Genomic DNA, 56,695 nt, shown 5'->3' with positions numbered 1-56,695 from the left:
GTCAGCGGCGAGTCGTCGGAGGCTCGCCGCTGACGCACCGCTACTTCTGGAGTTCGACCTCGCCGTTCTGCTGTCCCTTCGTGCTGAGATTCATTGCGGGAAGCAGGGATTCGCGTGCGATCGAGGTGAGCGCACCGGCCTGCTGGATGATCTCGGCGAGCGCCGATGTCACGCCCTGCGCACCGTTGAGCACCGTGAATTGGTCGACATGTTCGAACGGGGCCGCCGCAGCGGCGACGATCTGGGGAAGCTTCTCGGCGATCTGCTGAGCGATGACGGCCTCCTGGTTCTGGCTCATCGCCTCGGCGCGCTGCTGGATACCCGCCGCTTCGGCGGCCATATGCGCACGCACCGCATCGGCCTCGGCCAGACCCCTTGCCTTGATGGCGTCGGCTTCGGCCTGACCGGTGAGCCGGGTGGCCTCCGCCTGCGCTGCGGCGCGCAGTTTGATCGCATCGGCCTCGGCCAGCGCCTGCATCTTCGTCTGTGCCGCAGCGGCTTCCGCGCGCAGGCGGGTCTCCTGGGCGTCGGCCTCGGCCTGGCTGATCCGGGCATCGCGGCCCGCCGTGGCCAGGGTGGTCTGGCGATAGGCCTCGGCGTCGGCGGGCTTGCGGATCTCGACCTGCAGCTGCTGTTCCTTCTGCTGCGCCTCGAGTTGCGCTACCCGCGTTGCCATTTCGACGACGGCCTGCCGGGCGGTGGCATCGGCGAGCGGACCCTGCTGGGCGGCCTCCTGACTCGCGCTGTCGACCTCGGCCTGATATCCGGCCTTCTTGATCTGGGTGTCGCGCACCGCGAGTGCGATCTGCGCCTGTGCGGCCTGTTCCTGTTCGATGGCCTCGCGCTCGGCATTGGCGCGGGCGATGCGCGCCTTCTGTTCCACCGCCGCCTGATGCGGAATCGCAAGGTTGGCAATGTAATTCGAACCGCTGGAGATGGACTGGATCTGAAAGCTGTCGATGACCAGCCCGAACGATTCCATCTCCTGGGAGCAGCGGTCGCGGACCTGCTCGGAGAATTTGTCCTGATCGCTGATCATATCCTCGACCGTCATCGAGCCCGCGATCGCGCGCAGATGGCCGACGAAGACGTTCTGCACCTTGGTTTCCAGCTCTTCGGCCGGCCGGTCCAAGAAGCGGCGGGCCGCATTCGCGATGGACCGGTAGTCGTCACCGACCTTGTAGACCACCACACCCGCCAGTTGCAGACTGATCTTCTGCTGACTCACACAGGGCACGGTGATCTGACTTTCGTGCGCCTCCAATGAGATTCGGCGCACCTTGGTCAATCCGGGTGCGACCAGACTGCCGCGTCCGGTGACGATCCGGAACCCCATGCTCTCGCCGAAGGCCTGTCCTTCGCCCGCGCGGAAACCGGAAATGATCAGCGCCTCATCGGGTTCGGCGACTCGCCAGGAGAGCCGGAACAGGATGGCGGCAAGGAACAGCACCACAACGGCGATGCCAACGACGACCACTAGCAGGACGTCCATGATGAACCTTCATTTCAAGGGAGTAACTTCAACCGTTCGCCCACCCAGGCTCCCGACCACGAGCACCTGGGTATGCCTCGGAATGGTTGTCTCGCCGTCGGCAGGACGCGCGAGGAATCGCTCTGTCCCCGCCCGCACCTCGATCAAAACCTCGCCGAGATGGTCCGGCTTGATCGTCGCGGTCACCCGGGCGATCTTGCCGATCACGTCTGTCGCCACCGACACCTCCCTGCCGCGGTTCGACCACTCCACGGTAGGCCTCGCGAAATGAGCGAGCCGTTCGCGCAAGCGATCTTTACAAATCTCTTATGCCTTCTAGTCTCGCGCCCTTGACGCCAATTCGCACGAACTGGATTTCCCGGGTTCATCCGGCCGTGCGAGGCGGGGGACCAAGATCAGGTCGACCCGCGGGCGGGCCGCTTTTCGGGCGATGTCGCCGTGGCATCCCTATGATCTTGATAGGCCGACAGTGGACATCCGTCCATCGAAACATGAATGGGTCATCCAATGAGCGACATCGGAATGGTGATGGGTGCCTGGTCTCGTGTTCGGCTCGTAGAGTAGGTGACGATGAACGCGGATAAGGCGAGTGAGCTGGCGGCTCGGCGGGTCGGCGCCGCGCACACCGACGCACACCAGCGTGTCGCGCTGGCCGAGAGCTGCTATCCACCGGAGCTGCGCGGCTACGGTCGCGCCGAAATCGCGTTCCTGCGTTGGGAACTTGCGCGCGGCGTACTCGATCCAGAGACCGGCAGCCCATGGTGGCGCGCCATCAACGACCGTCTGCTGCACGACAAACTAGAGGCCGCCCTGCTCCATCGGGACGGTGTCCGCGACGCGTCGACACCTGGTGCCCGGCTCTGGCTCGAATTCCTCATCGCGCCTTCTCCCGCGGCGTGGTACCGGGCGCACAACCGCAGCATTGTCTCCGGCTATTTGGAGCATCAGGAGTTGGCCGAGGCCGAGCTGCCCGCCGAGCGACTGATGATCAACGTGACGCTCATGCGGGTGCTGTTCACCCACGTGCTGGTGGCGCGGCCGACGCTGGCGCTGGGCCGGTTCGGCCGCCTCGGCGGCTGGTCGGCCGATCCGCGGCGCAGCTCGGTTCGCCTGTTCCTCGACCTGCGCAATGTATTTCCCGAGGTGTATCCGCTGACGGAATTGTCGGTCGACGCGGTACTCGCGCTGGAGGGTCGTGTCGCGCGGGCGCTGGACTACGGACTGATCGTCCCCAAGCTGGAGCGCGTATACGCCTTCGCCGCGGAACATCTGGACGAGCCGATGCTCGTCGGTCTCGTCGAGAACGGAGACCCGTGCTACGCGGGATTTCGCATCCAGCGCGCGCAGCTGGCATCGGATGCGCTGATCAGGACGCTTGCGCGGGTTACTCGGCCGCGGCGGTGATTTGTCCGGCGACCCATCGGCGCTGACCGTGTTCCAGGCTGTCAGTAGTCTCCACGCACAAGGTTTTTCGGAGGTTCGCCGGCCGCGTATCGGGTGATTTCCGCAGCGACGACGGCGTAGGCACGTTCGAGACTGCCCCTGCTGCTACCCGCGACGTGCGGCGTCAGCAGTAGACCGGGCGCGGTCCACAACGGGTGATCGGATGGCAGCGGCTCCGGGTCGGTGACGTCCAAGGCGGCGCGTAGCCGCCCCGACTGGAGTTCGGCGAGTAGTGCTCGGGTCTGCACGACGGGGCCCCGCGCGACGTTCACCAATATCGCGCCATCGGCCATCGCGGCGAGGAATTGCGCGTCGACCATGCCGATGGTCTGGTCGGTCACCGGAACCATCAGTACGACGGCGTCGTAATCGCCGAGCAGTCCCGGTAGTTCGTCGACGCCGTGCACCCCGTCTCTGGCCGTCGTGCCGACCAGCGTCAAGGTCGCATCGAAAGCCTCCAGCCTGCGGCGCAATTCGATAGCGAGATCACCCGCGCCGATGCCGAGAATTCGCTTGCCGGCCAGGGTGTCGGTCTGATGGTAGTGCCAGTGGCGCTGCCGCTGGGCATCGGCGAATTCGACCAGGTCGCGATAGATCGTCAGCAGTGCCGCGACAACCCATTCCGCGGAACTGCCACCATGCGCGCCACGGGCATTCGACAGCATGACCCCGTCGGGCAGCCGACCGATCCACCGTTCGGTCCCGGCCGTGAGCATCTGCACCAGTCGCAGCTTCGGCAGTCCGGCCGGATCGATCGATTCGGGACCGGTCAGAAACGCCGGAACCAGCACCTCCGCCAATTCCGCTGCGGCGGGCAATGGTTCACCCGGCGTGTACCGCACGGGGTGAATCCCATCGAGCCGGGCCAGCACGCCGACTCCGTAATCATCTGGCACAAGGACGGTGACCGGCATGTCTGTCAGACTAACCGCGCCCGCCGTTCCGGGCAGGATTGCATCCGATCATCGGATCTTTGATATCAACCCCCGGCTCCGCCGAAGGATCCCGATGAACTAGGTGTTCGTCCGATCTGCCAAGCGATCGAGCCACTCGGCCATCAGTGTTCGTTCGGCGGGCGTCAACGCGTCATCGGCGTTGCCCCGCAACGCCTCGCGCAAGGCGACAGCGCGTTCGGGCAGGTCCGAGGGCATCGACCGCTGCGCGCCCTGATCGGTGATGATCCCGGCGATCGCGTTGTGCCAGGCGATCTTCGACAGTTGGGGATCGCGCTCCCCGGGTGGGACGCGAAGTTGACTCACGACGTAGCCAACGGCGGCGGCGTGCATCAGCTCGGTCGCACGCTTGACGCTCATCCGAAGAAGGCCGCGGTCGCCGATTCGCGCGATCATCTGTTGCAGGAGATCGAGTGTCTCCCTGGCCGGTGACGGCATCTTGCCGGGCCGGGACTGGACATAGGCAAGGACGTAGCAGTCCGGGTGCGTCAGGCCGAAGTCGACATGCAGATCCCATGACTCGCGCAAGTCCTGCACAGGGTCGTCGGTGACGACGGCTCGTCGCTTGTCCTGCAGGTACTTGCTGAGGACGTGGCCTACGACGGCGTCCAGCAGTCCTTCCTTGTCGCCGAACTGGCGATAGATCGTCGGCGGCTGAACCCCGGCCGCGGCCGCCACCGCACGCGTCGACACCGCGTCCACGCCACCCGTACCGAGTAACTCGGCGGCGGCTTCCAGCATCTTGTCCGCCGTCTTGGACCGCGGAGTAGGCGGTGCGGTACGAAGCATGTTTCCAACGATAACAAATTTCTGGTATCGGTGGATGTATCAGTGGTATCGTAAATGCCGTTCCATCGATAACATTGCATCAGGCGGGAAGGAACGTTCATGTCAACCTCATCGAACTCGTATGACTTCGTCGTCGTAGGCGCCGGCACCGCCGGGTCCGTGATCGCCAGCCGACTCACCGAGGATCCGAGCGCGCGCGTGCTGCTCCTCGAGGCGGGCAGCGCGACGCCGCCGCCCGCCAGTGCCACTCCACCGATGTGGCCCATGATGATCGGCACATCGGTGGACTGGGGCGATTCGACAACCGTGCAATCGGCCACGGGGTCGTCGGTGCGGTTGGTGCGAGGCAGGGGCATCGGCGGTTCGTCGGCGACCAACGGGATGATGTTCGTTCGCGGCCACCGAGCCAGCTACGCCGCGTGGCCGCAGGTCGGCGCCAAGAGCTGGGGATTCGACGACCTGCTGCCCTACTTCAAGCGCAGTGAGACCGTCGTCGGGGGCGACCCGGCACTACGCGGCGACGGCGGCCCGATGCGGGTGGGACCGATTGATCCGCTGCACCCGGTGATCGCCGCTGGCCTCGATGCTGCGGCCCAGTGTGGATACCGCAGGGCAAGCGATATCGGTGGCGGCCTGGAACTCGGCTTCGGTCCGACCTTCCAGAACATCGTCGACGGCAAACGGATCAGCGCCGCCGAGGCATACCTGCTGCCCGCATTGTCGCGTCCGAACCTCGACCTTGTTGCCGACGCGGTCGTACATCGGCTCGGCATCGAGAACGGCCGCTGCACCGGCGTCGAGTACAGCACTGGCGCAGCAGCATCGATCTCCGTCGCATGCGCTGGTGAAGTCGTGCTCGCCGCGGGCACAATCGGCTCGGCGCAGTTGCTGATGCTGTCCGGAATCGGTCCGCAGGCGCATCTTCGTGACGTCGGCGTCGAGGTCGCGCTGGACCTGCCAGGCGTAGGGGCGAACCTACATGACCACGTCATGGCGCCGGTGGTCTACAAGTCCACACGGCCGATACCGCCCACCCATGGCAGCGGTCACGGCGATGCCATCGGTCTGATCCAGACGGAGCACGCCGCGAACGACGGCCCCGATGTGCAACTTCTCTTCATTGATTCCACCGGCATCGGCCTGCCGGGCGATGACGGGAGCGTGGTCGGGTACGTGATCGCCGCTGCAGTGATGCAGCCGCGCAGCCGCGGCAGCGTCCTGCTCTCGGCGCCGGACGCCGGCTCACTGCCGATAATCGACCCGAACTACCTGGGCGACGAGCGGGACCTCCACACGATCATCACCGCACTGCGCCTGGCGCGCCAGATCGGTGACGCGAGCGCGTACGACGAATGGCGCGAAGCAGAAGCCGCACCCGGCCCCGCCGTCGACGACGACAACGCCCTTCGTGAGTTCGCGAAGGCCGCGCTCCAGTCGTACTTCCACCCGGTGGGCACGTGCGCGATGGGTGATACCGCGACATCTGTTGTCGACAGCGAATTGCGCGTGCACAGCATCAGCGGCCTCCGGGTCGCCGACGCGTCCGTAATGCCGTCGATTCCCTCGGCCAACACCGCCGCGACCGTCTACGCGATCGCGGAGCGCGCGGCCGAGATGATCAGCGGGTGATATCAAGCACCGGCACCGCCGAAGCGCGCCAGTGCTTCCAGAATCGCGCGTCCCATGGCGGGACTGCCGGTATGGCCGGAGTCATCGATCACGCGCAGCTCGGCACTCGGCCATGCCCGCGCCAATTGCCACGCTGAATAGAGGGGTCCGGACAGGTCGAGGCGGCCGTGAATCAGCACGGCCGGGATTTCGGCGAGCTTGTGCACCTCGCGCAGCAGGACGCCGTCATCGAGCCACGCGGCGTTGGTGAAGTAGTGCGTACAGATCCGCACGAACGCCAGCATCGCATCGTCGGCCTTGGCGCTGTATTGCCCAGGAGTGCCGAGGTTTTCATGCGCGATGACCGCATCCTCCCAGGCGCACCAGTCCCGCGCGGCTTTGGCGCGGACCGCGGCGTCCGGGCTGTTCATGAGCCGGTTGTACGCTGCGACCAGATTCCCGTCGCGTTCGGCGGTGGGCACTCCGTCCCGAAACGCCTCCCATGGGCCGGGTAATAACCGTGCGACACCGTGATACAGCCAATCGATCTCTTCTGGTCGAGTCATCGTGACGCCGACGAGCACGACCGCACTGACCCGTTCCGGATAATGCTGCGCGTACGCCAGGATCAAGGTGGATCCCCATGATCCGCCGTACAGCAGCCACCGATCGATGCCGAGATGTTCGCGCAGCCGCTCCATATCCGCGATCAAATGCGCAGTGGTGTTGTGCGCCATATCCACAGCGGGATCGGAGGCGTGTGGCACGCTCTCCCCGCATCCGCGTTGATCGAACAATGCGATCCGATACACGCTGGGGTCGAACAACTTTCGCGGTCCGTGTCGCCCACCGCCGCCCGGGCCGCCGTGCACCACAAGTGCGGGTTTGCCTGTCGGGTTCCCGCTGGTCTCCCAATAGATCTGGTTCCCATCGCCAACGTCGAGGAGTCCGTGCTCATACGGCTCGATTTCTGGAAAGAGCTTGGCTGCTCGGGTACCCGCCCCTGCTGGATTCATCACCGCTGCGGTATCCGACCCGGCTTCGCTCATGCCCGCTCCTGTCATCGACGATGGCTTCGCCACTCCGGATGCCCTCGGCAACCTGTGGCTCAATGCCAGCTTGCCTGTCGCATGGGATCCACTGCTCGCCTTTGCGCAATGTGATGCGTATGCATCCAGCCGCCACCCGGTGCGCCAACAGCGGTCATGGAGACGAGGGCGCGCCGGGATTCGCATCCCTGTGTCGATGGGAGTTCGGCGCGATACGGGGCTGCGGGTTCGTACCGACTACGCCGACTGTTCGGCTGGGTTCGGGACCGGTGCCGAGATGTGTTCGCGAGTGCGCAATGACGCCCACAGCGCTGCGGTGGCGGCGGTGCAGGCGGCCGCGCCGCCGACGTGGGTGGCGACCAAGGCGGCCGGTACGTCGGTGAAGTACTGCACGACACCTACCAGGGACTGTGCACAAACCAGACCGAGCAGTACGAACAGGCGGGTGCGCACGGCGGGGGTGATGCCGACCGCGAAGAGGCCGAAGGTCAGGCCGATGAGCAGCGCGAGATAGCCGACCAGCAGTTGTGAGTGCAGGTGGACCAGGGTGACGATCTCGACCTGGAGGCGTTCGACGGGGCGCTCGATGCTCTTATCGCCCGCATGCGGTCCCGCGCCGGTGACCAGCGTGCCCGCGATGAGGACGGCGGCGAGTGCGATACCGCTCAGTGCGGTGAGCCAGCGCAGCGGTGTGGGTGCCTGGGTCACCTCGATGCCGTCATCGGGTTCGCTGACCTTCGCGAACATGACGACCGAGACCCACACCATCAGCATCGACGCCAGCAGATGCACCGAGACCGTCCACCACAGCAGTCCGGAGCGCACGGTGATACCGCCGATGACCGCCTGCAGCACGGTGCCGCCGGGCATGAGCCACGCGTACACCAGCACCTCGCGGCGGCGCCGGGCCCGGGTGACCGCGAGCACGATGAGTGCCGCGCACAGGGTCACCGCGAAGCTCAGCATGCGATTGCTGAACTCGACGGTCTGGTGCAGTACCGGAACCTCGGCGACGCCGGTCGGGGTGAAGCTGCCGGGGAAGCACTGCGGCCAGGTCGGGCAGCCGAGTCCGGACGCGGTGACGCGCACGATCGCGCCGGTGACGGCGATCCCGGCCTGGGAGACGATGACCGCAACGGCGATCAATCGCTGCACCCGCAACGAGGGCAGCGGGAGCAGATCGACGAGTCGCAGAAATGCGCGATACAGCACGCAATGATGGTAGCCGGGCCGGTTGGGCCGCCTGCAGGCGGTCTACTACATATCGTCGTTGCGAGCCCGAACTACGTTGGGCCTGCACTTTCGAGGAAAGTCGATCGCCGGATTCGACTCGAGCGCGCGGCCGGGTCCGACCTCAGTCGAAACGGAAGAAACGCGTAGCGAGGAAGCCGCTGACCGCGCCCCAGACGGCGAGCACCGCGATACCGAACCAGTCCACGCTGCTGCGCATGGCGTCTTCGAGGGTGACCGCCAGCGCCCCCGAGGGCACCAGCCGCACAAGCACATTCACCGCCGATGGCAGATCCTCGGATGCGAACACCACGCTCGCAATGCCGAGCATGGCGAACCACAGGATATTCGCCAGCGCCAGCACGATCTCTGCCTTGAGCGTGCCGCCGAGCAGCAGCCCCATTGCCGCGAAGGTGGCGGTGCCGAGCGCGATCACCAGCGCGCCGAGCCCGAGCCCGGCGAGGTCGGGCCGCCAACCGAGCGCGAATCCGATGGCGCCCAACAGGATTGCCTGCAGCACTACGACGATCAGGACCGCGGCGCTCTTGCCCGCCACGATGCCCCAGCGGGGGAGTGGGGTGGCCCCGAGGCGCTTGAGCGCGCCATAGCGCCGGTCGAATCCGACCGCGATGGCCTGTCCGGTGAAGGCGGTCGACATGACCGCAACCATCATTACCGCGGGCACGATCTTGTCGACCCGATCGGTACCGAGGTCGCCGAAGGGCAATAGGCTGAGCCCGACCAGCAGGGTGATCGGTATGAACATGGTCAGCAGCAGCTGTTCGCCATTGCGCAGCAACAGGATCAGCTCGAGCCGGGTCTGCGCGGTCATCATCGCGATGCGGCTGCTCGGGCGCGGATCGGGGGTGAAGGTACCCGGTGTGAAGCGGTTCTCGACGCGATCTGGCTGGTTCATCCGCGTAGGTCCCGTCCGGTCAGTTCCAGGAAGACTTCCTCGAGGCGGCGCTGATCGATCCGGATATCGGTGGCCAGCACATTCTGCTGTGCGCACCATGCGGTCACCGTCGCCAGCACCTGCGGGTTGATCTCGCCCTCGACCAGATACGATCCCGGCGTCATCTCGCGCGGCGAGAAGCCTTCCGGCAGAGCGGTTTTCAGCAGCCGCAGATCGAGTTTCGGTGGGGCGGTGAAGCGCAGCTGCCCGGCCGCGCCGTGTGCGGTCACCTCGGCGGGTGTTCCGGAGGCGACGATCTGCCCGTGATCGATGATCACCAGCTGGTCGGCGAGCTGCTCGGCCTCGTCCATCATGTGTGTAGTGAGCAGTACGCTCACCCCGTCGCGGCGCAGCGCGTCGATGAGCTCCCAGACGATCAGCCGGGCCTGGGCGTCCAGGCCCGCGGTCGGCTCGTCGAGAAAGACGATCTCCGGCTTCCCGACCAGTGCGCAGGCCAAGGCCAGCCGCTGCTGCTGACCGCCGGAGAGGCGACGGTAGGGGGTGCGCCGGTTGTCCTGCAGGCCAAGGGTTTTCAGCAACCAGTCCGGATCGAGCGGATCCGCCGAATAGGCGGCGACCAGATCGAGCATCTCGCCCGCCCGGGCGCCCGGGTACGCGCCGCCGCCCTGCAGCATGACGCCGATGCGCGGGCGCAGCCGGTCGGAGTCGGCGATCGGATCGAGTCCGAGCACCCGGACCGAACCCGCATCCGGAGCGTGGAATCCCTCGCACATTTCCACGGTCGTGGTCTTGCCCGCCCCGTTCGGCCCGAGCAGGGCCAGCACCTGTGCCCGTTCGACAGCGAAGCTGATCCCGTCGACCGCGGTGGTCTCGCCGTATCGCTTGACGACGCCGTCGATACAGACGGCTGGTCCCGAGGCTGCGGTCACCATCGCGCCTCGGTGCTCGGCTCCGTCGCGTCCAAGGGTGCTGTGCCCATTGTGCGCTCGCTTCGCTCCCTCACGGTGTCACACCGTAAGCGGTCGACGGATGTGACCGGGACGACACCCCTGCCAAGTCAGCTCGGTGGTCCGGCAGGACCGGCCGCGGTGGCCGCGGAGTTGGTGCCGGACTGGTGCATCCGCCATGGCAGTGACTTGCGGGTTGCCAGGATCATCAACGCACAAGTGAGGACCGTGATGCAGGCCGCATAGATAAGGACGAACGGGGGGATTTCGCTACCCGACGGCATGAGCATGACGCTGATCGCCGCCGAGGCGATCGTCGCCGGAACCCGGAAGGCGGGTCGGCTGGCCCAGGCCGCCAGCGGGACGATGCCCCAGAGCAGATACCAGGGCTGCACCACCGGAAACAGCAGGACGACCGCGCCGAAGGCGACACCGAGTGCACCGACCGGATGCAGCCGACCGCGCCAGGTGGCCACCATCAGCCGCACCACCACCAGTGTCGCCGCGGCCGCCGCGATCGGGCGGGTAATGCTCAGCAGGGCGGTGGTGTGGTCGCCCAATCCCAGCAGGACGCCCCCGAATCCGGTGGCGACGCCGAGTGCGGTGGGCAGTGACATCCAACTGCGCACCGAGTTGGCCATGGTCAGGGTGTCTATCCACCCGAATCCGAGACCGCTGCCGAGACAGACCGCGAGCATGACGGCGCCGGTGACGCAGCCGAGCAGCAGTGCCGAACTGAGTACGGCGCGCATATCGCCGCCCCACTTTCGGCTCAATGCCATCCACACGAACGCCAGCGCCAGCATCGACGGGATCTTGACGGTGGTGGACAGCGCGATCAGGGTGGTGCCCGCTAAGAGCAGCACGAGTGTGTGTCCGCGCATCGGGCCGGTATTGCTCAGGGCCGCCAGGCAGTATTCCAACCCGACCAGCATCAGGCCGAGCATCATCGCCTCGTTGTGCACACCGGATACCAGATGGAATATCACCAGCGGATTGACCGCGCCGAGCCACAGTGCGGCGACGGGCGATACTCGGCACCGCTGTGCCAGTCGGGGCAATGCCCAGACGATGCAGGCGACACCGATGAGCGCCAGCATCCGGTGCAGCAGTACCCCGGCGAGCATATTGTCGCCGACGATTTCGGCGATGCCCTTGCCCAGCCAGATTGATAGCGGTCCGTATGGCGCGGGCGAATTCTGCCAGATATTCGGGACGCTGCGAGTCAGGATATGGTCCTGGCCGAGGCCCTGTACCGGACCCACGTCGTAGGGGTCGAGCCCGTTCGCCGCGATCTCCCCCTGTGCCAGGTAGGAGTAGACGTCCTGGCTGAACATCGGCGGCGCGACCGACAGCGGGATAATCCACAGCAGCAGGGTGCGGTCCAACTGCGAGCGGCTGATCCGGCGAATGCGATTGGATTGCAGGCCCAGAGCGAAGCGTCCGAGTAGCAGCCAGGCCAACATCACGATGACCGTGCCGACCATGGTCGTGGCCAGCCCGGAATTGTGTACCCGCGCGGGCAGCCCCAAAATGGCCCGGCCGTAGGTCGGATTCTGCAGCGTGGGCTGGGCGCCGAGCCCGAGGGCGCCGATGGCCATCATGACCGAACCGGTCGCGCCGAGCAGCCGGACCCGGCGCAGTTGCGCTGTCTCCTGCGGGTTGAGCTCGGCGGCCTCGGGTTCGTTGACGTGGAAGGTGTCGCCGACGGTGTGGTCCGGCGGCACATCGAGTCCGATGATGCGACGACCCAGCGAAATGGCGGTGTTGATCGGTGCAGTCCGGCGCAGTCGAATCAGGGTGCTCGAGGTGTCCGACCGGCGTTCGACACCTTCTTCGCCGTGCTCGCCTGACATCACGCGGCCAGCGTAACCGATGCGACCGGCAGTTCCGGTGCTCCGCGGAACCGACCGGGGAGCACGTTCTCATGACGATCGGACCCGGGCGCACCCTCGGCCGCCGTGCGCTGAACAGTGCCTCAGGATTTGATCATCGAGGTGTGTCCTAAATCGCACTGGCAATTCTGCCGGATGCGAAGGTCTGCCGCGGCGCAGGAGGCGCAGGTGGTGAACTTGGTGCAGTCGCCTGTCCGCTGCCGAAGTGCTCCCGCGCAGGTCATCGGCATGGCAACTCAGGGCACCCTTATTAGATTCCGGGAAATAATTCCGTCACACTGGTGTTGTGAAAACCGTGGGTTTGCCGCACGACGAGGATGGAGGCACCGGTCGCCGTACCGGTGTCGCCTCTTCTGCTGCGCCTGCGACCCTGGTCACGAGCGGTGAGGGACACACCAGAGCCGCCGTTGTCCAACTGTTGCTCGAAGAGGGGCCGATCACCGCGACCGCGATCGGCACCAAGCTCGGCCTGACGCCAGCGGGTGTCCGTCGGCACCTGGACGCGCTGATCGAATCCGGTCAGGCGCGGGCGAGCCGCTCGGCGCCGTGGCAGCAGAAGGGTCGCGGCCGTCCGGCCAAGCAATACCAGCTCACGGCCGTCGGCCGGGGACGGCTCGGCCATGCCTATGACGATCTGGCCGGGGCGGCGATTCGGCAGCTCGGTGAGATCGGCGGCGAGCAGGCCATCACCGAATTCGCGCGCAGGCGGGCCAGGACCGTCGTCAAGGGCATCGAACCGGTCGCCGAGCACACCGCGGAGAACACCACCGCCAAGGCGGAGGAGATCGCGGAGGCCTTTACCGACGCCGGATTCGCCGCGTCCACCCGCAAGGTCGGCGCTGGCGTCCAGATCTGCCAGCACCACTGCCCGGTGGCCCACGTCGCCGAGGAATTCCCACAGCTGTGCGAGGCCGAACTCGAGGCCTTCCGGGACCTGCTCGGCACCCACGTACAGCGACTTGCGACGATCGCCAACGGTGATTGCGCGTGCACGACCCACGTGCCGCTGTTCGTTCTGCCTACTACCGATACCGAGAACGCTTCCCATAAGGCCGCTGCACAGCCCGCAGCGGTACGTACGAACGACTCCGGAAGGAGTGCCGAATGACGACAACCACCGACCAGGTGCAACCGCTCACTCAGGAAGAAACCATCGCTTCCCTGGGCAAATACGGTTACGGCTGGGCCGATTCGGATGAGGCCGGTGCCAGTGCGCAACGAGGCCTGTCCGAGGCTGTCGTCCGCGACATCTCGGCCAAGAAGAACGAGACCGAGTGGATGCTCGAGCACCGGCTCAAGGCATTGCGCATCTTCGATCGCAAGCCGATGCCGAGCTGGGGCTCCAACCTCGACGGTATCGACTTCGACAACATCAAATACTTCGTGCGCTCGACCGAGAAGCAGGCCGAGAGCTGGGAAGATCTGCCCGAGGACATCAAGAACACCTACGACAGGCTCGGCATCCCGGAGGCGGAGAAGCAGCGCCTGGTCGCCGGTGTCGCCGCGCAGTACGAGTCCGAGGTCGTCTACCACCAGATCCGTGAGGATCTGGAGGCCCAGGGCGTCATCTTCCTGGACACCGACACCGGTCTGCGCGAGCACCCGGAGATCTTCGAGAAGTACTTCGGCACGGTTATCCCAGCCGGTGACAACAAGTTCTCCGCGCTGAACACCGCCGTATGGTCGGGTGGATCGTTCATCTATGTGCCGCCGGGCGTGCACGTCGACATTCCGCTGCAGGCCTACTTCCGGATCAATACCGAGAACATGGGCCAGTTCGAGCGGACCCTGATCATCGTCGACGAGGGCGCCTACGTGCACTATGTCGAGGGCTGCACCGCGCCGATCTACAAGTCGGATTCGCTGCACTCCGCGGTGGTCGAGATCATCGTGAAGAAGGGCGGCCGCTGCCGCTACACCACCATCCAGAACTGGTCGAACAACGTCTACAACCTGGTCACCAAGCGGGCCAAGGCGGAGGCCGGCGCGACCATGGAGTGGATCGACGGCAATATCGGCTCCAAGGTCACCATGAAGTACCCGTCCGTGTGGATGATGGGTGAGTACGCCAAGGGCGAGGTGCTCTCGGTCGCGTTCGCTGGCGAGGGCCAGCACCAGGACACCGGCGCGAAGATGCTGCACCTGGCGCCGCATACCTCGTCGACCATCGTGTCCAAGTCGGTGGCGCGCGGCGGCGGCCGGGCCTCCTACCGCGGCCTGGTCCAGGTCAACAAGGGTGCGCACGGTTCCAAGTCGACCGTGAAATGTGATGCGCTGCTTGTCGATACGATCAGCCGCTCCGACACCTACCCCTACGTCGATATCCGCGAGGACGACGTGACGATGGGCCATGAGGCCACCGTCTCGAAGGTGTCCGAGGACCAGCTGTTCTACCTGATGAGCCGCGGCCTCACCGAGGACGAGGCGATGGCGATGGTCGTGCGCGGCTTCGTCGAGCCGATCGCCAAGGAACTCCCGATGGAGTACGCGCTCGAGCTGAACCGCCTGATCGAACTGCAGATGGAAGGAGCCGTCGGCTGATGGCAGCCCTGGACAACGTTGCCGCGGCCGCTGAGGCTCGCATCCCGGCAGTCAACAAGGGGGAGGTATTCACTTCCTTCGACGTCAATGCCTTCGAAGTGCCCTCGGCCAAGGATGAGGCGTGGCGGTTCACCCCGCTGCGCCGCCTGCGCGGCCTGCAGGACGGCACCGCCGTCCAGGACGGCGCGGTCACCGTCGAGGTGGCTCCGGTCGCCGGTGTGACGGTGGAAACGGTGGCGCGCACCGACTCTCGTCTCGGTGCGGCCGGTGTACCGTCGGATCGGGTTGCGGCCCAGGCGTATTCGGGTTTCGAGCAGGCGACCGTGATCTCGGTCGGCGCGGAAGTCGAAGTCGCCGAACCGGTTACCGTTACCGTCACCGGTCCGGGCGAGGGTAAGACCGCATACGGCCACCTGCAGGTCCGGCTCGGCAACTTCGCCGTCGCCACCGTGGTCATCGACCAGCGGGGCAGCGGAACCTACGCCGAGAACATCGAATTCGTGCTGGGCGACAGCGCCAAGCTGATCGTGGTCGCGATCCAGGACTGGGCCGACGATGCCGTGCACGCCACCGCGCACCACGCCCAGCTCGGACGCGACGCCACTCTGCGGCACACCTCGGTCACCCTCGGCGGTGATCTGGTGCGCCTCACCGGCAATGTCCGCTACGCGGGTCCCGGCGGCGATGCCGAATTGCTCGGCCTCTACTTCGCCGACGCCGGTCAGCATTTCGAGCAGCGCCTGCTCGTCGACCACGCGGTCCCGCACTGCAAGTCCAATGTGCTGTACAAGGGTGCGCTGCAAGGTGATCCGCATTCCCCCAAGGGCGATGCCCGCACGGTATGGGTCGGCGACGTGCTCATCCGCGCGGCCGCCGAGGGCACCGACACCTTCGAGGTGAACCGCAACCTGGTGCTCACCGATGGCGCGCGCGCCGATTCGGTGCCGAATCTGGAAATCGAGACCGGCGAGATCGTCGGCGCTGGCCATGCGAGCGCCACCGGTCGTTTCGATGACGAGCAGCTGTTCTACCTGCGCGCCCGCGGTATCCCGGAGGACGCCGCCCGCCGTCTGGTGGTGCGCGGTTTCTTCCACGAGATCATCCAGAAGATCGCGGTCCCCGAGGTCCGGGAGCGGCTGGAGTCGGCCATCGAGGCCGAACTCGCCGCAATCGGCGCATGACCAACCAACCCCTTTGTCAGTAAGGAATCCGAATTCGATGACCACCCTGGAAATCAAGGACCTGCACGTCGAGGTCGCCAACCCGGACGAGACCGCCGAGCCCATCAAGATCCTCAAGGGCGTGAACCTCACCATCAAATCCGGTGAGACACACGCGATCATGGGCCCCAACGGTTCCGGCAAGTCGACGCTGTCCTACGCGATCGCCGGACACCCGAAGTACACGGTGACCTCCGGCTCGATCACCCTCGACGGCGAGGACGTCCTGGCGATGTCCGTCGACGAGCGTGCGCGTGCGGGTCTGTTCCTGGCCATGCAGTACCCGGTCGAGGTTCCCGGCGTCTCGATGTCGAACTTCCTGCGCACCGCCGCCACCGCGGTCCGCGGCGAGGCCCCCAAGCTGCGCACCTGGGTCAAGGAGGTGAAGGAGTCGATGAACGAGCTGGAGATCGACGCCGCCTTCGCCGAGCGCAGCGTGAACGAGGGCTTCTCCGGCGGTGAGAAGAAGCGCCACGAGATCCTGCAGCTGGGTCTGCTCAAGCCCAAGATCGCCATTCTGGACGAGACCGACTCCGGCCTGGACGTCGACGCACTGCGCATCGTTTCCGAGGGTGTGAACCGGTACAAGGAGCGCGAGCACGGTGGCATCCTGCTGATCACCCACTACACCCGCATCCTGCGCTACATCCAGCCCGAATTCGTGCACGTATTCGTCGGCGGCCGCATCGTCGCCGAGGGCGGCGCCGAGCTGGCCGAAGAACTCGATGCGAACGGCTACGTCCGTTTTACTCAGACCGCTACCGCTGGAGCCTGATATGACCGCCACGGTCCGTACCCTCGACGTCGCCCGGATCCGGGCCGACTTCCCGATCCTGAGCCGCACGGTTCGGGACGGGAAACCGTTGGTGTACCTGGACTCCGGCGCGACCTCGCAGCGTCCCCTCGCCGTGCTCGACGCCGAACGCGAATTCCTCGTCGAGCGCAATTCGGCCGTGCACCGTGGTGCGCACCAACTGGCCGAGGAGGCCACCGACGCCTATGAGGGCGCGCGGGCCGATATCGCCCGGTTCGTCGGTGTGGACGCCGACGAGATCGTGTTCACCAAGAATGCGACCGAATCGCTGAATCTGGTGACCTACGCGTTCTCCGACAACCGCTTCCCATACCACGTGGGTCCGGGCGACGAGATCGTCATCACCGAGCTCGAACATCACGCGAATCTTGTGCCGTGGCAGGAACTCGCGCGCCGTACCGGTGCGACCCTGAAGTGGTACGGCATCACCGATGATGGCCGCATCGATCTCGATTCGCTCGAATTGTCGCCCGCGACCAAGGTTGTCGCGTTCACGCACCAGTCGAATGTGACCGGCGCGGTCACCGATGTCGCCGAAATGGTCCGCCGGGCAAAGGAAGTCGGCGCGCTGACAGTGCTCGACGCCTGCCAGTCGGTGCCGCATATGCCGGTGAACTTCCGTGAACTCGGTGTCGACTTCGCCGCGTTCTCCGGGCACAAGATGCTCGGACCGTCCGGTGTCGGCGTGCTCTACGGGCGGCGGGCGGTGCTCGCGGAGACTCCGCCGTTCATCACCGGCGGTTCGATGATCGAGACCGTCACCATGGAGGGCAGCACCTACGCGCCGCCACCGCAGCGTTTCGAGGCCGGTGTGCCGATGACCTCGCAGGTGGTCGGATTGGGCGCGGCCGTGCGGTATCTCGAAGCGATCGGCATGGAAGCCGTTGCGGCACACGAACATGCGCTCACCGGTGCAGCGCTGGACGGACTCGCCGCGATCGCGGGCGTGCGGATCATCGGCCCGGTCGAGAACATCGACCGCGGCGGCGCGGTCTCCTTCGTGGTCGAGGGCATTCACGCCCATGACGTCGGGCAGATCCTGGACGACGAGGGCGTCGCGGTGCGCGTGGGCCACCACTGCGCGTGGCCGCTGATGCGCCGCCTCGGCGTGCCGGCGACGGCCCGTGCGTCGTTCGCGGTTTACAACACCCTGGACGAGGTGGACCAGCTGGTAGCCGCCGTGCGGAAGGCCCAGAGCTTCTTCGGAGTTGCATAAGACATGCGCATGGAGCAGATGTACCAGGAAGTGATCCTGGATCACTACAAGCACCCGCATCACCGCGGGCTGCGGGAGCCGTTCGGGGCCGAGGTGCACCACGTCAACCCGACCTGTGGTGACGAGGTGACCTTGCGCGTCCAGCTCGACGACAACGGTGATGTCGCCGATGTGTCCTACGACGGCCAGGGCTGCTCGATCAGTCAGGCCGCCACCTCGATCCTCACCGACCAGGTCATCGGACTGCCGGTGCAGCAGGCGCTGAAGGTCGTCGACTCCTACAACGCGATGATCTCCAGCCGCGGCACCGTCGAGGGCGATGAGGACATGATCGGCGACGGCATCGCGCTCGGTGGAGTGTCGAAGTATCCGGCGCGGGTCAAGTGCGCGCTACTGGGTTGGCTGGCGTTCAAGGATGCGGTGATTCGGATAACCTCCGCCGAAGAGGCCAAGCGGACTATGGGCAGCGATATCTCCACGAATGGAAAGCCGGCATGAGTGAGACACCAGTGACCGAAACGACCGAGCAGATCGAACTTTCGGCCGAGGCCGTCAAGCAGCTCGAGGATATCGAGGAGGCGATGCGCGACGTCGTCGACCCCGAACTCGGCATCAATGTCGTCGACCTCGGACTGGTCTACGGTATGAGTGTCGACCAGGACAATATCGTCACCCTCGACATGACCCTCACTTCGGCGGCCTGCCCGCTGACCGATGTCATCGAGGATCAGTCCCGCAATGCCCTCGTGCGCTCCGGACTGGCCGAAGACCTCAAGATCAACTGGGTCTGGATGCCCCCGTGGGGCCCGGACAAGATCACCGAAGACGGCCGCGAACAACTGCGCGCCCTGGGTTTCACGGTCTAGACCGCGAATACGCTGCCGCGACGAACCCGCGGCGCGGACCGTGACGAGACGGCCCGCGCGGATCAGCACTGCTGTTGGAATGGGAAGCACCGTGCCGCAGGTGGCGCGGATGGGGGTGCGGGTTCCGGCGGCCCAGTCGGCTCGGTGCTCGATCCCGGGCGTTGCTCGACGACGGTGGTAGGGGTCGGGTCCATACCTTCGGAAATAAGCAACCAGGTCGTGCCGACTATTGCCCCGATCACCACCACCGTCGCGAGCAGTTGCGGCAGGCCCGAGATGAGCTTCATCGCTTTGGCGCACACAGTGGCGACACCGGTGCGCACCGCGGAAGCCAGCCGAGGAGCCGAAACCCGGTGCGTTGGTTCGGCGGCGGGTGCGCTATCCGGCCACACCAATGGCATAGGTTGCGGCTCGGCCCTCGTCGGCGGCGGTTCCAATGCAACCGTCGATGAAGGCAGTGGCTCCTCCTCCGAAATAGGCTGCGCCCCAACCATTGCCGAAGGCTCGGCCGGAGCTGTCGCCAATGCCTGCGGCTGAATCTCCGACAGAGACTCCGCCGCGTCCTCGGTCCAATGCTGGCGCATTTCCACCGATCGACTTCGACGGTCGAGGTCACGGTGGAACGGAAGCTCTTCCGACGACCTATCGGGCGCGATCCACGACGACCATTGGCCAGTGAATGCCGACGACAACTGCGGAGCCGACCGAGTCGGCTGCGGCCGCAGCGCATCCGGACGGTCCACCGGCTGCGGCTCCGGCGGCGCCGCGGATACCTGGGCATGCGCCCCCGTATCAGCACCGACTTTGGACCGCGAGTGTGCCACGCCTGTCAACGGCTCCTCGTCGATGTCGGTCGGGAGCCATGGCGGGTGTGGAGTACTGGAATGTGACAGCTCCGACGACAGGCGACCGTCGTCGGGAAGTTCGATGGCGCCGAGCGCGGCCGACGTATGCGCTTGCACCAGCACCTTCGATGCGGGGCGCGCGGGTCGTCTGGTTTGCGACGGAAATCCCTCGGCCACAAGCTCTTCGATCGTGACCACATCTGCAAGGCTGAGCTCGCCGAGCAGTTCATAGGCCTGCTCCGCGGTCCAGATCAGCTTCCGGTTCGCCGTTCGAAGGAACCAGGCCCGCAACCCCGCCGACGAGTCGAGGACCACGGTGCCGCCGGGCTTTCGCGATTCGGTGTCCAGTGTGATGGTCGCTTCTCGGGGCGGCACGACCACGATCAGCCTGTCCACGTGCGCGTCCGGTTGTCGCCTGCGCACTATCTGGCTCAGGAGGTTCGCATTGCTCGCCACCTTGCCGAATGGGTCACTGTCGCGGAGGGGAACCGGCTCCCCATCGATTCCGGAAAGCTGCCAGCGCCCGTCGGCCCCCATCGACAGCACCCCGCCGGTCACCTCGGCAGCGATCTCCTGCACTTCGATCACGACCACAGCGCGCGGAGTAATGACCACCAGGTCCATCTGCTGCGTCGCACCACCTGGGTCGCTGTCGGGGATGGGATACCCCGAAACAGCAAGCCCCACAATGACATATTGGCCGTGCCAAGTCCGTAGCCAATCGAGCACACACTGTTCGGATCGTTGCGCCGACCCTTCATTGACAACCAGCATCGAGTCACTCTTCCGTCTCGCCCGCACAGTCGACTCCACAACGGTATTCATCGCAGACGCCCTGTGAGAATGCGAAAGGCATACAAAGAGCAGGGTTTTGGCGACAAAAGGTGTGACTACATCGGTGCGTGGGCAGATGGGAGTGTCACGGCGGCCAGCATACCGATCCCACCATGGGGTGAGCACGGCGGCGTGCGGGAAGATGACCCTGCGCTCATCGCCCACCTGCGAGATCAATGAAGGCCCTCGCGGCGGCGCCATAGGGTCGCATCCGAGACGGGACGCGCTGTGGCGCTGTGGGATCGCTGATTCCCGTTATGTCGGATCGCGGTGCTAGAAAGATTTGCACAATTCGGATCGGACCGGTCCGGATCTCGATCCGAAGCGACTTTCAGAACTGGGGAGATATCACATGTCACTGTCGTCCAAGGCTGCCATGGGTCTGGTGGCCGCATCCGCTGGTGCCTGCATCGCCGCCGGTGCCGGTGCCGCACAGGCGGACGAGAGCCTCTACGGCTCGCTGGCGATCTCGACCTCGTCGCGAGGCGATGCGACCCTCGGCTGGGCGTACAACTACTCGAACCGAGCCGATTCGGATCGCGCCGCGGTGCAGCAGTGCGGCCTGCCCAGCTGCCATGTCATCGTGCAGTTCGCCAATGCGTGCGCGGCCGTGGCCCGCAACGGCGATGACCACCTGGGCTGGGCCTGGGCACCGACCCGGGCCGAGGCCGAACAGCAGGCGATTGCCAATGCCGGGCCGACCGCACCGCCGCCGCTGCTCAACTTCGGCAGCTCGGCGCCGCGCGGACCGCGCATTGTCGATTCGCAGTGCACTGCGAACGCGGGCTGACGTCCTGACCGACCGAGTGCGCTCTCGACGCAATTCGCCTCGAGAGCGCACTCGGTCGCGAAGCCAAAGGTCGAACACTCAGCGGCGCAGCACCTTTCGTGCAACGAAATTGCCGAGGAACTGAATCCCCTGCACCCCGACGATAATGATCAGCGTGGCCACCAGCGTCACCTGCCAGTCGAAGCGCTGATATCCGTAGACCAGCGCGAAATCGCCGAGCCCGCCGCCGCCGACCGTGCCCGCCATGGCGGACATATCGACAATGGCGATCACCACGAAGGTATAGCCGAGGACCAAGGGCCCCAACGCTTCCGGGATCAACAGCGTCAGAATGATCCGCAGCGGACCGGCCCCAACGGCCCGGGCCGCCTCGATAACGCCCGGATCCACCGTGACCAGATTCTGTTCCACGATGCGGGCGATGCCGAAGGATGCCGCCACGATCATGACGAAGGCCGCGGCCTCCGTGCCGATCGTCGTCCCGACCACTTCGAGGGTGACCGGACCGAGTGCCGCGAGCAGGATGATGAACGGGATCGGCCGGACCACATTCACCAGCACGTTCAGCAGCAGGTTGATCGGCGCGTTCGCGAGCAGTCCGCCCTTGCGGGTGGTGTACAGGGCGGTGCCGAGGAGCAGCCCGATCAATCCGCCCACCACAAAGGTGAGCAGCACCAAATAGATGGTGGTGCTGATGGCCTCGGTCAGTACCGGCCGGAGTTTGTCCCAATCTGTATGCACGGCTAGTCCTTTCAGCCGACGCAGATCGTTTTCCATCGACCTGCGAGCAGGCGCGCTAGCGGCGATCGAGTGCGTCGATCACCTTGTCCACGTCGTCATCCGAACCGTGCAGGGCCAGCGTCACACTGCCGAAGGTCCGGTCCTGCAACGTGCTCACCCCGCCGTACACCACCTCGAATTCGACACCCGCGTGTGCGGCGGTGGCCAGTGCGGCGCCGATTCCACGCTGGTCATCGATGTCCACCGTGACCAACCGGCCGCCGTGTAGCTCGTCGAGTCGCCGCAATTGCTCGGCGTCGGGCCGATTGTGCAGCACGGTCTCCACGAACGATTGTGTCGGCGGCGCCTGCGGGCTCGCGAAAACCTCGAAGGTGCTGGCGAGTTCGACGATCTTCCCCTCGGCGAGCACCGCGACCCGATCGGCCACCGCGCGGATGACATCCATTTCGTGTGTGATCACGACAATGGTGACGCCGAGTTCGCGATTGATCTTCTTCAGCAGCCGCAGCACCTCACCGGTGGTCTCCGGATCCAGTGCCGAGGTCGATTCGTCCGCGAGCAGCAGCGACGGTGAGGTCGCCAGCGCCCGCGCGATGCCGACCCGCTGCTTCTGACCGCCCGAGAGCTGATCGGGATAGCTGCGGGCCTTATCGGCGAGACCGACAAAGTCCAACAACAATTTCACCGACTACAACCAGCCGAATCCGGCACTGGCACAGCGCCGGATCGACCTCAACAAATTCCAGCACGTGCGCTACCTGGCCAATTACAACGTCCGCAATAACGACACCCTGGTGCCGATCGGTGCGACCGAGATCTTCCCGCTGACCCTGTACTCGCGTAAGCACAAGTCGGTGGCCGAGATCCCCAAGGGCGGCCAGATCACGCTGAGCAACAATCCGGCCAATCAGGTTCGACCGCTGCTCGGCCTGGCCGCCGCCGGGTTGATCGTGCTGAAGGGCGGCGCGAGCTGGGATTCGAAGATCGAGGATGTGGACACTGCGGCCTCCAAGGTGAGCCTGAAGACCATCGATCCGACGCTGACCGCGCAATCCCTGGACAGCGTCGATGCCGCATTCGTCGACGACACCTTCGCGCGCCCGGCCGGTCTCACCAAGAACGAGACCATCTTCACCGATGATCCCGAGCGCCCGGAGCTCAGGCAGTACATCAATGTCTTCGCCGCCAGAGCCGAGGACAAGGACAACCCGAAGCTGCTCGCGCTGGCCAAGCTCTACCACGATCCGGAGGTCGAGGCGGCGGTGCGGGCCGAGTCCGGATATCAGGGCATCTTCAAGACCAACGATCCGGCGGATCTCCAGGCCACGCTGGCCGAACTGCAGACCAAGTTCCGCAACTAGGCGCTCACTCCGGAATACGTTCGGCGTATTCGGTGGCGAGCCGTGCGAACTTGGGCCAGAACGGTTCCGGCGTGCGGTTCGCCAGCCGTGCGGCGAGCAGATCGAGGTGGCTGTGCCAGCCGCCGGAGACATTCAGTACTCGGGAGCGGTCGGGGAGTTTGCGGTGGGTGAGCTCGAGGCGCACCTTGTCCTCGATGCTGGTCAACTCGAAGGTCACTTCGGAACCGTCGGACCAGGTGAAGGTGAGCAGCTTCGGCGGATCGCAGGCGAGGATCACGCCGGGCTCGCGGTGCTCTCCGGCGTACTGCGCGGGTGCTGGATCGTCGGCGCCGGTGAGTTCGGAATTGCGGAATACCAATTCGACAGCACCGCCCTCGTGCAACTCCATATCACCTGCGGCGAGCCAGGTTCGGCGCAACTCGGCATCGGTGATGTAGCGCCAAACCCGTTCGATCGGTCCGGGCAGCAGCCGCTCCAGCCGCACCGTCCCCGGTTCCACCAGCGTCCCGTAATCGTCTTCGCGCATCGTCATGATTCGTCCTCCTGTCGCAGGATTTCTTCGAGTCGATCCAGTCGTTCGGTCCAGAAGCGCTCGTAGAAGCGCATCCACTCGACGCCACCGCGAATCGGCCGCGCGTCGAGGCGGCACATATGAACCCGCCCGCGCACCCTGCGCTCGACCAGTCCGGCCCGCTCCAGCACCTGGATATGCTTGGAAGCCCCCGCCAGCGACATCGCATACGGCTCGGCCAACTCGCCGACACTGTGCTCACCATCGGCCAGTTGCCGCAGCATCGCGCGCCGTGTGGGGTGGGACAGCGCATGGAACAACGTATCCAGCTCGGCTTCCTGCTCAACCACATGGTTGAGTCTGCCCTCGCCATGCCCGATAGTCAACCGATTGGTTTAATAAATCGGGGTCGACGCTATTGCTCGACCGGGGACCCATCGCCGGATGTTGCGGCGAGGACGCGGGCGGCCTCGCGGGTCGCGTTCGTATTCGGTTGCAGGGCACGAGAACCCGCGAGCTTCGCGCGCAGGTGGTCGGCGACGGTGATCGGCTCGTACTTGCTGCCGTCACCGATGCAGGAGGGCAGGGTTTCGATGCGGGCGTCGGGGTTGCCATCGTGGAAGAAGGCCGCGCTGCGGCGTCGCTGGATGGTGCCATTGGTGATGGGCGGCATGACGCGGTGCAGGGTGGACAGCCAGCGCTCGTTCGTCCAGCGCGCCATCAGATCGCCGAGGTTGACCAAGAGGGCGTCATCGGCGGGCTGCACATCGTGCCAGCGGGTGTCGGCGCCGAGGATCTGCAGACCGGGAGCCTGGTCCGCCCACAGGACGGTGACAATGCCGTAATCGGTGTGTTCGCCCATGCCGGTGAGCTCGCCGTCGAGATCGATGCTGCCCGGTGGCAGTGCGTAGTTGTTCATCCGCAGGACGTCGAGGGAGTGGTCGGTGAACCGGGTGAAATAGCCGGGCGGTAGTTCGAGAGCGTCCGCGAAGGCGGTGGTGAGGGTTCTGGCAATGCGGGCGGCGTGTGCGAAGTACGCCTCCACCGGTGCACGGAAACCGGGAACCTGTGTCGGCCAGAGGTTTTCGGCGTAGTCGTAGGCCGAGAACTCGATGTGCGGGTAGGCGGCCGCGGAAACGCCGACATTGAAGGCCTCGAAGAAGTCGTTCATGCGAGTCGCGGATTCGACGCCGAGGCTGAGGCTGAGGCTTTCGCTCTTGGGCGGGGAGTAGCCGCGGTTGATCTCCGGTGGGGTGCGATAGTCCTGTTTCGTCGCCGGATCGAGGTCGAAGAATGAGTCGACGGCGGCCGCGAAGTCGTCGAGCACCTGCCGCGGGATCGCGTGACCGGTGATCTGCATGAAGCCGACGGTGCTCGCGGCCGCATCGATCGCACGGGCCACCGCCCGGCGCTCGGTCTCGGAACCGCCGTCGACATAGGGCGAAATATCGATGACGGGCACATGGAATTCCATCGCTGGTGTCCTCCCTCTTCGACACCTCGATGATAAGCGCTGCTTGCCCAGGTGCTGCTGGTCATCGCACGTGCCCTGACATCGGCGTATATCCGGCGGGGTATGGCGCACGCGGCCTGTGCGGGCCATGATGCTGGAGTGGACGACACAACGTATCGGCACACCCGGCTCGCCCTGCACGCGGCGGGGGAGTTGTTGATCGCCGGACCGCAGTATCGGCGGTTCGGGACCATCCGCATGCGCGTCGTCCACGGCGGCTTCGGCGGTGCCCAATGGCCGGTATCGGTCATCGGCGCCGATCTGGTGTGGCCGGAGGGGCGCACGCCGCTGGCGGGGACCTATGACAAGGTGGCGGCCAGCGCGGGATTCGAGGCGCAGGCCCCGGAGGGGGTCTATGCCGGCACCACCGGAACCGATCCCGGCGATGCGATTCGGGTCGATCCGGAGGCGGCGAGGCTGATCGCGGACTGGTTCGCACTCGGCGATGCGGCGTTGCGCTGTGCGGCCCCCGATGTCATTCCGGTGCTCTGGCCGGAGCATTTCGACCTGTCGAGCACGGTGCACGAAGTGAATTACGGTGTGTCGCCAGGCGATTCCGCACATCCGGCGCCCTACGCCTATGTCGGCCCGTGGACACCCCGCGCCGGTGATTTCTGGAATGCCCCCTTCGGTGCACTGCGCCCCCGCGAAGAGGTCGACACGGTTGCGAGTCTGCTCGACTTCTTCGCGGAGGGAAAGGCGCGGGCCGCGGAGGGGTGAACCCGCTGCCGCTACCTGGCGAGCGAGTGGAGGTAGGCAGCGGTGGTGGGGTCGGCCGGAAAGTAGGACTCGATCGCGATCTCGTCGAGCGTCACATCGAAGGCCGCGCCGAACCGCATGATGGTATTGAACAGCGACAGTTCGGTGCCGCGATGGTGGATGTGGATGGGCAGGGCGATATCCGCGGGATCGATCCGCGGGGGACCGTCATCGGGTGCGAACGCCCTCAATTCCCCATGTAGCGAGGCCAATTCGGGATCCCCCGTCTGTGCCGCCTGCCTGGCCAGGCGCGGCAGCAGAAATCCGCGCACCTGATCGATATTGCGCACACGGGGCGCGAAGCCCTTGGGGTGCAGCCCGATTCGCATCATATTGATCGGCGGTTCGAGCAGCGCGGGATCGACCTCGTCGAAGAATACCTCGGTCGCCGCGTTGGCGAAGAGCAGATTCCAGCGGCTGTCGATGGTCAAGGCCGGGAACGGCTCATGTGCTCGAAGCACTCGCTGCACCGCTGCTCGCGCCTCGGCGAGATCGGGATCGTCCAGGGTCCGGTGCCGATATGCCGGCGCGTGACCGGCCGCCAGCAGCAGCTGGTTGCGTTCCCGTAGCGGAATATTCAGGTGCTCGGCGAATCGTTCGATCATCGCCGGACTCGGCACGGTCCGCCCGGTTTCGACGAAACTGATATGCCGGGTGGAGATTCCGGATTGCACCGACAGCTCGAGCTGGCTGATCCTGCGTCGCGTCCGCCACTCGCGCAACAGCACACCCGCGTGCCGATCCCGGTCCACACGCACCAGTATCGTCGCGATGCCGCGCCGCGCCATTACATGCCTGGTAATCGACAGGCTTACCGACCTGCTGGGACGGTTACCCGCATGACGAACAATCTGGCAATCCGCAATAAGGAACTCATCCTGCGCAGCCTCGCCGAGTTCACCGGTGGCAATATCGAGGTGCTACGAAACCTGCTGCACGAGAACTTCATCGAACACAGTCCCGGGAACCCGTCCGGCCGTGCGGCCTTCATCGAATTCACCGCGAGTTCGCCGGTGGCCAAGGCTCGACTGGAGATCAAGCGAGTCATTGCCGACGACGATTACGCCGTCGTGCACTACCACATGATCGCTCCCGACGATGCGCGCGGCATCGCGGTGGTGGACATCTGGCGACTGGTCGACGGTGTGATCACCGAACACTGGGATGTCGTACAACCGGTACCCGACGACGATCAGATCCCGCACGGAATGTTCTGATCTGGACCAGCCCCCGCTGCGGGAGCTCGCTGCTGCAGGCGCCGTTCGCCGAGCGTGAGAGCGGCAAGACCACCTCGACGATGCCGCCGGAGATCGATGCCGAGGTGACCCGGCTCGGTCGTTCGCTCAGCGCTCGGGCGCAGGCGCTCGGCGAGGACTAGGGGCTAGCGGGCGACGCGTCCCTCACCGGCCAGTCGGCCGTGGCGGATCAGCGCCCGTTTGGCCCCCGGCGGTATCGCGGGCAGGGCCTCGTCAGCGGAATCCGGTTCGGGCTCATCCGGATTCGGCCGGACGAATAGCGTCACGGTTGCCGCGGGCCGGAATCCGTTGCGCGTCATGAGTGTCGCGGAGGCGGTATTGTGCTGCTCGACATCGGTGACGATGCGTCGCGCGCCGCGTGCGAACAGCGCCTTGGAGCACATGTCGACGAGGCGGCGGGCGATGCCGAGGCCCTGCATATCGGGTGCGACGGCGATCCATTCGAGATAGGCCCAGTCGTCACGATGTTCGAATTCCATCGAGCCGAGGACGAATCCGACCACCCGATCGGAGTCGAGGGCGACCCAGCACGCGTTATCCGGGCTGTCCAAATGTTCGGCCACCGAGGTCAGCGACCACGAGGTGTACGGCTTGACGGTGGTGTCGAATACCTCATGTCCCAGATCCAGCACCTGGCGTAGATGGCCGAGGCCCATCGAGACGATCGCTATGGCGGGGTCCATGCCGCCCAGTTTGCCAGGGGTGTGCGGGTGACCGGTTATGCGCCCTTGCGGGCGGTGGTCTTCTTTGCGGCCTTCTTGGCCGGCTTGGCGGCGGTCTTCTTTGCAGCTGCCTTGGTGGCCTTCTGCGCCGGTGTCGCCTTGGCCTTCGGCTTCGTGGCCTGGCTCGCGGAGCTTTCCGCGGCCCGCCGCCCGCTGGCCTCCAGGCTGCGCTGCAATGCCGCCACCAGATCGACGACCTCGGCATCGATCTCGGCGGGCACGGCCTCGGGCTGGCTGACGATCTTTCCGGTACCGCTGGCTATTGCGTCGTCGAGCACCTTCTTGAGCTCGATCTGGTATTCGTCGGTGTACTGGTCGGGATCGAAATCGTCGGACATGGTCTCGACGAGCGTCTCGGCCATCTTGATCTCCTGCGGCTTCGGCTCGGCGACACCGTCGAGGGATTCGAAGTCGACCGCGCGCACCTCATCGGGCCACAGCAGCGTCTGCAGCACCAGCACGCCGTCGCGCACACGCAGCGCGGAGAGCCGGGTCTTCTGCCGAAGGGTGAAGTGCACGAGCGCGGTCCGATCGATGCGTTCCAGCGTGGTCGCCAGCAGCACGTAGGCCTTGGGGGTATTCGAATCGGGCTCCAGGTAGTAGCTCTTCTCGAACAGGATCGGGTCGATCTGATCGGAGGGCACGAACTGCAGCACCGGAATCTCGTGCTTCTCCGCCGCGGGCAGTTTGCCGAAGTCCTCGTCGGTCAGGATGACCTTGTCACCTTCGGGGGATTCGTAGGCCTTGTCGATATCGGCATACTGCACGGACTTGCCGCAGACCGTGCAGACCCGGTCGTACTTGATCCGACCGCCGTCCTTGGCATGCACTTGGTGGAACCGGATATCGTGGTCCTCGGTGGCGGTGTACACCTTGACAGGGACGTTTACCAGCCCGAATGCGATCGAGCCCTTCCAGATAGCTCGTGCCATCACTCCATCATGGACGAACCCATTCGAAGGCGCGAGCGAATCGGTATCCCGAGTGTCGCGGTCGCGACGCGCCGACGCAGGGGAGTCGGCAGGGCGGCGAAGAGGGTGCGCATGGCCGCGACGGTGCCGCCGAGGTCGGTGCGTCCCGACAGATACGCCCGTTGCAATTCCGACGGCATCGTGAAGAAGGCATCGAAGAAGACCGGTATGTCTGCGGGCGGCAATGCGAGCAGCGCCCGCAGACCTGCGGCCCGCAGCGCATGTACCGCGCGTGCCTGCGCCGGCCACGCCGTGGCTCCGAGCGCGACGGCGTCAGCGGCGGCGAGCGCGGCGGTGACGCTGTAACCCGTTGCAGGATGGGTGAAGCCGCCCGCCGCGCCGAACCAGCGCCGCCCCGGTCGACCGCCCTGCACCGGGAAGCGTACGCGCTCGATCGGTTCGGTTCCGGTGAGTTCGATGCCGCGCTCCCGCAACCGGTGATGCAGCCGGTCGCGCAAGACCGCAGTGCCGAGCGCGGGACGTCCGGCGAGGCAGGTCTCCTCCAGCAGCATGGTCCGCGCACCCAACGGCACCGCATACAGAAACGACGGGGGCGCACCGGATTCCGCGCCGTTGTCCCGGCGCCAGTCCATGAACAGCGGCTCGACCTCGGTATCCCGTTGGACGACAACGCCATACGCGGTTTGCTCGGCCAGCGCAGGCGAGCGGGCAATTCCTCGTGCGTCGATAACACGATTCGCGGTATATATTGTGCCCGAAGCCAAAGTCACTGTGTTGTGCCGAATTTCGACAACGCGATCCGCCGATAGGCGGGCGCCGTCGAGATCGAGCGAATCTCGCAGCCGCTCGGAATCGAAGACGACATAGGTCCGGTCGAGTCGATGTATTCGGGTGCCCCAGGCTGCGGGGCGGTCGACGGCGGCGGCGACGACCTGCGGATCCAACCACCGCGGCAACTCGTCGTACCACCCCGCATACGTTGCTGACCAGCGGCGATCCGGTAGCGGATCGACGGCGGTGACCGACATTCCGTGTGCCAGGCAGCGGTGCGCGAGCGCGCGACCGGCGGGGCCGAGGCCGCAGACGATGATGTCCGCGGCGGTCATCGCGCGACCGAGTCGGAATGCGGATGCCGGTGTGGCACAGCGAGTTCGGCGGTGTGCAGGGCGGATCCTTCCGGTTGCGGATCGATTCGTCGTTCGTGCGGAGCCTACTGCGGGCCGGATCGGGCGCCGTTGCGTGGTGATAGTTCACATATATCGACGGTGACATTCTTCATAATATGATCATGTTGGATCTGGATTTTCCAGCGCCGATGTGACCCGCGAGTAGCTTGGCGCCGCAATCGGACTGGTCACTTTGTGCCGTGCGTCGTATGCTCGGCGTTGTCGGATGGATTGTCCAGGGTCGGGCAATCCGGACGTGATTGCCGAAATCAATGTGGATTTCGTCGCTCGCTGTTCCCCAATTCTGTGGAACGGATTCCTGCACCCCTGCCCGAGGCCATTGTCACGCCAAATGGGTAGTTCGTGCTGCCTGTCTCTGTCGAAAGGACCGCTACGGTGAATTCTTCCCGATTACGCGCCCTTGGAGCCGCCCTTCCGGCTGGCGAATACACCACCTCCGAAGTACTCGGTCGGATGACGAGCGGCGGCGATTTCGACGTCGAGCGAATTACCGGCATCACGCACCGCTATATGGTGGACCGCACCTTCGAGGACACCCTGACCCTGGGTGTCAGGGCCGCGCGGGATGCACTGGCCAAATCCGGTCTGGACGCAACCGAACTGGACATCATCATCTGCGGCGGCACTACCGTGCACGACGGCTTCCACATGGTCTTCGAACCGTCGGCAGCGCAGGAGATCGCCCGGCGCGTCGGTGCGGTCAATGCCTCCGGCTATGACGTGGCGAATGCCTGTGGCGGCACCATGACCGGAATCTATCTGCTCGACAACATGATTCGTGCCGGTGTCGTGCGCAACGGCATGGTGGTCACGCCCGAGGTGATCTCGCCGGTGACCGAGGGTGCGCTCGCCGAGGCGATCGATGTGCGCGATCGGCAGTTCGCTGCGCTCACCCTCGCGGACGCGGCGGTGGCGGTCATTCTCGACCCGGCGGTCGACGAAGACGATGTGCTGCACTATGTCGATCTGACCACCTGCGCCGAGTACTCGCCGTTATGCATCGCCAAACCGAGCGATGCCAGCGAGAACATGATCATGTTGACCGACAATCTCACCATGCAGGCCGCGCCGCGCCGTGAAACCTGGGCGAAATTCCACAGCGATATTCTCGCAAAACGTGGCACCACATTCGCCGACGAGAAGTTCGACTTCATCGTGTTCCATCAGCTCGGTGTCGGATTCACCGAGAAGCTCGCCGAGTCCGGTAGCAAGATTCACGGCACCGAAATGCCGCCACGCCTGGCGACCGTCGAGAAATACGGCAACACCGGGGCAAGCACGCATTTCCTGGTACTGCACGACTATATTTCCCGTGGCGAGATCCCGAAGGGCGCGAAGATCTGTTTCGTACCGACCGCTTCCGGAATGGTCTTCGGCGTCTTGTCGGCAACTATCAGTGCATTGGTGGGATGAAATGACGTTTATTGTTCGCCGGTCCGCGGTCAGCGCCGACCCGACCCTCGGTTCCATTGATCACGCGGTGCGGGCGGGCGAGGAGTGCCTCTCGGGGGCGGGCGTGGCGCCCAACGATATCGACGTGCTGATCAATGTGGGCGTCTACCGCGACAGCAATATCGTCGAGCCGTCCAATGCGGCGTTGATCCAGAAGGAACTGGGGATGCACCTGGACTACCAGGTCGGCTCCGCACGGGCGGGGTTCTCGCTCGATCTGCGCAACGGGTCCTGCGGTGTGCTCAACGCACTGCAGGCCGCGGGCGCGCTGCTGCAGAACGGCACGGTCGAGCGGGTGCTGATCGTCGCCAGTGACGCCCATCCGGGCGGCGCCGGGCACGCACCTGCCGACTTCCGCTATGCCGCGGTCGGTGCGGCGCTGCTGGTGACCAAGGGTATCGATGCGGGCACCGGTTTCGATCGGGTGCACATCCCGGCGCCGCTGCCGCGCGCGGTCGGCACCCATCCCGGTGTCGCCGGATACCTCGATCTGAAGGCGATGGGCAACGACGGACAGCGCTCGATCACCGTCGATGTCGCCGACGACTACGCCGAACTGGTCACCGGCGCGGCCTTTGCCGCGGTCCGCTCCTACCTCGCCGAGCGGCCGGCGGCGCGGCGCGTGCTGGTCACCAATAACCCGGTGCCCGACTTCGCGGCCACCCTGGCGGGCGAATTCGGTTTCGCCCGAATACATCAGGCCGCGACCGGCGATTTGGACGCGGGCAGTTCGGGTCTGATCATCGGCTATCACCAACTGTTGGAAACCGGTGAGCTGTCGGCCGGTGACGAATTGCTTTTGGTGGCCGCGGGATCCGGTCCGATCGCCGGATGCGTGAGCTACACCGTCCCCGCCGGTGGTGCGGGGTGAGCCAGGAGCTTGCCGATCTGAGCGCGCTGCTGGATCACCAGATCCGGCAGCGCGCCGATCTGCCCGCCATCAGCTATCCGACGGTCGCCCGCCCCGAACGTGCCGGGCGCGCGGCGGATCTCGGATTCGCGGTGCTGACCTTCGCCGAACTCGGCGCGCGGGTCGAGGCGTATGCGGCGGCGTTCGAACGGATCGGGATCACCAAGGGCGTCAAGACCATTGTCATGGTCAAGCCCGATCCCGATCTGTTCGCGGTGATCTTCGCGCTGTTCCGGGTCGGCGCCGTGCCCGTGGTGGTGGATCCGGGCATGGGTGTGCGCCGCATGCTGCACTGCTTCCGCAGCGTCGGCGCGTCGGCGTTCATCGGGATCCCGCTGGCACATCTGGTGCGGCTCGCGGCGCGGCGAACCTTCCGTTCGGTGCGGGTGCACGTGACCGCGGGACGTTCATACTGGGGCGGGCATACGCTGCTCGCCATGCGGCAGACGCCCGGCGCGGTCGCATCCCGGCTCGCCCACGCACCCGACGATCTGCTGATGATCGCCTTCACCACCGGCAGCACCGGACCGGCGAAGGGCGTCGAGTTCAGCAGAGCAGGATTCGCCGCCTCGCTGCGGGTGATCGAGCGATTGCACAGCCGCCCAACGGGTTTCGTCTCGCTGACCTCGGTACCGCTGTTCGGCATCTTCGATCTGCTGCAGGGCGCGCATGTGGTGCTCGGACCGGTGGATCCGGTGCGGGTGTCGAAGGCGGATCCGGCATTGCTCGCCGATGTGGTGCGGTCTTTCGATGCCACCGATGTCACAGCATCGCCCGCATTGCTCGGGCCGCTCGGGGAATATCTGACGCGGACCGGCACCGCACTGCCGAGCCTGGTCCGGGTGATCTCCATGGGCGCGCCCGCGAATCTGGACGCACTGGCCCACGTTCGGGCCGCGCTCGGCGAGACCGCACAGGTCTTCACCACCTATGGCGCGACCGAGGCGCTGCCGCTGACCACCCTCGAATGGTCCGAGCTCGACGAAACCCGCAAGCAGACCGCCGCGGGCGGTGGCACCTGTGTCGGACGCCCGATCGCGGAATCGGACAGTGACACTCGGGTTCGCATCATCGCCATCTCCGACGACGAAATCCCGACCTGGCACGACGATCTGGTGCTGCCGCAGGGCCGGATCGGCGAAATCGTCGCCACCGGTGCTCAGGTCAGCACCGCATACCATCGCAACCCGACCGCCGATGCTCGCAACAAGATCGATGAGATCCGCCCGGACGGCACCGTGCGCCGCTGGCACCGCGTCGGGGATCTGGCCTGGCAGGACGATTCCGGACGACTGTGGTTCTGCGGCCGCGCGGCCCAGCGGGTCCGCGCGGCCGCCGGTGATCTGTTCACCGTCCAGTGCGAGCAGATCTTCAACACCCATCCGGATGTGCACCGCACCGCACTCGTCGGAGTCGGCGAGCCGGGCGCGCAGATCCCGGTGCTGTGCTTCGAATTGCGCTCCGGCGTCGCCACCTCGCAGATCCCGCGGGTGCAGCGGGAACTGTGGTCCATCGCGCGTGAACGCGAAGTCACCAGGTCCATCAAGGTATTTCGCGCCCATCCCGGATTCCCGGTCGATATCCGGCACAACGCCAAGATCGGGCGCGAGGAATTGGCCGAATGGGCCGGAAAGGGTATGCGGCCATGAAGGCATTGGTCACCGGGGCAACCGGATTCCTGGGCAGCCATATCGTCGACGGCGCGGTCGCCGCGGGCGATGAGGTGCGCGCGGTCGTCCGGCCGTCGAGCGATCTCGGATACCTGTCGACGGTGCCCGGACTCGAAACGGTGGCAGGCGATCTCGGCGACTACGAATCGCTGGTCACCGCCTGTAAGGACGTCGATGTGGTCTACCACAGCGCCGGACTGGTCGCTGAGGTCGGCAGCCGGGCCCAGTTCTGGGAGGCCAATGTCGAAGGCACCCGGCGGCTGATGTGGGCCGCGCGGGAGGCCGGTGTCGGCCGGTTCGTCTTCGTCAGCAGTCCCTCGGTCGCGACCTCCTATGACACCGACCGCTTCGACATCGACGAGTCCGAGCCGTATGTGACCGATCCGAAGAGCCTGTACGTGGCGACCAAGGCCGCCGCCGAACAGCTCGTCCTGGCCAGCAACACCCCCGATTTCGTCACCTGCGCACTGCGGCCGCGGATGATCTGGGGGCCGCGCTCATCGGGCTGGATGACGCTGCTGCTGCGCAAACTGAAGTCCGGCAAACTGCCCGACCTCTCCGGTGGCAAGAGCGTGATGGTGTCGATCACCTATTGCGAACACGCCGCCCGGGCCTGCCTGCAGGCGGCGCGCTCGGATCAGGTCGCGGGCAGTGCCTACTTCCTCGCCGATCCCGAGGATGTCGACCTGTGGAAGTTCGTCAAGGACCTTGCCGTCGCCCTGGATCTGACGCCACCGACCCGGACCATTCCGAAACCGGTATTCGACGCGGCCATAGCGGTTTTCGACACGATCTGGCGGGTGCCAGCGATCAAGGAACGCTACGCGCCGCCGCTGTCGAGCTGGACCACCGCGGCACTGACCGTATCCAACACCTACGACACCAGCGCCGCCGCACGGGATTTCGGCTACGCGCCGACGGTATCGCTGGCCGACGGGCTGGCCGCCTACATCGACTGGGTCGAACAGGTCGGTGGCGTCGATGCCGTGATCGCCCGCGGATGACTTACGGCCGCCGCGCCGCCCCGGAGCGGAAGTCGATCCACGCCTAGGAGGCTCGCATGATGACCACCCGGCTGACCAGCCGCCCGACCCACACCGTCGAGGTGCCGACCGCACCGGGCGCCCTACCCCTCATCGGACATTCGCACCGCCTGGCCCGCAGGCCCTACCGCTTCCTGCAGACGCTCTCGGAGCTCGGCCCCGTGGTGCGGGTAAAGATTCCCGGTTACGACACCTACGTGGTCACCGAACCGGATCTGATCCGCGAGGCCTTCGTCGGTCTCTCCGATCAGGGTTCGATGATCGATCGGGCCGAGGCGCTGCTCGGCGCTGGCGTCACCGTGCTGTCCGGTCCACAGCACAAGCGGGAACGCCGAATGATCGCCCCGGCCTTCGCGCGCGGCCGCATCGCGCAGTACGCCACCGTGATGACCCGCCTCGGTGCCGAGCAGGCCGATGCCTGGCGCGATGGCCAAATGGTCGTCGTCAATACCGAGATGCACGACCTCGCGCTGCGCACCGTCGCGGGAGCGCTGTTCTCCGGGGACCTCGGCGCGGAGACCGGCGCCGAAATCCACGAGATGCTCACGCCGGTGATGACGTTGCTCGCCCGCCGGGTCACCCGCCCGGCCTGGATCGACCGGCTGCCGCTGCCGAGCAATCGTCGTTTCGAAGGTCTTGTCGCCGGGATGAAGTCGGCCACCAGCAAGATCATCGCGGCCTATCGAGCCGATCTCGCCGCCGATCCGACCCTCGACCATGGCGATCTGCTCGACACCCTGATCAAGGCCCGCGATGAGGACGGCGTCGCGCTCACCGACGCCCAGGTGCACGATGAGCTGATCAACTTCCTGGTCGGCGGCACCGAAGCCACCGGTATGACGCTGTCCTGGGTCTTCCACGAACTGGGCCGAAATCCCGAGCTGGAGGCCGCTTTCCACGCGGAGATCGACGCCGTGCTCGGCGGTCGCCCTGCCGAATTCGCCGATCTCGCCCAGCTCGATCTGACCAAGCGGATCGTCATGGAGACGCTGCGCGTGTACTCGCCCTGGCTCACCGTGCGCGACGTGCCGGCGAACTATGAACTCGGCGGCCGGGCGCTGCCCAAGGGGTCCATGCTGCTGGTGTGTCCGGTTGCGGTGCACCGGGATCCGGCGGTGTTCCCGGATCCGGACCGGTTCGACCCGGACCGCTGGCTGCCCGCGGCCATGGAGTCCCGGCCAAAGGGCGCCTACCTGCCCTTTGGCATGGGCACCCGGCAGTGTCCGGGAAATGTGTTCTCGCTCACCGAGGTTGCGCTACAGGTTGCTACGATTTGCGGGCGCTGGCGCCTGCGCCCGATGCCCGGTATCGCGGTGCAAGAGACGGTGATCGGCGCCCTGGTGCACCCGAAGCATCTGCCGATGCGGGTGGTGGCCAGGCAGGTGCAATCCGGGCACGTCGCGGATTCGTCAGGGAGCGAACGCGGCGCGGCTTAACGAGTGATGAGGGTGTGGCGGTGTTCGAACTGACCAAGCTGACCTTTTCGAGCGACCTGCAAGCAGTCGCTACGCGGGGAAGCAAGTGGATACTCGGCGTCTTCGTCGTGCTCGCGCTGGCAATGGGGATGCTCAGCTCGACGTTGTTCGACAAGGTACAGGGTGGCGGCTACAGCGATCCCGGTGGCGAAGCCAGCCGGGCCACCGAGATTTTGCGCGATACGTTCGGTCAGGCGCCGCCGAACCTGGTGCTGCTGGTGCACAGCGGCACCTCCGTAGACGATCCGGACGCCGCCACCGCCGCGGTCAAATTGGCGCTGAAGCTCAAAGACGAACCGGGCGTCGCGGGTGTCATGTCCTACTGGATGGATAAATCACCCGCCCTGCGCAGCGACGACGGCAAATCCGGCCTGATCGTCGCCAGCATCCTCGGTGAAGAGGGCGAAGTCGACCAGAAGGTCGGCGGGCTCGCCGATCGCTACGGCGGCACCCACGGCCAGGTCGAGGTACGGGTCGGCGGCTACGCGATGCTGTTGCACGAGACCGTGAAACAGAGCGAGAAGGACGCCGCCCTCGGCGAATCCATCGCCTTCCCGATCACGCTGGTGGCGCTGCTGTTCGTGTTCGGCGGTTTGGTGGCGGCCAGCCTGCCGCTGGTCGTTGCCGCGGTGACGGTGATGATCACCATGGGTGCGCTCTGGCTCATCACACTGGTGACCGATCTCGCCGCGACCGCGACCAATGTCGCCACGCTGCTCGGCCTCGGCCTGGCGATCGATTACAGCTTGCTGATCATCAGCCGCTATCGCGATGAACTGGCCGCCGGTGCGCCGACCGGACCGGCCGTGGCCGCAACCATGCGTTCGGCCGGACGCACCGTGGCCTTCTCGGCCATCACCGTCGCGGTGGCGCTGTCGGGTCTGCTGTTCTTCCCGCTGCTGGCGGTGCGTTCCATGGGTTACGCGGGTCTGGCGGTCGCTGTCATCGCCGCGACAGTCTCGCTGACGGTGCTGCCCGCGATTCTGCTGCTGCTCGGCAGCCGCATCGATCGTGGCCAGCTCGGCTGGTTCTTCCGTCCGCAGCGGCCCGCGCCGGGCGAGGGCTTCTGGCACCGGCTCGCGGTCTTCGTCATGCGCAAGCCGATGCCCATCGGTCTGGCGGTCGCGGCCTTCCTACTGCTGCTCGGTACCCCGTTCCTCGGGGTGAAGCTCGGCTTCCCGGATCAGCGGGCCCTGCCGGAGTCGATGAACAACCGGCAGGTCACCGAGATAATCCAGCGCGATTTCACGGCGACAGAGACCAATGGGCTGTTCGTGGTGCTGCCCGACGGCAAGGCCGGGCTCGATGCCTATGCACGCAAACTCTCCGAGGTCGAGAATGTGCGTCGCGTCGACGCCGCCACCGGTAGCTACGCGCACGGCGGTCAGCTCGTCGCGGGCACGGCACAGCACGCGCATTTCGAGACCAAGGATGCCGCATACCTCTCGGTGACACCGGATACCAGCGATCCGGGTCTGCTGGACCGGGTCGCGAAGGATCTGCGCGCGGTGCCCGCACCGTCGCAGCGTTTGGTCGGCGGTACCGCGGCTGCCAGCGCCGATTCACTCGACGCGGTGACCTCGGCGCTGCCGGTGGCCCTGGCCTACGTCGTGATCATTATGGTGATCGTGCTGTTCCTGCTGACCGGCAGTGTGGTGCTGCCGCTGGTGGCGATCGTGCTCAGCGCGCTCAGCCTCACCGCGACCTTCGGCGCGCTGGTCTGGATCTTCCAGGACGGCCACCTGTCGGGCCTGCTCGATTTCACCGTGACCGGCGATCTGCCGCCGACGGTGCCGGTCATGCTCTTCGGTGTCGCGTTCGGTCTGGCCATGGACTACCAGGTGTTCCTGCTGTCACGGATCCTCGAAGAATACGAACGCACCGGCAAGAACGATTCCGCCGTCGCACACGGACTGGAGAAGATCGGCCGGATCGTCACCGCCGCCGCGGTCCTGATCTCCCTGGTGTTCCTTGGATTCCTGGCCTCCGACATCACCTTCATGAAGTCCTTCGGTATCGGTCTGCCGCTGGCGGTGCTGGTGGACGCAACCCTGGTGCGCGGCTTCCTGCTGCCCGCGGTCATGAAATTGCTCGGCGACTGGAACTGGTGGGCGCCGGGTCCGCTCGAAAAGCTGCACGAGCGTTTCGGATTCGACGAGGGACCGTCCGTGCCGACGGCACTGCCCGACCCGGACGATCTGCGCCAGCCCACGCGGGTGTAAACCACGAGAACGCTGATGGCCGCACGGTATTCGCCGCGCGGCCATCGGTCTCAGTGGAGAGTTGATATCGGATTGCCCGCGGTCGTATCAGGTTCCATCGGTCGATGGTGGATTGTCCTGATGCGACTCAGATTCCACCGGTCGAGAGCAACCCACCGTCGACGCGGATCGTCTCTCCGGTGATCCATGCAGCCTCATCCGAGGCCAGGAATCCGATCAGCCGCGCAACATCCTCCGGCGTGCCGAGCCGCTTCATCGGATACACACTCGCCGCCTGCTCCTCGTCGGCCGAGTACAGCGCGTCGGCGAACTTGGTCTTCACAACACCCGGCGCAACCGCGTTCACCCGGATGTTCGGACCCAACTGCCAGGCCAATTCATCGGTGAGCCGGATCAGCGCGGCCTTGGACGCACCGTACGCCGCGATCACACCGGTCGAGCGCAGACCAGCGACGCTGGCCACATTGACCACCGCGCCGCCGTGCTCGCCCATCCAGGCCTTGTACGCCTCCTGCACGTAGCCGAGTGCGGCGACCACATTGACGTCGAAGATCTTGCGCACCGCCTCCAGATCGGCGTCCATCAGCGAGCCGTAGACCGGATTGATGCCGGTGTTGTTGATCAGGATGTCCAGCGAGCCGAATTCCGAGACCACCCGGCCCACCGCCGCAGCCCGGCTATCGGCATCACCCGAATTGCCCGCCAGCGCGCTGACCTCGCCCCGATGGCCGAGCGCCCGCAGCTCGGCGGCCGTCTCCTCGAGCGGCTCCGGCTTACGCGCGGTGATCACCACATTGGCCCCACGGCGCAATAATTCCGCCGCGACGGCCTTACCGATGCCACGGCTGGCTCCGGTAACGAGTGCGCTCTTGCCCAACAGATCGGTCGTCATGTGATGGCACGCTACCGCTGTTGAAATCCGCCGAGCGGAGCCGGTCGGGTTTGTGCGATATCGACCCGGCGCGACTGTTCCCACAGGTGGGGGCCCGACGGTCAGAGCAAGGCGCCTAGCTGCGATTAAGCTGCCGGAGAGGTATCGACGGAAGGTGAGATATGGCTGTCGACACATCGCTGCCGTCGCGCCCGGATGCACCTATTCTCAACGCCTTCGCCAGCCACATAGAGGCGGCGTTGGCGAAGTTGGTAAAGCCGGTGGGTGACGGTTCGGCGAAGTCGATTACGGTCGATGGTCTGAGTGGCCTGGGGGAGTCGCAGCTGAAGGCAGGCGATCTCGTCACGAAATACCATGCCAAACAGAGTGACGATACGAAATATAAAGACGATCTGAACTCGCTGGACAGCAACATCGCCCAGATCGCGGCGAAATCGGCCGATGTGTCCAACACCGTGACCGAGGAGGTCACGAAACTGGTGGGCGACATCAAGGACATTATGGCCGGTGTGCCGAATCTGACCGACGTGGCGCTGCCGCGCAGCATCGAGTTGCAGATTGCCGCCATCGACAAGATCAGTGAGAAGTTCGGTAAAACGGCGCAGGCAGTCTCGGACGCATACAACGCGTTGGACGACCACGCCGGAAAGGTCACCGACCCGGAGTCGGACCACAGCGGTAGTGCCCCGAATTCGATCGGGAGCGGCAACAGCTTTCCGACTTACACCGGCAGCGGTGGCAACCGCCGCAGCGGTACCGGACCAGCAGGTCTCGGCAATTACGCCGCTGCCGAACCCATCAGCGGCGGTCAGCAGGCAAAGGCCAGCGAGATCTATCAGTACCTGCGCAAGAAGGGCTTCACACCGGAGCAAGCGGCGGGCATCTTGGGCAATATGCAGGTCGAATCGGGTTTCGATACCGGTGCCTACAACCCCGCCGAGGGCGCCATCGGTCTGTGCCAGTGGGAAGGCGGGCGACGACACGCTCTCGAGGCTTTCGCCGCCAGCGACCCCCAGCACCGGTCTGTCACCGACTGGAGTCTCCAAGTCGATTTCATGATCCACGAGCTGAAGGGCAGCGAGTCGGGCGCGTACGGCCATCTCACGTCGGCGACCTCGGCCGCTGCCGCCGCGGCGGCGTTCGATCAGTACTACGAACGCAGCTCCGGTGAGGCACGCGGCAAGCGCGTCGCGAATGCCAACAGCATCGCGTCGAGCATGGCCGCTATGGCGGTATAGCACCGAGCCGCGGAGTTAGTGCGGTCACACCTGGATCGGCGGGTGTCAGCAGCACCTCTGGAGCCGGGTAAAATCGGTGGTTCTTGTGCGTGTACACGTCGCACAATCGAGCAACTGACCGCACCACGTACCCCGTAGGAGAAGTCTGTGATCACCGCGACGGACCTGGAGGTCCGGGCCGGAGTCCGCACCCTGCTGTCGGCCCCAGGGCCCGCGCTGCGGGTGCAGGCCGGAGACCGGATCGGACTGGTCGGGCGCAATGGCGCGGGCAAGACCACCACGTTGCGCATTCTGGCGGGGGAGGGCGAGCCCTACGCCGGAAAGATTCTGCGCTCCAGCGACATCGGCTATCTCCCGCAGGATCCGCGCGAGGGCGATCTGAACGTGCTCGCCCGCGATCGCGTGCTCTCCGCCCGCGGCCTGGACACCCTGCTGCGCGATATGGAGAAGCAGCAGGCGCTGATGGCCGAGGTGGTCGATGATGCCGAACGCGAGAAGGCGGTGCGCAAATACGGTCGGCTGGAGGAGCGCTTCTCAGCGCTCGGCGGCTATGTGGCCGAGAGCGAGGCGGCGCGCATCTGCAATAGCCTCGGCCTGCCCGATCGGGTACTAGGCCAGGCGCTGCGGACGCTGTCCGGTGGTCAGCGTCGCCGAATCGAGTTGGCGCGCATCCTGTTTGCCGCCTCCGACGGCAGCGGGGGGCGCTCGGACACCATCCTGCTGCTCGACGAGCCGACCAACCACCTCGACGCCGACTCCATCACCTGGCTGCGCGGCTTCCTGCAGAACCACGATGGCGGTCTGATCGTGATCAGCCACGATGTCGAACTGCTCGGCGATGTGGTGAACAAGGTGTGGTTCCTGGACGCGGTGCGCGGGGAGGCCGACGTCTACAACATGGGTTGGCAGAAGTATCTGGACGCGCGCGCCACCGATGAACAGCGCCGCCGCCGGGAACGCGCCAATGCGGAGAAGAAGGCCAGCGCCCTGCGCGTGCAGGCGGCCAAGCTCGGCGCCAAGGCCACCAAGGCCACGGCGGCACAGAACATGGCCAAGCGCGCGGACCGCTTGATGGCCGAACTCGATGACGTCCGGGTCGCCGACAAGGTCGCGCGGATCAAATTCCCCGAACCCGCCGCCTGCGGCAAGACGCCGCTGATGGCGGAGAACCTGACCAAGGTCTACGGCTCGCTGGAGATCTTCACCGGCGTCGATCTGGCCATCGACCGCGGCAGCCGGGTTGTGGTGCTCGGCCTCAATGGTGCGGGCAAGACCACGCTGCTGCGCCTGCTCGCCGGGGTGGAGACGCCGACGGCGGGCGGTCTCGTCCCAGGTCACGGGCTCAAAGTCGGCTACTTCGCGCAGGAGCACGACACCCTGGACGACCAGGCCACGGTGTGGGAGAACATCCGTCACGCGGCACCGGACGCCGGTGAACAGGAGCTGCGCGGGCTGCTCGGCGCGTTCATGTTCTCCGGACCCCAGCTGGAACAGCCCGCTGGCACCCTCTCCGGCGGTGAGAAGACCCGGCTCGCGCTGGCCGGACTGGTCTCCTCGGCCGCCAATGTGCTGCTGCTCGACGAGCCGACCAATAACCTCGACCCGATCTCGCGCGAGCAGGTGCTCGACGCGCTACGTACCTATGCGGGTGCCGTCGTGCTGGTCACCCACGATCCGGGCGCGGCCGAGGCGCTGTCCCCGGAACGGGTGATCTTGCTGCCGGACGGCCAGGAAGACCACTGGTCGGCGGAGTATTTGGAGCTGATTCAGCTGGCCTGATCGGGGCTGTCTCGACGGAGTTTCGTTGTGGGCGGTAGGTTTTCACTCCCTCAATTCGGGTGATCGGTGATATTCATCACAAAGACCCGTTGATCACAGCTTGCTGAGTGTTTAGCCTGGAAGGACGCGGCTCGGCGACTCGGAGGAAGCCATGAGCGACAGGCCCACACAAGTCAAGGCCACACTGGGTAAGGGCACACGCGTCACGGGGAAATCACGAGACCGTTTGCAAACCCAGCTGAAGAAGCAGTACGAGGCGGGTGCCAGCATTCGATCGCTGGCCCGGTCCACCGGCCGCTCCTACGGTTTCATCCACAACGTGCTGGTGGAGTCGCATGTGCAGCTCCGCAGCCGCGGCGGTGCCAACCGCCGCAAGAGCCAGTAGCGTTACGGATCTGAATCCCGGTGTCGGCGAATGGATTTCGCCGACACCGAGGTCAGTCGAGCGCGCTAATAGCCCGGCACCGCGCCGTCGCCGTTGACCAGCAGGTTGGCGAGGCTGCGGAATATCGGCAGGCCCGTCTTGATCTCCAGATACGCGAACTGGCCCTGTGGGTTGACCTCGAGAAAGTAGTACTCGCCGTCGCGGCCGAGGCGCAGATCGAGCACGCCGAAGCTCAGGCCGAGTGCTCCCATGAGTGTGGCCAGCGACTTGCTGACCGACGCGGGCAGATGTTCGGGAGCGAAGTCGACGGTGGTATCCAGCCGCGAGTCGACCCGGCCGACGCCGGACTGCGAGTCGATCCGGACCGCCCATTCGACGCCGTCCATCCACACCACCCGCACATCGCAGGTGGCCTCGACGTAGTCCTGGAAGGTGGTCGGCGCGGAGCGGATGCCCGCGAGTCGGCCGAAATCGGCCTTGGTGATGATTCTGGTCTCGGCGAATTCGGCGCGCCCGGTGCCGGTGCGCTTGTAAACGACCGGGCCGGAACGTGATTCGACGAAGCTGCGCGCCTCGTCCGGATCATTGGTGATCAGCGTCTCCGGAACCGCGAATCCGGCCCGCTGTGCGGTCTCCAACTGCACGATCTTGCGGCTCGCGGTCCGATCGGCGCCGGGATCGTTGACCCAGTACGCGGGTATCGACCACAGCAATCCCTGGATGAAGCCATCGCATTCGGCCTGACGGTAGGCGTCATCCGAGGCGCGTACACCGGCGGGCACCTGTGCCGGATGCGGTCTTCGCCACCAGACCGACCGGACGTCATCGAGGCCGATCACATGCGATAGCGAACGTGCGGTGCCGTGCCGATCGAGCCGGAAACTTCCGGATTCGCGCGGGAAGTCGCGCAGGTCGAGCTGAATCGGGCTGAGCCCGTGGTGTTCTCGCAACGTCGCCGCCATCGCGGTGCCGTGCAGATCATCGGATTCGGAGACGATGAGGACCGAACCCGTCCGGCGCGCCGCCATGCGCAGTCCTGCTCAGTCGAGACTGTCGCAGTTGATGCCGTCGTCGCTGGTCGCGAGCGATTTGGTTTGGCAGTAGGTGAAGGTTGCCCCGCTGGTGCCCGGGTAGTCGGCGAGCTGGAGGCGGTCGGCCCAGGATGCGGTGAGTTGTTGCAGCGCTTCATCTCCCAGCGCCGCGGAGGGTTCCGCGGCCAAAGTCATCGGCCGGTCGACGAGGTCGATGCGCAGCCGCCGGGTGAAATCGGCGGTGGCGCCGGGACGGATATCCATCAGCACCGGGCGGCCATCGCGCTCGGTGGCCGCGCCATCGGTCCAGTCCACTACGCGAAGTACGTCGTCCCGGCGGAAGGTCCACGTTCCTTCGGTCACTCTGACGGTGAAATCTCGTTCCGACTCGGCCACCAACAGTCCCTGCAACGCGGGGACGCGGTCACCCGTCGGTGCGGTACCGGGGAGGTGGATTGCGTCGGTCATAGTGAACTCTCCGATCTGCTCGCGATTTGCCAGGACTCCCGAGCGGGAACTGGATCATAACGCGCGCGGGGTCCCGCACGGTCCGGATCGAGAGATTTCACCGCCGCTGGCAAACCGGATTCAGGCTCGGGATGCGCTAGCGCCGAAAGATTTTCGGTAAGATGGCAAACCGGCTCCCGCAATCACCGAGCTACTTCCGGACGGTTATCGTTCGGTCGGTATTGCCCGGGATTGGCGGCTGTGCATCCGCCGGTGCGGATGCGGCCGTTGCGTCGTCCCACTCGAATTCGCGCTCGATCGCGACCGTATCGCCGCCGCAGGTGATCAGCCGCGCCGATTCGCGTTGCGCTCGGCCCACCACTGCGGCGAGTCCACGAACCAGTTGTCGAACTCCTCCTGGGATGCCGCCAGTTCCTCGAAGGTGGCCTCGCCCTTGACGAGACGGTCGAGCAGGCGGAAGTAGCCGAAGCGTTCGACGGCGGGCATGAGGGCGATCAGGATCCTGGCCGAGCTGTCCGGGGTGGCCCCGAAGGCGTGCGGCATCAGTTTGGGCACCACGATCGATCCGCCCGCGGCGACGGTGACGATCTCGTCTCCGGCCAGGACCTGCAGTTCGCCGTCGGCGACATAGAACAGTTCGTCCGACTTGGTGTGGTAGTGCGGCGCTGCGCCGTCGGCGCCCTGATCCATGTTGACCTCCAGGTGGCTGACCGCGCCGCCCGCCTCGTTCGAGTCGATGAGCAGGCGCATGGTGACCGAAGGGGTCACCAGGGTCTCGGCATCCTGCGGCTGGCGGATGGCGAACTTGCGGTCGGTGGTGGCGTTCATGATGTTCTCCAGTTGATTCGCTTGTTGATAATTCGCTACCGAACTATATCCCATCGAATAGAATCTTGTCCATGGGTGAGATGCAGTCGGATCCGGTGGACGCGATCGTCGGGCAGTGGCGTCAGGAGCGGCCGGACCTCGAACTGGAGGCGATGGCCGTGATCGGACGGCTCGGCAGACTGTTCGTAATCGCGCAGCGGGATATCGAGGCGGTCTTCGCCGCGCACGGACTGCAGCGTGGGGAGTTCGATGTGCTTGCCGCGCTGCGTCGTTCGGGGGAGCCGTTCGAGTTGAATCCGTCAGTGCTCGCCGACACGCTGATGATGTCGCGTGCCGGAATGACCGGACGGCTCGATCGCCTGGAGTCGGCGGGGTTGGTCCGGCGGATCGCCGATGCGGCGGATCGCCGCGCCGTCCGGGTCGCTTTGACCGATGCTGGTCGCGCGCTGATCGACAAGGTGGTCACCGCGCATACCGAGAATGAAACCCGCATCTTGTCGGTGCTTTCGGCACAGGACCGCAAGGATCTGGACCGCATCGTCCGGGTACTGCTCGGCAGTCTCGAACACGGCGCGAAATGAAGTAGCCCGATACTCGGGTGCCAGCGAGGTTATCGGTTCAACCTGGAGTTATCGCATTGAAGCGCGGTACACAAGGAGGCTACCGATGATCGACATCATTACCCTCCGCGGCACGGGCGAGCCGCGGAACAGCAATGGAACACCGGCCGGGATGCTGCACGATGTCACCAAGCTGCTCGATACCGCTCGCTTTACCGCGTTCGAACCGGACTGGCCCGCCTCGGTGGGGCCGACCCCGGATGTGTGGGGTCCATCGCTGGACACCTCCATCCGCCTCGGTGTCGCCGCCGGTGTCAAGGCGATTCAGGACTCGCCGAATGTCTGTGGGCTGCTGAGCTATTCGCTCGGTGGCATCTGCGCGAGCAAGATCCTGGAAGGGGTGCGCTCGGGGAAATACAAGAACACCGACGGCTCGCCGCTCGAGATCGCGTTCGCGGTAAATATCGCCAACCCGCTGCGCAAGCGCGGTCAGTCGGTCGGCAATCTCTGCCCGGCATCGACCTATGGGCTGCACGGTGAACGCGGTGCCTGGCCTGCGCTCGATGTCAAGGAGTACGCGAATCCGGGTGACATCATCACCTCTTCACCCGGCGACTCCCCATTGCGCGTGATCGATGTCGGCATTTCGCCGTTTTCCTTCGTGGAAGGCGCCCGCATCGGCAATGTGACTCCGCTGATCTTCGCCGAACTGCTCCGCTTCCTGATGAGCGATCCGATCGCCAATCTCAACCGGTACGCCGCCGCGGTCGATGGTGTCATCGGCTATCTGACGCCGTGGCCGGACGGTCAGCACGTGCTCTACTCCGGGCACAACATGCCCGGCACCAATGTGCTGTGGACGACCCATGCCGCCAACTATCTCAATGCCACCTACTGAACGCCGTGTGCCGAGTGGTTTTCGTACCGGAAGTCGGCAATTGCCCGAGTGCGGTGCGGATTCCGGTGATCACCAGCGCTCTTGCGTGGAGTTGCGTGCATCACACTCCCTAATTTGCGGCAAGGATGCTATGCGGCGGGTGGTCGCGTCGTAGAGTCTGAATTCGCTGACGCGCCATTGGGTTTCGATGGAGGGGTCACGGAGGCGTCCGTGACTTCCGGATGGCGCGGCGGTGCCAGGCCGTACCCTTTCGGCCTGTACCCGCGCCATCTGCCAGCGAGGGCGCGGTCTCGGATAGTGCCGCCGCCGGGGAGGGATCCACCAATATCCCGACTCTCCCCGGCGGCACCGCACTCGCTCCGATACCGCTCAATCCCCCTGTGCCGCAGCGGAGACCGGCTGCCACTTGCGCCAGAGTTCCAGGCGGGATTCGTAGTCCGCGGTCGCGATCGCCAGGGGGACTTCGCCGAGGAAGATCCGCAGCGGCGGCTCCGGTGCGTCGACGACGGCCAGGATGGCGCCGCTGGTGGCGGCCGGATCGCCTTGGCGCACCGCGGAACGCTGCGCGGCCCTGGCTGCCCTGGCCGGATCGTAGGCCGGAATCGGGGTGGCGTGGCGCGCGGACGGACCCGCCCAGTCGGTACCGAAACCACCCGGCTCGATCAGCGTCACATGGATGCCGAACGGTGCGACTTCCTGCGCGAGGGACTGGGAGAACCCTTCCAGTGCCCACTTCGACGCGTGGTACGCCCCGAGATTCTGGAAGGCCGAGATGCCGCCGATGCTGGAGACCTGGATGATGTGGCCGCTGCCCTGGGCTCGCAGAATCGGCAGTGCCGCCTGGGTGACCCACAGTGCGCCGAAGACATTGGTCTCCAACTGCGCTCGGAGTTCGTCCTCGCTGAGTTCCTCGATCATGCCGAACTGGCCGTAGCCCGCGTTGTTGATCACGATATCGAGCCGTCCGAAGCGTTCGGCGGCCTGCTGGACGGCGGCGAAGTCGTCGGCGCGATCGGTGACATCCAACCGCAGGGGCAGGAAGGTATCCGGATATTTGGCGACCAGATCGTCCAGTGTGGTCAGGTCGCGGGCCGTACCGGCTACCCGGTCGCCGCGCTCGAGTGCGGCGAGCGCCCATTCGCGGCCGAATCCTCGTGAGACTCCGGTGATGAACCAAACTTTGCTCATACGATCACGGTAGTCACCTGGAGTGCATTCCAAGCAAGTAGTCAACGTGGACGCAGGGTGACCGGCAGTGCCGACGGTGACAGGACGAAGTCCCGATTCGATGCGCGCACCACATAGTGCGGGTCGGGGATCGGCCGCCAGCGGGCCAGCAGGGCCGCGGCGGCCAGGCCGATTTCGATCGTGGCGAAATGGTCGCCCAGGCAGCGGCGACGGCCGACGCCGAAGGACAGGTTGGCCTTCTTATCGATATCGGCGGCGCGCTCGGGCGACCAGCGGTCCGGGTCGAAGGATTCCGGATCGGTGAAGTACCGCTTGTCGTGCTGAACCAGATAGGGGCTGAACATGATTGCCGTACCGTCCGGAATGGTCAGTCCGCCGATGGTGACATCGCCGTCGGCGGTGCCCGCGCTGATCCACGGGCCCCAGAAGCGAAGTGTCTCCGCCACAACCTGTTTCAGATAGGGAAGTGCGCCGAGATGTTCGGGCCGGACCGGGCCCGATCCGACCACAGCGTCGAGTTCGGCGTACAGCCGCTCGGCGATGTGTGGGCGGCGCATGACCTCGTGCCAGAGCCAGCCCGTCAGCGATGCCATCGAGCCGACGCCTCCGGCCAGCATGAGAATCGCCTCGTCGATAATGTGCTCATCGGACAGTTTCGCACCGGTCTCGCTGTCGGTATGTCGGATCAGCGCTGACACCACATCGTTGAAATCCTCATCGCGGCGGCGGTATTCGGCGATAACGTCGCCGATGGCGGCGCGCAGGTGATGTGCCTTCCTGCGCCAGCGCCAGTTCGCGATGAGCCGCAGGCGGCGCACCTGCGGCGGTAGCGCGGTGCGCAGGATGACCTGACTGAGCAGCCACGGCACACTGTCCCGGATCTCCCGGCGTGCGTCATCGCTGAAATCGGCCGTGAACAGTGTCGAAGAGACAGTGTCGAGGATCAGGCCATGGGCCTCGTCCATCAGATTCACGCGCCCATCCGAAGGCAGTCCCGCCGACCAGGTTTCGGCGATATCGGCCGCCGACCCCGTATATTCGGCGAGGCGGCTCTGCCGCAGCGCGGGCGCGATCATCCGGCGCCGCAGTTTGTGTTCGTCGCCGCGCAGGACGTTCACCGATCCACCCGCGACGTCCTTGATCGCCTCACGCAGGTCATCGCGATTGAGTTCGGCATCGCCAAGTCCGACCTCGCGCACGAGATCCGGTGTGGTGAGCAGATATCCGGTCTTCTGGCCGAAGTGGATACGCACGATCGGCCCGAGGTCGGCCAATGAGGTGACGAATCCGGGCGCATCGCGCAGCGCCCGCAGGCTGTGTCCCACCAGTGGTAGCGCGCCGGGCGCAGTCGGGACCTCTGAAAGAGATTGTGGCATGACCAATTCTGGACTCCGCGCGGACTCTTCGCGGGCCCGGCGATAGATTTCGAGCATCGTCCCGGTCTGCTGTGATTGCCGCACCGAGTCGCTGTGTGCGCCAAGGACCTCGCGCATGTGGTCGAATGCGGTGCGATCAGCGTTGAGTTTCGCGATGGTATCGGCCATCGCGGCAGCCGACGGATCGGCGGTACACACGCCACCACCGGTCGGCACCGATTCGCCCAGATCGGGATCGCAGTAGATGATCGGCAGGCCCACCGCTACCGCCTCCAAGAGGACCATGCCCTGGGTGTCGAAACCGTGTGAGGGAAACAGCAGTGCGTCGCCGTTGGACATGGCCGCGAGGCATTCGGCCTGAGTGACCCTGCCGTGCACACGGATTCGGTCCGCCAGCCGGTGTTCGGCGATAGCAGCCTCGGCCGCGGCGCGCAGGTCACCGTCACCGTAGATACCGAGGGTGCAGTCATCGACGAGCCGCACGGCGTCGATCGATTCGAGCAGCCGCTTCTCGGCGGACAACCGCCCGCACCAGATGAGTCGCAACGGCGCGTCCGGCGCGCGATCGGAAACCTTTGCGCCGCTGGCGTTTTTGATCAGGTCATCGTCTACACCGTTGGATACCACCCGAATCGGACGGGTCAGACCGTGCGCGAGCAATAGATCAGCGAAGTGCTGCGTCGGCGCGATCACCCGATCGGCCGCCTGCGCTTGCCCGACGATGGTCCACCAGGCATGGCGAGCCGCTCGGCTTTCGGCGCGGTGCGGCATGTGCTGGCGATGCGGTACGAACCGGCCGTGCAGTGCGCGCAGCGCCAGGGCCGCCGGATACGGTGCGGGCGAGGTGTTCTCGATGAAGGCGTCGTCGCGACTCTGGGCGGTGTGGATCAGCGGAATCCGGTGTCGCCGGGCCGCCTTCATGCCCGCGATGGCGACACCGTAGGTGGTGTGGGTGTGCACCAGGTCGATCGGGCCGCGCGCGGCGAAGGCGGCGTCGATCAGTGCGGCATTGTGCTTGCTCGGCAACACGACCGGGAAACCGTTGACCTCGAGACCGCCCACGGCGCGCAGTTCGACCACATCAGGGTCCGCGTGCGCCGCCGAGAGCGGCGCGACGAAGAGGGTGACGCGGTGCCCGGCGCGTTCGAGTCCGCGGCACAGCGAGTCGACCGCGGTTTGGATCCCGCCCAGCGTGGTCGGGTGGTAGTCCATGAACATCGCGATGTGCACAATGGCACTGTACTGATACATGCCCCACGTCGAGAGCCCATAGTTCTGTGGACTATTCGCTCGGAGTCGGGTCAGGTGCCCAATACCCGAAAGAGCCGCCTTGAAAATAGCGATTCCGCTCACCGGAACTCGTGGAGATGTCCAGCCGGTCGTAGCGCTGGGACTGGAGTTGCGCCGCCGCGGCCACGACGTGTTGCTCGGGGCGCCGCCGAACCTTGTCGAATTCGCCACGGCCACCGGCCTGGCCGCCGTCGCCTGCGGACCCGATGTGCAGCAGCTCTACAGTTCGGATGCCGGCCAGCGGGCACTCGCGGCCGGAAATACACTGCGGCTGATGCAATTGGTGGCCCGTCAGATGGCCGATTACGCCCAGCAGATGAATCGCGAGGTCATCGATGTCTGCGCTGGGGCCGACCTGATCGTGGCTAGTACCGTCACCGAGGATCGGGCCAGTTCGGTCGCCGAGGCGATGGGCGTTCCGCTGGTCAGCCTGCATTACTTCCCGTGCCGCAGCAATGGCGCATATCCGTTTCCCGGTGCGCTGCCGACGCACTGGAATCCGCCCGCCGCCGTGAATCGGGCGACCTGGACGATCGCGGAGAATCTGCGCCGCGTGGTGTTCATGCGCTACCTCAATGATCTGCGGGCAACGCTCGGGCTGCCGAAATCGCGGGCGAGTACGGCCGCCGTGCTGGCCCGCGCGCATGTCCCCGAGGTACAGATCTACGATCCGGCGCTGGTTCCGGGACTGCCGCAGGAGTGGGATGATCGCAGGCCGTTCACCGGATTTCTGACCCTCGATCACGCCGCCCGCGAGGCCGTCGGCGAATTAGCTGGCGACCATGCGGGGATCCTGTCCTGGATCGAGTCAGGCGAGGCGCCGGTATTCTTCGGTTTCGGCAGTATGCCGATCCGGGATACCGCGGCGGTGCTGGCAATGGTGTCCGAGGTGTCGGCTCGGCTGGGGGTGCGCGCGCTGGTGAGCGCCGGGTGGAGTGATCTGGATATCGCCGATGCGCAGGCGGGACCGAACGTCAAGGTCGTCGGTCCGTTCGCACACGACCTGGTCTTTCCACACTGTGCCGCCGCGGTGCATCACGGTGGTATCGGGACGCTGTTCGAGAGCCTGCGCGCCGGATTGCCGACGCTCGTCTGCTCGGTATCGTTCGAGCAGCCGATGTGGGGTGGGCAGGTCGAGCGCCTCGGTGTCGGTGCGCATCTGCCGTTCACCCGGCTCACTGCGGCGCGGCTCGAGCAGGGGGTCGCGTCACTGTTGACGCCCGAACGTCGCACCCGCGCAGCGGAATTCGCCAAGACGCTGCGTACCGAGGACGCCGCCGCGCGCACCGCGGACATCGTAGAGGCCGCCGCCCGGTGACGATCGACGTCTTCGCCGACACCCTCGTCATGTTCCGGCGCTGCGTCCGGCATACGCTGCGCAGCCGCGACACCCTGATCATTTCGCTGCTCATGCCGATTCTGGTGATGCTGCTGTTCACCTATGTCTTCGGCGGGGCCATCGATGTCGGTGGCCCCTACCTGGACTACGTGGTGCCCGGAATCATGTTGCTGTGCACGGGTTTCGGTTCATCGATCACCGCCACCGCCGTGTCGACCGATATGACAAGGGGCAGTATCGACCGGTTCCGCACCTTGCCGATGTTCCGGCAGGCAGTCCTGGCCGGGCATGTCGCAGAGGGGGTGCTGCGCAATCTCGCGGCCATTACGATCGCGGTTTCGGTGGCGCTCGCGCTCGGCTACCGTCCGCAGGCGGGTCTACTCGGCTGGCTGGCGGCCCTCGCGGTGATCACCCTGTTCGTAACGGCCATCTCCTGGATCGCGGTTGCCCTGGGTCTGATCGCCAAGAACCCGGAAGCCGCGGGCGGCCTCACCTACGCCATCATGTTCATCCCGTACATCAGCAGCGCCTTCGTCCAAACCACCACCATGCCGCACTGGCTGCGCGGCTTCGCCGACTACCAGCCCGCCACCCCCATCATCGAAACGGTGCGCGGCCTCCTCAACTCCACCGGCACCGGACACCACGCCCCGCTGGCCATCCTCTGGTGCGTCGTCCTCGGTCTTCTCGGATTCGCCGGCGCCAGTGTCGTCTTCAGCCGCCTGTCCCACCACTGATCTCAGGCGGCCGGGTTGCCCGCGCGCAAAGAACGCCGCGGCGCCCGAATCGGGTGTCGCGGCGTGCTCGGTGCTATGTGGCGAGCGAACGGGTTGTTCGTCATTCGATGCGGCGGGCGGGATATCCGGCGTCGAAGCCGAGTCGCATCCTGTTGTCGGACTCAGCGCATGTCGCGTTGACCGGCGGCTAGTTCGGTTATGACCTTGTCGGCGCCGAGTAGGCCCTGGACACGGTTCGCGAGATCGGGGGCGATCAGAGCGAAGCTTGCACCCAGGCGGACCGGCAGCGGGGCTACGTCCGTTTCGGCGATATTCCGTTCGATGGCTCGGACCACGGCGTTGGCGACGTCTTCCGGGCTTCGGGTGCCGACGCCCCGTGGTAGTGTCGCGCCGGATCTGGCGAACATACCCGCGTCCCTGACGAATCCGGGGTAAATCGACGAGACGCCGACGCCGCGCTCTTGCATATCGGCGCGCAATGCCAGGGCGAAGCCGCGGAGTCCGAATTTTGTCGCGTTGTACATCGCCGCCTTACCGGATGCGGCCTTGCCGGACAGGGAGTTGATGAACACCAGGTGGCCCTTGCCGCGCTCGGCCATTCGCGCACCGGCGAGGCGGGCCAGCACGATCGGGGCGCGCAGATTGACCTCCAGCGCGCGATCGATCTCCGGCAGCGAAAAGTCGAGCAGATCGCCCGACCCGGGCAGGGCGGCATTGGCTATGACGACATCGAGGTCACCGGCGTCCTCGACCAGCTTCTCGGCACCGCCGGGCACGGCGAGGTCCGCGACCACCGCCCGTGCGCCGAGCCGGGTCGCGACCTTGTCGAGTTCCTCGGCTCGGCGTCCGGACAACACCACACTTGCGCCCCGTGCGGCCACCGCGGCGGCGATCGCGACCCCGATTCCACCGGTCGCGCCGGTGATCAGTACGCGTGCTCCGTTCAGGTCCATGCCGACGATTATTGTCGAGATTCCACATTTCGCGAGACATTCGCAGTCCCCGGTGTCGTCGTGCGCGGCGGCTGCCGTCAGTCCTGGAATCGGTCGCACGTGCCCGCGCTGATCCGGTGCGCATCGATACCAGGTGCCGGCGACGAGGACAGGTTCGGCTCGATGAGCGCCGAAACCGGCCGAATTATCGGCTACTGTCGAGTAGGCAGACCTTCGGTGTCGGTCCGATGCTCGAAAGGCTTTGCCTGCCAACGCATCATGCGTATCAATCGGCGGGCTGTGTCGTAGCATCGGTCCGGGTATCAGGGAGGAGTCGTGGTGCGGGAGATCAGTCGGGCCGAGTTTCTGGCGGTGCTGACCGGCGCGGCTGCCGGGGCTATTGCGAGTGGTGTGGTCGGCGGTGCGCCCGCTGGTGCGGATCCGGTTGCGGCCGGGCCGATTTCGGTGTTGTCCGGTGCCACGCTGATCGACGGGACCGGCGCGCCGCCGCGCCCGGATACGACCATTGTGCTCGCGGGGGACCGGATCGTGGCTGCGGGCGGGTTCGCGGACCTGCCGTTGCCGCCGCAGGTGCGGCTGGTGGATCTGACGGGCAAGTTCGTGATTCCAGGGCTGTGGGATATGCATACCCACGTGACGTCGGCGGAGCAGTTCTTTCCGCCGCTGCATGTGGTCAACGGCGTCACCGGGGTTCGCGAGATGTGGGGTGACCCGCAAACCCACGACCTGCGCAGGCGCATCGAACTGGGACAGGCGTTCGGTCCGCGGATCGTGATCGCGAGCAATATCATCGACGGCCCGCCCGGTATCTGGCCGGGCTCCGAGGTGGCGTCCACCGGTACCGAGGCCAGAGCCGCGGTACGGCGAGCCGCGCAGGGTGGCGCGGACTTCATCAAGGTCTACTCGCTGCTGTCACGTGCAGCCCTCACGGCCATCGCGGATGAGGCGAACAAGATCGGGCTGCGCTTTGCCGGACATGTGCCCAACCTGATCCCGGTCCAGGAGGCGGTCGACCTCGGTCAGTACACGATCGAGCATATGTACGGGATGCTGCTGTCCACGTCGTCGCGCGCGGACGAACTGTACGCGGAGATCGAGGCTGATCCGGATGGGTGGCGGGCGAACCGGATTCGACTCGAGCAGACCGCCGCGGAAACGCACAGCCCCGAACGAGCGGCGGCCCTGATCGACCAGATGATCCGGCACAATTGCTGGCAGTCACCGACTTTGGTGGTCCAGCAGCGTCTGATGACCGGTCGACCGCCGGGCGATCCCGATGACGAGCGACTGCGCTATCTGCCCGCCTACTTCCAGCAGATGTGGCAGGGCCAGGCCGCAGCACTGCCGGTCGAGCAGACTGCGGTGTTACAGCGGAACTATGCGGCCCGCCTGCGTCTGCTCGCCACAATGTACGAGGCCGGTGTCGGCATCGTGGCGGGCACCGATGCGGGCAACCCGTTCGTCTTTCCCGGTTTCGCGCTGCACGAGGAGCTGGAACTGCTGGTGCAGGCCGGTCTTTCGCCGATGCGGACATTGCAGGCGGCGACCCGCGACGCCGCGCGATGCCTGGGCATGGCACACCTCACCGGCACCGTCGAGCCCGGAAAATTCGCGGATCTCGTTGTGCTGGACGGTGATCCGCTCGTCTCGATCGGTAATACCCGGCGCATCCATGCCGTGGTGTGCCGGGGACAGTACCTGGCGCCCGAAGACCGCGACCGCATCCTGCGCGAGGTCGAAACGGCCGCGGAACAGGTGAATTCCGCGCCGCCGCCGGACGGTCCACGCGGCGGATGCTGCGGCTGACTCAGTCCTTGCGGCGCACCGAGGCTTCGACCAGATCCAGTACCGCGGAAAGGTTTTCGTTGGTGTGCCCGGACGCGATGCGGGCGATGAGCCCGTCGAGTACCAGGTCCAGATAGCCGAGCAGGACGTCGGTGGGTACATCGTCGCGTAGGGCGCCAGCGGCCTTGCGTCGTTCGAGCCGGGCGAGGGTCGCGGCGGTCAGCTCGGCCGAGCGCTGCGACCAGCCCGCGCGGAACTCCGGATCGGTGCGCAACCGGCGCGCGATCTCCAAACGCGTTCCGAGCCAATTGAATTGCTCGGGATGGGCCAGCATATCGCGCATGACCTGCACTAGGCCCTGATTGGCCGCGACATCGGCCATGCGATTGGCATCTTCCTGTGCCAGTGCGAGGAACAGGGCGTCCTTATCCCGGAAGTGATGGAAGATCGCGCCACGGGACAGGCCGATGGCTTCCTCCAAGCGGCGCACGGTGGCGCCGTCGTACCCGTATTCGGCGAAACAGGCCCGCGCCCCGTCGAGTATCTGACTACGCCGGGCGGCGAGGTGATCGTCACTGACCTTGGGCATCTGGCGGGCTCCTCCGAGCGAAGCGGGCAAGCAATGTGAAGAGGTGCGGGGGCCCCCCCGGGGGGGGGGGGCGGCCCCCCCAACCACACCAAACAACAGGACACCAAAAAAAAACAAAAAAACCAAAATTTAAAATGTTTTTAGTGTTATGTTTTTA

At 65.8% G+C, this 56,695-nt stretch carries 53 protein-coding genes and 1 pseudogene; 27 read left to right on the top strand and 27 right to left on the bottom strand.

All coding sequences use genetic code 11. The features are described from left to right. Nucleotides 1-40 precede the first annotated feature (40 nt). A complete protein-coding gene (locus tag ABZ293_RS06675) occupies nt 41-1,492 on the bottom strand; it encodes an SPFH domain-containing protein (RefSeq protein ID WP_355177989.1) in 1,452 nt (483 codons plus the stop codon). Between the two features lie 9 nt (nt 1,493-1,501). Continuing rightward, nucleotides 1,502-1,711, bottom strand: a complete 210-nt coding sequence (locus ABZ293_RS06670; protein WP_354958579.1) for a hypothetical protein — start codon at nt 1,709-1,711, stop codon at nt 1,502-1,504. 351 nt (nt 1,712-2,062) lie between these two features. On the opposite strand from ABZ293_RS06670, the gene ABZ293_RS06665 reads away from it, so the two are divergent. Continuing rightward, entirely contained in the window at nt 2,063-2,896 is an 834-nt protein-coding gene (locus ABZ293_RS06665; RefSeq protein WP_355177987.1) for a hypothetical protein, read from the top strand. Between the two features lie 41 nt (nt 2,897-2,937). Here ABZ293_RS06665 and ABZ293_RS06660 read toward each other — a convergent pair whose 3' ends face one another. Then, nucleotides 2,938-3,849: a 2-hydroxyacid dehydrogenase gene (locus ABZ293_RS06660; RefSeq protein WP_355177985.1), complete on the bottom strand. Its 912-nt coding sequence runs from the start codon at nt 3,847-3,849 to the stop codon at nt 2,938-2,940. A 99-nt stretch (nt 3,850-3,948) separates the two neighbouring features. Continuing rightward, entirely contained in the window at nt 3,949-4,677 is a 729-nt protein-coding gene (locus ABZ293_RS06655; protein WP_355177983.1) for a TetR/AcrR family transcriptional regulator, read from the bottom strand. Nucleotides 4,678-4,776: 99 nt separating this feature from the next. Between ABZ293_RS06655 and ABZ293_RS06650 the strand changes: the two genes are divergently transcribed. Further along, entirely contained in the window at nt 4,777-6,306 is a 1,530-nt protein-coding gene (locus ABZ293_RS06650) for a GMC oxidoreductase (RefSeq protein ID WP_355177981.1), read from the top strand. Nucleotides 6,307-6,308: 2 nt separating this feature from the next. Here the strand turns inward: ABZ293_RS06650 and pip are convergent, their stop codons facing one another. The 5 genes from pip to mptB all read right to left on the bottom strand — a co-directional run bounded on the left by pip (nt 6,309) and on the right by mptB (nt 12,283). Next, on the bottom strand, nt 6,309-7,301 hold the full coding sequence (pip, locus tag ABZ293_RS06645) for a prolyl aminopeptidase (protein ID WP_355178516.1): 993 nt from the start codon (nt 7,299-7,301) through the stop codon (nt 6,309-6,311). A gap of 270 nt (nt 7,302-7,571) precedes the next feature. Further along, nucleotides 7,572-8,546 carry a heme A synthase gene (locus ABZ293_RS06640; RefSeq protein ID WP_355177979.1) on the bottom strand — a complete coding sequence of 325 codons (975 nt, stop codon included), beginning with the start codon at nt 8,544-8,546 and terminating at the stop codon, nt 7,572-7,574. A 142-nt stretch (nt 8,547-8,688) separates the two neighbouring features. Next, complete coding sequence (locus tag ABZ293_RS06635) at nt 8,689-9,480, bottom strand: ABC transporter permease (RefSeq protein ID WP_355177977.1); 792 nt, start codon at nt 9,478-9,480, stop codon at nt 8,689-8,691. Then, nucleotides 9,477-10,412 (bottom strand): ABC transporter ATP-binding protein, encoded by a 936-nt coding sequence (locus ABZ293_RS06630; protein WP_355177975.1) that lies wholly within the window; start codon nt 10,410-10,412, stop codon nt 9,477-9,479. Before ABZ293_RS06630 ends, ABZ293_RS06635 begins: the two co-directional genes overlap by 4 nt. Before the next feature lie 125 nt (nt 10,413-10,537). Then, entirely contained in the window at nt 10,538-12,283 is a 1,746-nt protein-coding gene (gene mptB / locus ABZ293_RS06625; protein WP_355178514.1) for a polyprenol phosphomannose-dependent alpha 1,6 mannosyltransferase MptB, read from the bottom strand. A 334-nt stretch (nt 12,284-12,617) separates the two neighbouring features. Here mptB and ABZ293_RS06620 point away from each other — a divergent pair, with 334 nt between their 5' ends. Genes ABZ293_RS06620 through ABZ293_RS06590 form a run of 7 tightly spaced genes read left to right on the top strand, consistent with a single transcriptional unit; the run spans nt 12,618 to nt 18,979 of the window. Beyond that, nucleotides 12,618-13,430, top strand: a complete 813-nt coding sequence (locus tag ABZ293_RS06620; protein ID WP_355178512.1) for a metalloregulator ArsR/SmtB family transcription factor — start codon at nt 12,618-12,620, stop codon at nt 13,428-13,430. Next, nucleotides 13,427-14,863, top strand: a complete 1,437-nt coding sequence (sufB, locus tag ABZ293_RS06615; protein ID WP_355177973.1) for a Fe-S cluster assembly protein SufB — start codon at nt 13,427-13,429, stop codon at nt 14,861-14,863. The genes ABZ293_RS06620 and sufB overlap by 4 nt, the downstream gene beginning before the upstream one ends. Further along, nucleotides 14,863-16,044, top strand: a complete 1,182-nt coding sequence (gene sufD, locus ABZ293_RS06610; RefSeq protein WP_355177971.1) for a Fe-S cluster assembly protein SufD — start codon at nt 14,863-14,865, stop codon at nt 16,042-16,044. The genes sufB and sufD overlap by 1 nt, the downstream gene beginning before the upstream one ends. A gap of 37 nt (nt 16,045-16,081) precedes the next feature. Further along, nucleotides 16,082-16,858, top strand: a complete 777-nt coding sequence (gene sufC / locus ABZ293_RS06605) for a Fe-S cluster assembly ATPase SufC (protein WP_355177969.1) — start codon at nt 16,082-16,084, stop codon at nt 16,856-16,858. 1 nt (nt 16,859) lies between these two features. Further along, nucleotides 16,860-18,113, top strand: coding sequence for a cysteine desulfurase (locus ABZ293_RS06600; protein ID WP_355177967.1), 1,254 nt, complete (start codon nt 16,860-16,862; stop codon nt 18,111-18,113). A 3-nt stretch (nt 18,114-18,116) separates the two neighbouring features. Next, entirely contained in the window at nt 18,117-18,611 is a 495-nt protein-coding gene (gene sufU / locus ABZ293_RS06595; protein ID WP_354958436.1) for a Fe-S cluster assembly sulfur transfer protein SufU, read from the top strand. Next, complete coding sequence (locus ABZ293_RS06590; protein WP_355177965.1) at nt 18,608-18,979, top strand: metal-sulfur cluster assembly factor; 372 nt, start codon at nt 18,608-18,610, stop codon at nt 18,977-18,979. The genes sufU and ABZ293_RS06590 overlap by 4 nt, the downstream gene beginning before the upstream one ends. Before the next feature lie 62 nt (nt 18,980-19,041). Here the strand turns inward: ABZ293_RS06590 and ABZ293_RS06585 are convergent, their stop codons facing one another. Further along, nucleotides 19,042-20,598 (bottom strand): NERD domain-containing protein, encoded by a 1,557-nt coding sequence (locus ABZ293_RS06585; protein ID WP_355177964.1) that lies wholly within the window; start codon nt 20,596-20,598, stop codon nt 19,042-19,044. 412 nt (nt 20,599-21,010) lie between these two features. Here ABZ293_RS06585 and ABZ293_RS06580 point away from each other — a divergent pair, with 412 nt between their 5' ends. Then, nucleotides 21,011-21,448, top strand: coding sequence for a DUF4189 domain-containing protein (locus ABZ293_RS06580; RefSeq protein ID WP_355177962.1), 438 nt, complete (start codon nt 21,011-21,013; stop codon nt 21,446-21,448). Nucleotides 21,449-21,526: 78 nt separating this feature from the next. Here the strand turns inward: ABZ293_RS06580 and ABZ293_RS06575 are convergent, their stop codons facing one another. After that, on the bottom strand, nt 21,527-22,189 hold the full coding sequence (locus tag ABZ293_RS06575; protein ID WP_355177960.1) for a methionine ABC transporter permease: 663 nt from the start codon (nt 22,187-22,189) through the stop codon (nt 21,527-21,529). Between the two features lie 55 nt (nt 22,190-22,244). Next, a pseudogene (locus tag ABZ293_RS06570) lies at nt 22,245-22,865 on the bottom strand (ATP-binding cassette domain-containing protein); the annotation flags it as partial. On the opposite strand from ABZ293_RS06570, the gene ABZ293_RS06565 reads away from it, so the two are divergent. Further along, nucleotides 22,828-23,550, top strand: a complete 723-nt coding sequence (locus ABZ293_RS06565) for a MetQ/NlpA family ABC transporter substrate-binding protein (RefSeq protein WP_355178510.1) — start codon at nt 22,828-22,830, stop codon at nt 23,548-23,550. The pseudogene ABZ293_RS06570 and the gene ABZ293_RS06565 sit on opposite strands and share 38 nt — an antisense overlap. Nucleotides 23,551-23,554: 4 nt before the next feature. Here the strand turns inward: ABZ293_RS06565 and ABZ293_RS06560 are convergent, their stop codons facing one another. The 3 genes from ABZ293_RS06560 to ABZ293_RS06550 all read right to left on the bottom strand — a co-directional run bounded on the left by ABZ293_RS06560 (nt 23,555) and on the right by ABZ293_RS06550 (nt 25,535). Beyond that, the gene (locus ABZ293_RS06560) at nt 23,555-24,082 is read right to left on the bottom strand and encodes an SRPBCC family protein (RefSeq protein WP_355177958.1); all 528 of its coding nucleotides are present in this window, start codon (nt 24,080-24,082) and stop codon (nt 23,555-23,557) included. Continuing rightward, a complete protein-coding gene (locus ABZ293_RS06555) occupies nt 24,079-24,411 on the bottom strand; it encodes a metalloregulator ArsR/SmtB family transcription factor (RefSeq protein ID WP_355177956.1) in 333 nt (110 codons plus the stop codon). Before ABZ293_RS06555 ends, ABZ293_RS06560 begins: the two co-directional genes overlap by 4 nt. Nucleotides 24,412-24,476: 65 nt before the next feature. After that, nucleotides 24,477-25,535, bottom strand: a complete 1,059-nt coding sequence (locus ABZ293_RS06550) for a 2-oxoglutarate and iron-dependent oxygenase domain-containing protein (protein ID WP_355177954.1) — start codon at nt 25,533-25,535, stop codon at nt 24,477-24,479. A gap of 138 nt (nt 25,536-25,673) precedes the next feature. On the opposite strand from ABZ293_RS06550, the gene ABZ293_RS06545 reads away from it, so the two are divergent. Next, on the top strand, nt 25,674-26,294 hold the full coding sequence (locus ABZ293_RS06545) for a hypothetical protein (protein ID WP_355177952.1): 621 nt from the start codon (nt 25,674-25,676) through the stop codon (nt 26,292-26,294). Between the two features lie 11 nt (nt 26,295-26,305). On the opposite strand, the gene ABZ293_RS06540 is transcribed toward ABZ293_RS06545, so the two are convergent. Beyond that, the gene (locus tag ABZ293_RS06540; RefSeq protein WP_355177950.1) at nt 26,306-27,121 is read right to left on the bottom strand and encodes a helix-turn-helix transcriptional regulator; all 816 of its coding nucleotides are present in this window, start codon (nt 27,119-27,121) and stop codon (nt 26,306-26,308) included. 51 nt (nt 27,122-27,172) lie between these two features. Between ABZ293_RS06540 and ABZ293_RS06535 the strand changes: the two genes are divergently transcribed. Beyond that, nucleotides 27,173-27,550: a nuclear transport factor 2 family protein gene (locus tag ABZ293_RS06535; RefSeq protein ID WP_355177948.1), complete on the top strand. Its 378-nt coding sequence runs from the start codon at nt 27,173-27,175 to the stop codon at nt 27,548-27,550. A 164-nt stretch (nt 27,551-27,714) separates the two neighbouring features. Here ABZ293_RS06535 and ABZ293_RS06530 read toward each other — a convergent pair whose 3' ends face one another. From ABZ293_RS06530 to ABZ293_RS06520, 3 genes are read right to left on the bottom strand one after another with little or no spacing between them, the layout of a single operon-like run. Continuing rightward, nucleotides 27,715-28,272 (bottom strand): GNAT family N-acetyltransferase, encoded by a 558-nt coding sequence (locus ABZ293_RS06530; protein ID WP_355177946.1) that lies wholly within the window; start codon nt 28,270-28,272, stop codon nt 27,715-27,717. Between the two features lie 35 nt (nt 28,273-28,307). Beyond that, nucleotides 28,308-29,243: a Ku protein gene (locus ABZ293_RS06525; RefSeq protein WP_355177944.1), complete on the bottom strand. Its 936-nt coding sequence runs from the start codon at nt 29,241-29,243 to the stop codon at nt 28,308-28,310. After that, nucleotides 29,243-30,349 carry a lycopene cyclase family protein gene (locus ABZ293_RS06520; RefSeq protein ID WP_355177942.1) on the bottom strand — a complete coding sequence of 369 codons (1,107 nt, stop codon included), beginning with the start codon at nt 30,347-30,349 and terminating at the stop codon, nt 29,243-29,245. The genes ABZ293_RS06525 and ABZ293_RS06520 overlap by 1 nt, the downstream gene beginning before the upstream one ends. 456 nt (nt 30,350-30,805) lie before the next feature. Here ABZ293_RS06520 and ABZ293_RS06515 point away from each other — a divergent pair, with 456 nt between their 5' ends. From ABZ293_RS06515 to ABZ293_RS06490, 6 genes are read left to right on the top strand one after another with little or no spacing between them, the layout of a single operon-like run. After that, the gene (locus ABZ293_RS06515) at nt 30,806-31,843 is read left to right on the top strand and encodes a 3-oxoacyl-[acyl-carrier-protein] synthase III C-terminal domain-containing protein (protein ID WP_355177940.1); all 1,038 of its coding nucleotides are present in this window, start codon (nt 30,806-30,808) and stop codon (nt 31,841-31,843) included. A 1-nt stretch (nt 31,844) separates the two neighbouring features. Further along, nucleotides 31,845-32,753, top strand: coding sequence for a hypothetical protein (locus tag ABZ293_RS06510; protein ID WP_355177938.1), 909 nt, complete (start codon nt 31,845-31,847; stop codon nt 32,751-32,753). After that, on the top strand, nt 32,750-34,441 hold the full coding sequence (locus ABZ293_RS06505) for a fatty acid CoA ligase family protein (protein ID WP_355177936.1): 1,692 nt from the start codon (nt 32,750-32,752) through the stop codon (nt 34,439-34,441). Before ABZ293_RS06510 ends, ABZ293_RS06505 begins: the two co-directional genes overlap by 4 nt. Then, nucleotides 34,414-35,466 (top strand): NAD-dependent epimerase/dehydratase family protein, encoded by a 1,053-nt coding sequence (locus ABZ293_RS06500; RefSeq protein ID WP_355177934.1) that lies wholly within the window; start codon nt 34,414-34,416, stop codon nt 35,464-35,466. Before ABZ293_RS06505 ends, ABZ293_RS06500 begins: the two co-directional genes overlap by 28 nt. A 56-nt stretch (nt 35,467-35,522) precedes the next feature. Beyond that, nucleotides 35,523-36,941: a cytochrome P450 gene (locus ABZ293_RS06495; RefSeq protein ID WP_355177932.1), complete on the top strand. Its 1,419-nt coding sequence runs from the start codon at nt 35,523-35,525 to the stop codon at nt 36,939-36,941. 14 nt (nt 36,942-36,955) lie between these two features. Beyond that, the gene (locus ABZ293_RS06490) at nt 36,956-39,202 is read left to right on the top strand and encodes an MMPL family transporter (protein ID WP_355178508.1); all 2,247 of its coding nucleotides are present in this window, start codon (nt 36,956-36,958) and stop codon (nt 39,200-39,202) included. 127 nt (nt 39,203-39,329) lie between these two features. Here ABZ293_RS06490 and ABZ293_RS06485 read toward each other — a convergent pair whose 3' ends face one another. Further along, nucleotides 39,330-40,094: an SDR family oxidoreductase gene (locus ABZ293_RS06485; protein WP_355177930.1), complete on the bottom strand. Its 765-nt coding sequence runs from the start codon at nt 40,092-40,094 to the stop codon at nt 39,330-39,332. Between the two features lie 161 nt (nt 40,095-40,255). Between ABZ293_RS06485 and ABZ293_RS06480 the strand changes: the two genes are divergently transcribed. From ABZ293_RS06480 to ABZ293_RS06470, 3 genes are all read left to right on the top strand, one after another. Then, the gene (locus ABZ293_RS06480) at nt 40,256-41,332 is read left to right on the top strand and encodes a phage tail tip lysozyme (RefSeq protein ID WP_355177928.1); all 1,077 of its coding nucleotides are present in this window, start codon (nt 40,256-40,258) and stop codon (nt 41,330-41,332) included. A 147-nt stretch (nt 41,333-41,479) separates the two neighbouring features. After that, a complete protein-coding gene (locus tag ABZ293_RS06475; protein ID WP_355177926.1) occupies nt 41,480-43,111 on the top strand; it encodes an ABC-F family ATP-binding cassette domain-containing protein in 1,632 nt (543 codons plus the stop codon). A gap of 151 nt (nt 43,112-43,262) precedes the next feature. Then, on the top strand, nt 43,263-43,496 hold the full coding sequence (locus tag ABZ293_RS06470) for a helix-turn-helix domain-containing protein (protein WP_063043281.1): 234 nt from the start codon (nt 43,263-43,265) through the stop codon (nt 43,494-43,496). Nucleotides 43,497-43,561: 65 nt separating this feature from the next. On the opposite strand, the gene ABZ293_RS06465 is transcribed toward ABZ293_RS06470, so the two are convergent. The 3 genes from ABZ293_RS06465 to ABZ293_RS06455 form a co-directional block, all read right to left on the bottom strand. Further along, the gene (locus tag ABZ293_RS06465; protein ID WP_355177923.1) at nt 43,562-44,524 is read right to left on the bottom strand and encodes a hypothetical protein; all 963 of its coding nucleotides are present in this window, start codon (nt 44,522-44,524) and stop codon (nt 43,562-43,564) included. 12 nt (nt 44,525-44,536) lie between these two features. Beyond that, nucleotides 44,537-44,995 (bottom strand): hypothetical protein, encoded by a 459-nt coding sequence (locus ABZ293_RS06460; protein WP_354958404.1) that lies wholly within the window; start codon nt 44,993-44,995, stop codon nt 44,537-44,539. A gap of 324 nt (nt 44,996-45,319) precedes the next feature. Further along, nucleotides 45,320-45,745: a cupin domain-containing protein gene (locus tag ABZ293_RS06455; protein WP_354958440.1), complete on the bottom strand. Its 426-nt coding sequence runs from the start codon at nt 45,743-45,745 to the stop codon at nt 45,320-45,322. A gap of 149 nt (nt 45,746-45,894) precedes the next feature. Between ABZ293_RS06455 and ABZ293_RS06450 the strand changes: the two genes are divergently transcribed. Both ABZ293_RS06450 and ABZ293_RS06445 read left to right on the top strand, forming a co-directional pair. After that, nucleotides 45,895-46,404, top strand: a complete 510-nt coding sequence (locus ABZ293_RS06450) for a MarR family transcriptional regulator (RefSeq protein WP_355177921.1) — start codon at nt 45,895-45,897, stop codon at nt 46,402-46,404. A gap of 85 nt (nt 46,405-46,489) precedes the next feature. Continuing rightward, the gene (locus ABZ293_RS06445) at nt 46,490-47,281 is read left to right on the top strand and encodes a hypothetical protein (protein ID WP_355177919.1); all 792 of its coding nucleotides are present in this window, start codon (nt 46,490-46,492) and stop codon (nt 47,279-47,281) included. A 369-nt stretch (nt 47,282-47,650) separates the two neighbouring features. On the opposite strand, the gene ABZ293_RS06440 is transcribed toward ABZ293_RS06445, so the two are convergent. Continuing rightward, nucleotides 47,651-48,469 (bottom strand): SDR family oxidoreductase, encoded by an 819-nt coding sequence (locus ABZ293_RS06440; protein ID WP_355177917.1) that lies wholly within the window; start codon nt 48,467-48,469, stop codon nt 47,651-47,653. 41 nt (nt 48,470-48,510) lie between these two features. Then, the gene (locus ABZ293_RS06435) at nt 48,511-51,096 is read right to left on the bottom strand and encodes a cytochrome P450 (protein ID WP_355177915.1); all 2,586 of its coding nucleotides are present in this window, start codon (nt 51,094-51,096) and stop codon (nt 48,511-48,513) included. A gap of 79 nt (nt 51,097-51,175) precedes the next feature. Between ABZ293_RS06435 and ABZ293_RS06430 the strand changes: the two genes are divergently transcribed. Together ABZ293_RS06430 and ABZ293_RS06425 are read left to right on the top strand one after the other, a co-directional pair. Continuing rightward, on the top strand, nt 51,176-52,453 hold the full coding sequence (locus ABZ293_RS06430; protein ID WP_355177913.1) for a glycosyltransferase: 1,278 nt from the start codon (nt 51,176-51,178) through the stop codon (nt 52,451-52,453). After that, entirely contained in the window at nt 52,450-53,211 is a 762-nt protein-coding gene (locus ABZ293_RS06425) for an ABC transporter permease (protein ID WP_355177911.1), read from the top strand. Before ABZ293_RS06430 ends, ABZ293_RS06425 begins: the two co-directional genes overlap by 4 nt. Before the next feature lie 161 nt (nt 53,212-53,372). Here the strand turns inward: ABZ293_RS06425 and ABZ293_RS06420 are convergent, their stop codons facing one another. Next, nucleotides 53,373-54,164 carry an SDR family NAD(P)-dependent oxidoreductase gene (locus tag ABZ293_RS06420; protein ID WP_355177909.1) on the bottom strand — a complete coding sequence of 264 codons (792 nt, stop codon included), beginning with the start codon at nt 54,162-54,164 and terminating at the stop codon, nt 53,373-53,375. Nucleotides 54,165-54,482: 318 nt separating this feature from the next. Here ABZ293_RS06420 and ABZ293_RS06415 point away from each other — a divergent pair, with 318 nt between their 5' ends. Continuing rightward, nucleotides 54,483-55,970: an amidohydrolase family protein gene (locus tag ABZ293_RS06415; protein WP_355177907.1), complete on the top strand. Its 1,488-nt coding sequence runs from the start codon at nt 54,483-54,485 to the stop codon at nt 55,968-55,970. Nucleotide 55,971: 1 nt separating this feature from the next. On the opposite strand, the gene ABZ293_RS06410 is transcribed toward ABZ293_RS06415, so the two are convergent. After that, entirely contained in the window at nt 55,972-56,538 is a 567-nt protein-coding gene (locus ABZ293_RS06410; RefSeq protein WP_354958395.1) for a helix-turn-helix domain-containing protein, read from the bottom strand. Between the last annotated feature and the right edge of the window lie 157 nt (nt 56,539-56,695).

Source organism: Nocardia sp. NPDC005998, from assembly GCF_040614395.1.
Taxonomy (GTDB): domain Bacteria; phylum Actinomycetota; class Actinomycetes; order Mycobacteriales; family Mycobacteriaceae; genus Nocardia.
The sequence above is the reverse complement of the archived record's forward strand: the minus strand, read 5'-3'. Positions and strand labels throughout refer to the sequence as shown.

What these genes read in the sequence shown, in the direction of transcription:
- ABZ293_RS06675 (WP_355177989.1), bottom strand. Translation starts at nt 1,492, where the DNA reads ATGGACGTCCTGCTAGTGGTCGTCGTTGGCATCGCCGTTGTGGTGCTG.
- ABZ293_RS06665 (WP_355177987.1), top strand. Translation starts at nt 2,063, where the DNA reads ATGAACGCGGATAAGGCGAGTGAGCTGGCGGCTCGGCGGGTCGGCGCC.
- ABZ293_RS06660 (WP_355177985.1), bottom strand. Translation starts at nt 3,849, where the DNA reads ATGCCGGTCACCGTCCTTGTGCCAGATGATTACGGAGTCGGCGTGCTG.
- ABZ293_RS06655 (WP_355177983.1), bottom strand. Translation starts at nt 4,677, where the DNA reads ATGCTTCGTACCGCACCGCCTACTCCGCGGTCCAAGACGGCGGACAAG.
- ABZ293_RS06650 (WP_355177981.1), top strand. Translation starts at nt 4,777, where the DNA reads ATGTCAACCTCATCGAACTCGTATGACTTCGTCGTCGTAGGCGCCGGC.
- pip (WP_355178516.1), bottom strand. Translation starts at nt 7,301, where the DNA reads ATGAATCCAGCAGGGGCGGGTACCCGAGCAGCCAAGCTCTTTCCAGAA.
- ABZ293_RS06635 (WP_355177977.1), bottom strand. Translation starts at nt 9,480, where the DNA reads ATGAACCAGCCAGATCGCGTCGAGAACCGCTTCACACCGGGTACCTTC.
- ABZ293_RS06630 (WP_355177975.1), bottom strand. Translation starts at nt 10,412, where the DNA reads ATGGTGACCGCAGCCTCGGGACCAGCCGTCTGTATCGACGGCGTCGTC.
- mptB (WP_355178514.1), bottom strand. Translation starts at nt 12,283, where the DNA reads ATGTCAGGCGAGCACGGCGAAGAAGGTGTCGAACGCCGGTCGGACACC.
- sufB (WP_355177973.1), top strand. Translation starts at nt 13,427, where the DNA reads ATGACGACAACCACCGACCAGGTGCAACCGCTCACTCAGGAAGAAACC.
- sufD (WP_355177971.1), top strand. Translation starts at nt 14,863, where the DNA reads ATGGCAGCCCTGGACAACGTTGCCGCGGCCGCTGAGGCTCGCATCCCG.
- sufC (WP_355177969.1), top strand. Translation starts at nt 16,082, where the DNA reads ATGACCACCCTGGAAATCAAGGACCTGCACGTCGAGGTCGCCAACCCG.
- ABZ293_RS06600 (WP_355177967.1), top strand. Translation starts at nt 16,860, where the DNA reads ATGACCGCCACGGTCCGTACCCTCGACGTCGCCCGGATCCGGGCCGAC.
- sufU (WP_354958436.1), top strand. Translation starts at nt 18,117, where the DNA reads ATGCGCATGGAGCAGATGTACCAGGAAGTGATCCTGGATCACTACAAG.
- ABZ293_RS06590 (WP_355177965.1), top strand. Translation starts at nt 18,608, where the DNA reads ATGAGTGAGACACCAGTGACCGAAACGACCGAGCAGATCGAACTTTCG.
- ABZ293_RS06585 (WP_355177964.1), bottom strand. Translation starts at nt 20,598, where the DNA reads ATGCTGGTTGTCAATGAAGGGTCGGCGCAACGATCCGAACAGTGTGTG.
- ABZ293_RS06580 (WP_355177962.1), top strand. Translation starts at nt 21,011, where the DNA reads ATGTCACTGTCGTCCAAGGCTGCCATGGGTCTGGTGGCCGCATCCGCT.
- ABZ293_RS06560 (WP_355177958.1), bottom strand. Translation starts at nt 24,082, where the DNA reads ATGACGATGCGCGAAGACGATTACGGGACGCTGGTGGAACCGGGGACG.
- ABZ293_RS06550 (WP_355177954.1), bottom strand. Translation starts at nt 25,535, where the DNA reads ATGGAATTCCATGTGCCCGTCATCGATATTTCGCCCTATGTCGACGGC.
- ABZ293_RS06540 (WP_355177950.1), bottom strand. Translation starts at nt 27,121, where the DNA reads ATGGCGCGGCGCGGCATCGCGACGATACTGGTGCGTGTGGACCGGGAT.
- ABZ293_RS06535 (WP_355177948.1), top strand. Translation starts at nt 27,173, where the DNA reads ATGACGAACAATCTGGCAATCCGCAATAAGGAACTCATCCTGCGCAGC.
- ABZ293_RS06530 (WP_355177946.1), bottom strand. Translation starts at nt 28,272, where the DNA reads ATGGACCCCGCCATAGCGATCGTCTCGATGGGCCTCGGCCATCTACGC.
- ABZ293_RS06525 (WP_355177944.1), bottom strand. Translation starts at nt 29,243, where the DNA reads ATGGCACGAGCTATCTGGAAGGGCTCGATCGCATTCGGGCTGGTAAAC.
- ABZ293_RS06520 (WP_355177942.1), bottom strand. Translation starts at nt 30,349, where the DNA reads ATGACCGCCGCGGACATCATCGTCTGCGGCCTCGGCCCCGCCGGTCGC.
- ABZ293_RS06510 (WP_355177938.1), top strand. Translation starts at nt 31,845, where the DNA reads ATGACGTTTATTGTTCGCCGGTCCGCGGTCAGCGCCGACCCGACCCTC.
- ABZ293_RS06500 (WP_355177934.1), top strand. Translation starts at nt 34,414, where the DNA reads ATGGGCCGGAAAGGGTATGCGGCCATGAAGGCATTGGTCACCGGGGCA.
- ABZ293_RS06495 (WP_355177932.1), top strand. Translation starts at nt 35,523, where the DNA reads ATGATGACCACCCGGCTGACCAGCCGCCCGACCCACACCGTCGAGGTG.
- ABZ293_RS06485 (WP_355177930.1), bottom strand. Translation starts at nt 40,094, where the DNA reads ATGACGACCGATCTGTTGGGCAAGAGCGCACTCGTTACCGGAGCCAGC.
- ABZ293_RS06480 (WP_355177928.1), top strand. Translation starts at nt 40,256, where the DNA reads ATGGCTGTCGACACATCGCTGCCGTCGCGCCCGGATGCACCTATTCTC.
- ABZ293_RS06470 (WP_063043281.1), top strand. Translation starts at nt 43,263, where the DNA reads ATGAGCGACAGGCCCACACAAGTCAAGGCCACACTGGGTAAGGGCACA.
- ABZ293_RS06465 (WP_355177923.1), bottom strand. Translation starts at nt 44,524, where the DNA reads ATGGCGGCGCGCCGGACGGGTTCGGTCCTCATCGTCTCCGAATCCGAT.
- ABZ293_RS06460 (WP_354958404.1), bottom strand. Translation starts at nt 44,995, where the DNA reads ATGACCGACGCAATCCACCTCCCCGGTACCGCACCGACGGGTGACCGC.
- ABZ293_RS06455 (WP_354958440.1), bottom strand. Translation starts at nt 45,745, where the DNA reads ATGCGCCTGCTCATCGACTCGAACGAGGCGGGCGGCGCGGTCAGCCAC.
- ABZ293_RS06450 (WP_355177921.1), top strand. Translation starts at nt 45,895, where the DNA reads ATGGGTGAGATGCAGTCGGATCCGGTGGACGCGATCGTCGGGCAGTGG.
- ABZ293_RS06445 (WP_355177919.1), top strand. Translation starts at nt 46,490, where the DNA reads ATGATCGACATCATTACCCTCCGCGGCACGGGCGAGCCGCGGAACAGC.
- ABZ293_RS06440 (WP_355177917.1), bottom strand. Translation starts at nt 48,469, where the DNA reads ATGAGCAAAGTTTGGTTCATCACCGGAGTCTCACGAGGATTCGGCCGC.
- ABZ293_RS06435 (WP_355177915.1), bottom strand. Translation starts at nt 51,096, where the DNA reads ATGTATCAGTACAGTGCCATTGTGCACATCGCGATGTTCATGGACTAC.
- ABZ293_RS06420 (WP_355177909.1), bottom strand. Translation starts at nt 54,164, where the DNA reads ATGGACCTGAACGGAGCACGCGTACTGATCACCGGCGCGACCGGTGGA.
- ABZ293_RS06410 (WP_354958395.1), bottom strand. Translation starts at nt 56,538, where the DNA reads ATGCCCAAGGTCAGTGACGATCACCTCGCCGCCCGGCGTAGTCAGATA.